Annotated in this window: 45 protein-coding genes (2 of these 45 running past the window's edge); 22 read left to right on the top strand and 23 right to left on the bottom strand. The window is 67.7% G+C overall.

Annotated elements, in window-relative coordinates:
- The 5 genes from BMX32_RS19060 to BMX32_RS15150 all read right to left on the bottom strand — a co-directional run.
- Positions 1-931, bottom strand: partial view of a GNAT family N-acetyltransferase gene (locus BMX32_RS19060; protein WP_089979967.1) — the 5' portion only. Its footprint begins 542 nt before the window's first position; 931 of the gene's 1,473 nt are visible here — the first part of the coding sequence; its start codon is at positions 929-931; the stop codon falls past the left edge of the window.
- Between the two features lie 27 nt (positions 932-958).
- Positions 959-1,855: a universal stress protein gene (locus BMX32_RS15135; protein ID WP_089979968.1), complete on the bottom strand. Its 897-nt coding sequence runs from the start codon at positions 1,853-1,855 to the stop codon at positions 959-961.
- 116 nt (positions 1,856-1,971) lie between these two features.
- Positions 1,972-2,847: a universal stress protein gene (locus BMX32_RS15140; protein ID WP_170843686.1), complete on the bottom strand. Its 876-nt coding sequence runs from the start codon at positions 2,845-2,847 to the stop codon at positions 1,972-1,974.
- Positions 2,848-2,918: 71 nt separating this feature from the next.
- Complete coding sequence (locus BMX32_RS15145) at positions 2,919-3,512, bottom strand: OmpA family protein (protein WP_089979972.1); 594 nt, start codon at positions 3,510-3,512, stop codon at positions 2,919-2,921.
- 31 nt (positions 3,513-3,543) lie between these two features.
- Positions 3,544-4,302, bottom strand: coding sequence for an SDR family NAD(P)-dependent oxidoreductase (locus BMX32_RS15150; protein ID WP_089979973.1), 759 nt, complete (start codon positions 4,300-4,302; stop codon positions 3,544-3,546).
- 30 nt (positions 4,303-4,332) lie between these two features.
- Between BMX32_RS15150 and BMX32_RS15155 the strand changes: the two genes are divergently transcribed.
- A complete protein-coding gene (locus tag BMX32_RS15155; protein WP_089979975.1) occupies positions 4,333-5,322 on the top strand; it encodes a universal stress protein in 990 nt (329 codons plus the stop codon).
- A 237-nt stretch (positions 5,323-5,559) separates the two neighbouring features.
- On the opposite strand, the gene BMX32_RS15160 is transcribed toward BMX32_RS15155, so the two are convergent.
- Positions 5,560-6,573, bottom strand: a complete 1,014-nt coding sequence (locus BMX32_RS15160) for a universal stress protein (RefSeq protein WP_139206749.1) — start codon at positions 6,571-6,573, stop codon at positions 5,560-5,562.
- A 62-nt stretch (positions 6,574-6,635) separates the two neighbouring features.
- Here BMX32_RS15160 and BMX32_RS15165 point away from each other — a divergent pair, with 62 nt between their 5' ends.
- Together BMX32_RS15165 and BMX32_RS15170 are read left to right on the top strand one after the other, a co-directional pair.
- Complete coding sequence (locus BMX32_RS15165) at positions 6,636-7,511, top strand: universal stress protein (protein WP_170843687.1); 876 nt, start codon at positions 6,636-6,638, stop codon at positions 7,509-7,511.
- A 64-nt stretch (positions 7,512-7,575) separates the two neighbouring features.
- On the top strand, positions 7,576-8,238 hold the full coding sequence (locus tag BMX32_RS15170; RefSeq protein ID WP_089979980.1) for a BON domain-containing protein: 663 nt from the start codon (positions 7,576-7,578) through the stop codon (positions 8,236-8,238).
- Between the two features lie 130 nt (positions 8,239-8,368).
- Here BMX32_RS15170 and BMX32_RS15175 read toward each other — a convergent pair whose 3' ends face one another.
- Positions 8,369-9,253, bottom strand: coding sequence for a universal stress protein (locus tag BMX32_RS15175; protein ID WP_139206750.1), 885 nt, complete (start codon positions 9,251-9,253; stop codon positions 8,369-8,371).
- 178 nt (positions 9,254-9,431) lie between these two features.
- Between BMX32_RS15175 and BMX32_RS15180 the strand changes: the two genes are divergently transcribed.
- Positions 9,432-10,127: a Crp/Fnr family transcriptional regulator gene (locus tag BMX32_RS15180; RefSeq protein ID WP_089979984.1), complete on the top strand. Its 696-nt coding sequence runs from the start codon at positions 9,432-9,434 to the stop codon at positions 10,125-10,127.
- A gap of 49 nt (positions 10,128-10,176) precedes the next feature.
- Here BMX32_RS15180 and BMX32_RS15185 read toward each other — a convergent pair whose 3' ends face one another.
- The 5 genes from BMX32_RS15185 to BMX32_RS15200 all read right to left on the bottom strand — a co-directional run bounded on the left by BMX32_RS15185 (position 10,177) and on the right by BMX32_RS15200 (position 19,777).
- The gene (locus BMX32_RS15185) at positions 10,177-10,515 is read right to left on the bottom strand and encodes a hypothetical protein (protein WP_139206751.1); all 339 of its coding nucleotides are present in this window, start codon (positions 10,513-10,515) and stop codon (positions 10,177-10,179) included.
- A gap of 85 nt (positions 10,516-10,600) precedes the next feature.
- Entirely contained in the window at positions 10,601-10,813 is a 213-nt protein-coding gene (locus BMX32_RS15190) for a hypothetical protein (protein ID WP_029213588.1), read from the bottom strand.
- A complete protein-coding gene (locus BMX32_RS15195; RefSeq protein WP_089979987.1) occupies positions 10,810-10,989 on the bottom strand; it encodes a DUF3606 domain-containing protein in 180 nt (59 codons plus the stop codon). The genes BMX32_RS15190 and BMX32_RS15195 overlap by 4 nt, the downstream gene beginning before the upstream one ends.
- An 87-nt stretch (positions 10,990-11,076) precedes the next feature.
- On the bottom strand, positions 11,077-11,271 hold the full coding sequence (locus tag BMX32_RS18495) for a hypothetical protein (protein WP_139206752.1): 195 nt from the start codon (positions 11,269-11,271) through the stop codon (positions 11,077-11,079).
- Positions 11,261-19,777 (bottom strand): glycoside hydrolase family 94 protein, encoded by an 8,517-nt coding sequence (locus BMX32_RS15200; RefSeq protein WP_089979989.1) that lies wholly within the window; start codon positions 19,775-19,777, stop codon positions 11,261-11,263. Before BMX32_RS15200 ends, BMX32_RS18495 begins: the two co-directional genes overlap by 11 nt.
- A gap of 214 nt (positions 19,778-19,991) precedes the next feature.
- On the opposite strand from BMX32_RS15200, the gene BMX32_RS15205 reads away from it, so the two are divergent.
- The 5 genes from BMX32_RS15205 (at position 19,992) to BMX32_RS15225 (ending at position 25,981) form a co-directional block, all read left to right on the top strand.
- Positions 19,992-20,180, top strand: coding sequence for a DUF3606 domain-containing protein (locus tag BMX32_RS15205; protein WP_089979990.1), 189 nt, complete (start codon positions 19,992-19,994; stop codon positions 20,178-20,180).
- 19 nt (positions 20,181-20,199) lie between these two features.
- Positions 20,200-20,490, top strand: coding sequence for a hypothetical protein (locus tag BMX32_RS15210; RefSeq protein WP_139206753.1), 291 nt, complete (start codon positions 20,200-20,202; stop codon positions 20,488-20,490).
- 192 nt (positions 20,491-20,682) lie between these two features.
- A complete protein-coding gene (locus tag BMX32_RS15215) occupies positions 20,683-21,387 on the top strand; it encodes a pirin family protein (protein WP_089979994.1) in 705 nt (234 codons plus the stop codon).
- A gap of 115 nt (positions 21,388-21,502) precedes the next feature.
- Complete coding sequence (locus tag BMX32_RS15220; protein ID WP_089979995.1) at positions 21,503-22,882, top strand: aldehyde dehydrogenase family protein; 1,380 nt, start codon at positions 21,503-21,505, stop codon at positions 22,880-22,882.
- Positions 22,883-22,936: 54 nt separating this feature from the next.
- A complete protein-coding gene (locus BMX32_RS15225) occupies positions 22,937-25,981 on the top strand; it encodes a sensor histidine kinase (protein ID WP_089979997.1) in 3,045 nt (1,014 codons plus the stop codon).
- Here BMX32_RS15225 and BMX32_RS15230 read toward each other — a convergent pair.
- Positions 25,978-26,472 carry a hypothetical protein gene (locus BMX32_RS15230; protein ID WP_089979998.1) on the bottom strand — a complete coding sequence of 165 codons (495 nt, stop codon included), beginning with the start codon at positions 26,470-26,472 and terminating at the stop codon, positions 25,978-25,980. The two genes, BMX32_RS15225 and BMX32_RS15230, sit on opposite strands and share 4 nt — an antisense overlap.
- Positions 26,473-26,641: 169 nt before the next feature.
- Here BMX32_RS15230 and BMX32_RS15235 point away from each other — a divergent pair, with 169 nt between their 5' ends.
- Genes BMX32_RS15235 through BMX32_RS15255 form a run of 5 tightly spaced genes read left to right on the top strand, consistent with a single transcriptional unit; the run spans position 26,642 to position 30,446 of the window.
- Complete coding sequence (locus tag BMX32_RS15235; protein ID WP_089980000.1) at positions 26,642-27,067, top strand: GlcG/HbpS family heme-binding protein; 426 nt, start codon at positions 26,642-26,644, stop codon at positions 27,065-27,067.
- A gap of 22 nt (positions 27,068-27,089) precedes the next feature.
- Positions 27,090-28,145, top strand: a complete 1,056-nt coding sequence (locus BMX32_RS15240; protein WP_089980001.1) for an NAD(P)-dependent alcohol dehydrogenase — start codon at positions 27,090-27,092, stop codon at positions 28,143-28,145.
- 36 nt (positions 28,146-28,181) lie between these two features.
- A complete protein-coding gene (locus BMX32_RS15245) occupies positions 28,182-28,859 on the top strand; it encodes a type 1 glutamine amidotransferase domain-containing protein (protein ID WP_089980003.1) in 678 nt (225 codons plus the stop codon).
- A gap of 32 nt (positions 28,860-28,891) precedes the next feature.
- On the top strand, positions 28,892-29,191 hold the full coding sequence (locus BMX32_RS15250; protein ID WP_089980005.1) for a putative quinol monooxygenase: 300 nt from the start codon (positions 28,892-28,894) through the stop codon (positions 29,189-29,191).
- Positions 29,192-29,207: 16 nt separating this feature from the next.
- Entirely contained in the window at positions 29,208-30,446 is a 1,239-nt protein-coding gene (locus BMX32_RS15255) for an MFS transporter (protein ID WP_089980007.1), read from the top strand.
- 1 nt (position 30,447) lies between these two features.
- Here BMX32_RS15255 and BMX32_RS15260 read toward each other — a convergent pair whose 3' ends face one another.
- Positions 30,448-30,846, bottom strand: a complete 399-nt coding sequence (locus tag BMX32_RS15260; protein WP_089980008.1) for a winged helix-turn-helix domain-containing protein — start codon at positions 30,844-30,846, stop codon at positions 30,448-30,450.
- A 174-nt stretch (positions 30,847-31,020) separates the two neighbouring features.
- Here BMX32_RS15260 and BMX32_RS15265 point away from each other — a divergent pair, with 174 nt between their 5' ends.
- From BMX32_RS15265 to BMX32_RS15275, 3 genes are all read left to right on the top strand, one after another.
- Complete coding sequence (locus tag BMX32_RS15265) at positions 31,021-31,662, top strand: response regulator (protein ID WP_280140850.1); 642 nt, start codon at positions 31,021-31,023, stop codon at positions 31,660-31,662.
- A 60-nt stretch (positions 31,663-31,722) separates the two neighbouring features.
- A complete protein-coding gene (locus BMX32_RS15270; RefSeq protein WP_089980010.1) occupies positions 31,723-33,264 on the top strand; it encodes a cryptochrome/photolyase family protein in 1,542 nt (513 codons plus the stop codon).
- 267 nt (positions 33,265-33,531) lie between these two features.
- Entirely contained in the window at positions 33,532-34,227 is a 696-nt protein-coding gene (locus tag BMX32_RS15275) for a dienelactone hydrolase family protein (RefSeq protein WP_089980012.1), read from the top strand.
- A gap of 13 nt (positions 34,228-34,240) precedes the next feature.
- Here BMX32_RS15275 and BMX32_RS15280 read toward each other — a convergent pair whose 3' ends face one another.
- Positions 34,241-35,428 (bottom strand): MFS transporter, encoded by a 1,188-nt coding sequence (locus BMX32_RS15280; protein ID WP_089980013.1) that lies wholly within the window; start codon positions 35,426-35,428, stop codon positions 34,241-34,243.
- Between the two features lie 88 nt (positions 35,429-35,516).
- Between BMX32_RS15280 and BMX32_RS15285 the strand changes: the two genes are divergently transcribed.
- The 3 genes from BMX32_RS15285 (at position 35,517) to BMX32_RS15295 (ending at position 38,996) form a co-directional block, all read left to right on the top strand.
- Positions 35,517-36,095: a TetR/AcrR family transcriptional regulator gene (locus tag BMX32_RS15285; RefSeq protein WP_089980014.1), complete on the top strand. Its 579-nt coding sequence runs from the start codon at positions 35,517-35,519 to the stop codon at positions 36,093-36,095.
- 114 nt (positions 36,096-36,209) lie between these two features.
- Positions 36,210-37,043: a tetratricopeptide repeat protein gene (locus BMX32_RS15290; RefSeq protein WP_089980016.1), complete on the top strand. Its 834-nt coding sequence runs from the start codon at positions 36,210-36,212 to the stop codon at positions 37,041-37,043.
- A 123-nt stretch (positions 37,044-37,166) separates the two neighbouring features.
- The gene (locus BMX32_RS15295; RefSeq protein ID WP_089980017.1) at positions 37,167-38,996 is read left to right on the top strand and encodes a monovalent cation:proton antiporter-2 (CPA2) family protein; all 1,830 of its coding nucleotides are present in this window, start codon (positions 37,167-37,169) and stop codon (positions 38,994-38,996) included.
- 15 nt (positions 38,997-39,011) lie between these two features.
- Here BMX32_RS15295 and BMX32_RS15300 read toward each other — a convergent pair whose 3' ends face one another.
- From BMX32_RS15300 to BMX32_RS15325, 6 genes are all read right to left on the bottom strand, one after another.
- Complete coding sequence (locus tag BMX32_RS15300; RefSeq protein WP_089980019.1) at positions 39,012-40,325, bottom strand: PQQ-dependent sugar dehydrogenase; 1,314 nt, start codon at positions 40,323-40,325, stop codon at positions 39,012-39,014.
- The gene (locus tag BMX32_RS15305; RefSeq protein ID WP_089980020.1) at positions 40,318-40,761 is read right to left on the bottom strand and encodes a DUF2231 domain-containing protein; all 444 of its coding nucleotides are present in this window, start codon (positions 40,759-40,761) and stop codon (positions 40,318-40,320) included. Before BMX32_RS15305 ends, BMX32_RS15300 begins: the two co-directional genes overlap by 8 nt.
- A 96-nt stretch (positions 40,762-40,857) precedes the next feature.
- Positions 40,858-41,442 (bottom strand): DUF1989 domain-containing protein, encoded by a 585-nt coding sequence (locus BMX32_RS15310; RefSeq protein WP_244511545.1) that lies wholly within the window; start codon positions 41,440-41,442, stop codon positions 40,858-40,860.
- A complete protein-coding gene (gntA, locus tag BMX32_RS15315) occupies positions 41,439-42,125 on the bottom strand; it encodes a guanitoxin biosynthesis heme-dependent pre-guanitoxin N-hydroxylase GntA (protein WP_089980400.1) in 687 nt (228 codons plus the stop codon). Before gntA ends, BMX32_RS15310 begins: the two co-directional genes overlap by 4 nt.
- 181 nt (positions 42,126-42,306) lie before the next feature.
- Positions 42,307-42,954: a DsbA family oxidoreductase gene (locus BMX32_RS15320; protein WP_089980023.1), complete on the bottom strand. Its 648-nt coding sequence runs from the start codon at positions 42,952-42,954 to the stop codon at positions 42,307-42,309.
- A gap of 51 nt (positions 42,955-43,005) precedes the next feature.
- Positions 43,006-45,132, bottom strand: a complete 2,127-nt coding sequence (locus tag BMX32_RS15325; protein WP_089980025.1) for a phosphocholine-specific phospholipase C — start codon at positions 45,130-45,132, stop codon at positions 43,006-43,008.
- Between the two features lie 222 nt (positions 45,133-45,354).
- Here BMX32_RS15325 and BMX32_RS15330 point away from each other — a divergent pair, with 222 nt between their 5' ends.
- A complete protein-coding gene (locus BMX32_RS15330) occupies positions 45,355-46,416 on the top strand; it encodes a sensor histidine kinase (protein WP_139206754.1) in 1,062 nt (353 codons plus the stop codon).
- Here the strand turns inward: BMX32_RS15330 and BMX32_RS15335 are convergent.
- Positions 46,312-49,215: an ATP-binding protein gene (locus tag BMX32_RS15335; RefSeq protein ID WP_089980028.1), complete on the bottom strand. Its 2,904-nt coding sequence runs from the start codon at positions 49,213-49,215 to the stop codon at positions 46,312-46,314. The two genes, BMX32_RS15330 and BMX32_RS15335, sit on opposite strands and share 105 nt — an antisense overlap.
- 150 nt (positions 49,216-49,365) lie before the next feature.
- Here BMX32_RS15335 and BMX32_RS15340 point away from each other — a divergent pair, with 150 nt between their 5' ends.
- Entirely contained in the window at positions 49,366-49,953 is a 588-nt protein-coding gene (locus BMX32_RS15340) for a nucleotidyltransferase family protein (RefSeq protein ID WP_089980030.1), read from the top strand.
- 38 nt (positions 49,954-49,991) lie between these two features.
- On the opposite strand, the gene BMX32_RS15345 is transcribed toward BMX32_RS15340, so the two are convergent.
- A protein-coding gene (locus tag BMX32_RS15345) for an autotransporter-associated beta strand repeat-containing protein (RefSeq protein WP_089980031.1) crosses the window boundary here: on the bottom strand, positions 49,992-57,671 show its 3' portion. 3,210 nt of this gene lie beyond the right edge of the window; 7,680 of the gene's 10,890 nt are visible here — the last part of the coding sequence; its start codon lies off the right edge, out of view; it ends in the stop codon at positions 49,992-49,994.

Below are 57,671 nucleotides of genomic sequence, written 5' to 3' on the forward strand. Positions count from 1 at the left end.
GATAGAGCGCCTCGAGAGGATGCACCTCGCCCTGGACGTGCGCCTGCTTCAGATGCGCGCGCCAGGCATCGGCTCTCGTTCTGGCTTCGGCACGGATGACCTCGTACGCCTCGATGAACGATGCGTCGGGCACCAGCGACCAGCTGTCCACCATGGGCGTCGGCATGAGCAGCAATTGCAGCAGATCGACACGCGAGCCGAATACCCGGGCAAGGTCGATGGCCGCGTCGATCGCGGCACGGTCCGCGGATGTTTCGGTCAACGCCACGGCGATGTCGCGGTACGCCGGCTGCACCTCGGCCTTGCCGGTGGCGGGCGCAGGCCTGGCATCCGGCATGGCGTCCGCGGTTCGGCCATGGGAAACGGAGAGCTGGAGCGTATGCGTGACCAGCGTGGCATCGTCGGGATCGGCCTTGCGGGTAAAGCCCAGAAAGCGCGCCAGCTCTTCCATCTCGTGATTCTCCGCCAGGTCGATCGAATACATCGACTGGAAGCCGTTGCGTCGGGCGGTCTCGATCAGATGCTTCATCAACACCACGGCGAGGCCGCGATGTCGCCAGTCGTCCGCCACCGTCACGGCGCATTCGCAGCGCGTGCGATCGGCGCCCGTCGCGTAACGGCTGATACCGACTTCGCGCAGCTCGCCATTGTCGTGAACGAGCGCGATGTATGCGACCTTATCCACGCCATCGGTCGCCATCAGGCTATCCATCAGCGAATCGGATGCCTCGCGTATTTCGCCAAGAAAGCGGCAGCGGCGCGCCTCCGCGGAAAGACGCCGTATGAATGCCTGCTCGCGCACGCGGTCGTCGGCACGTAGTGGCCGGATGAGGACATGCGTGCCATCGTTCAACGCCGCCACCTCGTGTTCGCCATCCGGCGACGGGAACGGCGTTTCCGGTGCTGCAGGCTGAGGGTTGACCTGACTCATGGGTAGGACCTCACGGGGCATGGATCGTCAGTGGGAAAAGAGAACGGGAACCGATGCGTGGCGGTACAGGGTTCGCGTCGTTCCGCCGAGGGCCCATCGTCGGACGCGGCTGTGGCCATAACCACCGGCGACGATGAGCTGGGCGTGCGAACGGCTCGCGCGCTCCAGGATGGTCTGGCCCATGGGGCGCCCACGGGAACGTTCGACCACGATGCAGCAGGTCACGCCGTGGCGTTCCAGGTGAGCCGTGATGGCCGCGCCGAACTCGCCCGCCCTTTCCAACGCCGTGGGCGCCGGATCCACCATGAGGACATCCACCCGTTCCGCCCGTCGAAGCAGGGGCAGCGCGTCGTTCACCGCGCGCATCGCCTGCGGGGCGTGGCTCCACGCGACGATCACGCGTCGCGGTGGTGCCGCCACGAGCTTGAAATCGGATGGCACGACGACCACGGGGCGACCCGATTCGATGAGCGTCGTCGCGAAGTGCGTATGCGCCGTGCGCCGATCGGTCGACGCGCTGGACGGGCGCCCCATGACGACAAGGTCGGCCCGCCTCGCCTCGCGCGCCGCGGCGACGGCCGACGCGATGCCCATGGCTTCGACGATGCGTGCGGTGACCGCGATACCCTGTTTCTCGAGCCTGACCTTGAGCGCGGCGCAATAGGCTTCGCCACGCGCGTGCGCATCCGCTACGGCGTCGATACAGGTCATATCGGGCGCAAGCGCCCACACATCCGTCGCCGGTGCGGGCACCGGCACCACGCGCGCGATATCCAGCGCGGCGTGGTGCTCGCGCGCCACCAGGCCCGCGAAGCCGCTGGCCACCATGTCCGCCGGCGACTCCAGCGCCATCAGCAGCACGCGGGTCAGCGCCGTATCCGGTGTCGGGGCTAGCGGCCTGGGATGAAAAGCGGTTTCGACCATGACGCATACTCCGGACCCGGAAGCGGGCTCGCATGCCCTGTATAGGACGAACGCCGAGCGCGTTCTTGATCCTCGTCAAACACCCGGCGTGGCGCGCGCCGCGACACGTCGGTGGATCAGTGCGCCATGAAAAGCGCCGTGCGCGAACGCTGCAACAGGGCTTGCGTGGTGCCGCCGAACACGAACTCGACGTACCGCGGGTGACCATAAGCTCCCATGACGATGATATCGGCCGCGATCTCTGTCGCTATTCGCAGCAACGTTTCCTCGGGCGGACCGCCCTGCGAATCGACGAGCTCGACATCGGCATCCCTTCCATGCCGGCGCACGTGCACGGCGGCCGGGGCCAGGCTAGCCGCACTCACCGCATCGGCCCTGGCGCCGGAGGAACCCACGACCGAGACCAGATGGAAATGGCACTGCGGCGGCAGGGCATGCATGGCGTCGTGCAATGCGCGCGTGGCCTGTGGCGCCGCACTCCAGCAAACCAGTGCCCGCGACGGTGCCGCGCGCAACCTGGCACCGGGCGGCAGCACCAGGCTCGGGCGACCACTCTGCATGAGGATTCGGCTGAACCAGCTGGCCGTGGATGGCGCCTCCGGCGGCACCACGCACGGTGCCGCCATCACCACGAGCCGCGCGCGGCGGGCGACGCCAAGCAACGAATCCGGAAGCGTTCGCGCGGGGGATTCGCCAACGTCGCAGCCCGCGTTCGCAACCATCCCCTGCACCTTTCGACGCATCGTGGCCAGGTGTGTCGTCGCATCCTCCCGGCGTACCGCGTGGTCCACGGCCAGTGCGTGGTCCGGCGCTTCCCCCCATTGGCACGCCACGCGCTCCGGCATCGGCACCGGCAGGATCGCCTGCCATCTCGCGCCGACCGGCGCCATCGCCGCCGCCGTCTCCAGCACCTCGGCATCGGAGGGTCGTCCGGTGAGCAGTGACAGCAGCGTACCGAACGGGAACGCGTCGCTGGCTGCCCATGCGGGCAAGGTGGAACCCAGCGCCGCGTCGACGCGAGACGGCTGGGTCCCGTCTCGCCCCTGCCCTGGCCGTGGCGTTTTCATCCGCCGCTCGCGGACGGGACGCCCGCGTCGTCGACGACCAGCGATACGCGACGGTTGGGCTCGGCGCCATCGCCCCATTTGTCCTGCAGCACTTGGCGATTCCTCGCCTCGCCGTAGCTGACCACGCGCACCTTCTCGCCGGATAGCCCACCGGTCGATATCAGGTAATCGCGAACGGTCTGCGCACGCTCGCGCGCCAGCCTGAGATTGAATGCCTTGCTGCCGGCGGCGTCGGCAAAGCCCTCGACCGTGATCACGGCCTCGGGAAAATGGCCGGACACGACCTTTGCGAAATCGTCGAGGAGCGGCTTGTCCTCGTTCCGAAGCGTTGCGTCGTTGAACGCGAAGTGGGCCGCCGTGTCGACACGGATCCGGCCTTTCATCTGTGCGATCTTGACGTCGTAATCGGCGAAACGCTGACGCATCTGCTCGCCGAGGTTATCGATCTCCTGCTGCTGCTTCTGATCCGTCGCACGCAGTTCCGCGATGGTCGAATCGAAGTCGGCTTTCTTGACGTAGCCGTGGCAGCCGGCAAGGGCCCCCATCAGGAGGCAGGACGAAATCACGAAAGGATGGCGATGGCAACGCATGGCTACTTCTCCTCTGCATGTGAACGCCCCCCTAGCGGGCGGTGTATCCCCCGTCGACGATGAATTCGGCGCCAGTGATGAACGAAGCCTCGTCGGATGCCAGGAACACGGCGCACCAGGCCACCTCATCGGGTGTACCGAGCCTGCCGAGTGGGTGCAGCGCCGCGATGGCCTGGAATCCCGCTGCCTCGCCAAGGTCCTTTCCCGCCACGAAGCCTTCGACCATGGGCGTACGGATGAAGCCCGGATGGATGGAGTTCACCCTGATCCCGTCCTTCGCGTACAACAGCGCATCGGTCTTGGTCATGAGGCGCACCGCACCCTTCGAGGCGTGGTAAGGCGGCACGTCGGGAGCACTCACCAGGCCATAGATGGACGACAGGTTGATGATGCTGCCCCCGCCGCCGGCACGCATGGCCCCCACGGCGTGTTTTACCCCGAAGAACACGCCCTTGACGTTGATCCGCTGCACGCGGTCCCACTCGTCTTCGGTGAGTTCGTGCGTCGGCTTGTCCGGACCGGCGATGCCGGCGTTGTTGACGAGGATGTCGAGCCGGCCATACATCGCACGCGCGTGCCGGATCGCGCCGGCTACGTCCGCCTCGCTGCCGACGTCGGCGTGGATGAAATCGATCCGGCCGCCGTGCGTGGGCGCATCGACGGGTTCGGGGCGGCATACATCCGCGACGACGACGTCCGCCCCTTCTTCAGCCATGCGGCGCACGCAGGCCGCCCCTATACCCATGGCACCGCCCGTGACCAGCGCGACCTTCCCACGCAATCGATGCATGGCCAATCTCCGTCACTCGATGACGCAAGCATGGCGTCGCCGAAGGTGACGCAGTTGATCCAGGTCAACCGCCAGGACGACGCGCTGGCCAAGAATGGCGCCGCCCGTCAACGTGAGGATTGCGCCATGTCCACGGCACCACGCACGACCCCGGAGCACGCGACCGAGCCATCGGCCGCGTGGCGCGATATCGGCAGCCTGGCCGCGCAGTTGCCCTGCGACGGCGCCGCACTGGCAGGCGCCGCGGCCATCGCTGGCGCCACCCACGCCCGGATCACCGTTACCCAACTGCTACCCCTGCCGGTCGATACCGCCAGTGCCTGGGCCCTCGCCATGGATCCCATGGTCGCCGAGCGGCATGAACGGATACGCCTCGATGCTCGCCGCCAGGCCGACGACATCCGGCATCGGATGGCGGCCTACGCCGTCCCCGGCGATATCACGACGCTCGAATCACTGTTCGACGAGCCTGCGAGTCTGGCGGCCATGGCCGCGCGCCGCACCGACATATCGGTGATGGCGCGGCCCTCGGGATCGGTCACGGATGCCGCGTATACCCACGCCGTTTTTGCCGGGCTGCTGCTTGGCTCGGGCAGGCCCGTGCTCGTCATGCCGGAAGGCAGCAAGTTGGCGTTGCCTGTGAAACATGCCGTCGTGGCCTGGACCGATACGTCGCAGGCGACGCGCGCCATGCACGATGCCATGCCGCTGTTGCTGCATGCAGGCGCCGTTGACCTCGTCACCATCGACCCGCCCGCGTCGCCGCTGGAGAGCCAGGCCAATGCTGGTGACGGCGCGGCCCAGCTCCTGCAGGCGCACGGCATTCCCGTGACCGTGCACCGCATACGCGGCCAGGGGCGTGCAGCCAGCCAGTTGCTACTGGATCACTGCCGCACCGTGAACGCGGACCTTCTCGTGGCGGGTGGCTATGGGCATGCCAGGTGGCGCGAATGGGCGGTGGGCGGTACGACGCGTGAGATCTTCTTCGAAACGAGCCTGCCGACATTCTTCGCCCACTGACGTGCCGGTACGCCGTGATGTTCCCGATCTGGATCGATTCCGCCGAGGTGCGCAAGGGCACGCTCGCGGCAGGTCGTGGTTAGAACATGTCCGGGCGGCAGCTCCCCTTGCCTCATGGACGGTCATGCTGTCCGCGTAGACGGGCCAGCGCTGCCGCGAGTCGCTCGCCCGCCGTCCTTCTGTGACGAAACGATTCGCGCGACGCGACATGCACGGGTGCTCCACGGCGCCCCGCCATCAATGCGAAAACAGCACAGGGATAGGGCTCTCAATGAAGAGTTCGCGCGTCGTCCCACCCAGGGCCCACTCGCGAAGCCGGCCGTGCCCATAGCCCCCGGCCACGAGCAGTTGCGCATGCCGCCGCGTCGCCTGCCTGAGCAAGGTATGCCCGACGCTGGACCCACGCGACGAGCAGGTGACGAGGTGCGTGCGAGCACCATGCGCGCGCAGATGGGCCATGACGTTCGCGGCCGATGCAAGCAGAGGGTCGCTTTCGTTCGACGTGACATCCACGATCACGATATCGACCGTCTCCGCGCCTTCCAGCAACGGCATCGCGTCGTGCAAGGCGCGGGCGGCCTCGGCGGTTTCGGCCCATGCCACGCTGATCGCGCCAGGCGGGAAGCTCGCAGTCGTGCCTTCCGGCACCACCAGCACCGGGCGGCCCGATTCGAGCAGCAGCGCGGCGAAATACCGGTGCGCCGCACGCGCCTGCGAGGCCGAGCCGGTGGGGCGTCCCATCACTACCAGGTCCGCATGTCGCGCCGATGCCGCGGCCACTGTACCTGGCGCGTGATGGAGCGCCTCGAGAGTGCGGACTTCGCCCTGCACGTCCCGCCCGGCGAGCATCCGGCTGAACTCGCCAGCACGCTCCGCCGCTTCCCGGCGCAACCGTGCATGGCGCTCCACGCGTGCCGGATCCGGAATCAGCGCCCACGCATCCGCGGCGGTCACGGGCATGGCCAACACTTGCACGACATCGAGGCGACCCCGTGCGCGACGAGCCAGGCTCGCCGCCACCTCGACTGCGAGGGTATCGCCGGACAGGTGCGACACCACGGCCGTGATGTCGCGAAACGCCCGGAGCGCGTCAGGCGGTTTCTCGCCGGTCTCGCTGCCCAAGCTGCGCCACTCGAGCGCATCCGCAGGATCTTGCCTGAACATGTTGTCAGCCATGGTTTCCTCCGCGGCGGTCGAGGTGGGGCCACTTTTGTAACAGGGAGCGCGAAGGTTCCGCTTGATGCCGATCAATAAAACGGGCAGAGGGTCGGACGACGATGCACGGGTGTACCGCGAAAACTCCGGGAGTCGTCATGTTCAGCCACATCCTGCTTGCCATCGATACGCCGGAAGGCATGGCCAACGCCGCGCGACTCGCCATCGATCTGGCGGCCCGGCTTGGTGCCACGCTTTCCGTACTCCATGTCGTGACCGACGATGTCGCCGTGCCCGCTGTATCGGCGGAAGCGCGTGCGACGGCGCCGCCGAACATCGAATTCGACGCGCTGCGCGACATGGCTCGCGCGAGCGGCGTGGCATGCGGGTGTGAACGCGTCAGCGATGGCACGCCCGCCCGCGCTATCGACGCTTACGCCGTCGCGAACGGCTGCGACCTGATCGTCCTGGGCACGCACGAACGAGGTGGCCTCAAGCGCGCGATTCTGGGAAGCCAGGTAGACAAGCTGCTGCGACGCTCCCACGTTCCGGTGCTCGTTTGCCCGCAACAGGGCGATTTCGCCATCCACCGCGTCCTCGTGCTCGTGGACGACTCCGACGCATCCCGTCATGCCGTCGATGTATGCATGGAACTGGCTTCGATACTCGGCAGCCACGTGTACGCGTTGCTCGTGCTCTCACCGCTGCCCTCGGTGAACCTGCTGGCGGACTATCTCCAGGGCAACATCCATTTCAGGCACCTGACGGGCCGTGCCGAGCGGCTACTCGAAGGCATCAGGGCCCAGGCGAAATCGGCGGGTGTCGCGGTGTCCACCGAATACACCTTCGACCGCCGTCCCGATACGGTCGTTACCGCGCGTGCCTGCACGCACCGCTGCGACCTCGTGGTGCTGCCCCGCCATGGTCACGCGCCGCACCACACGCTGTTCCACGACCTCACGGAACTTTGCGCCATGGCGGCCGAGACACCGGTGCTCGTATGCCCGCAGCCGGTGGACCAGCCGGTGGCCTGACCTCGATCGACACGCGGTGCCATGCCGCACCGGAACATCCCCTTCCTTCCGATGGAGACACACCATGAACGATATCCAGCTGCGTCAGGACATCATCGAAGAACTCGATTTCGAACCAGGCATCGACGCAAGAAGCATCGGCGTATCCGTCGCCGATGGCGTGGTGACACTCAACGGCCATGTGCCCAGCTACTCGCAGAAGGTGGATGCGGAGAAAGTCGTATGGCGGATCAAGGGCGTCAAGGCTCTCGCCCAGGAACTGGAAGTGCGCCTGCCCGAAGACGCCAAGGTGAACGACGACGAGATCGCCACGCGTGCGGCGAGAATCATCGCCTGGAGCGCCTCCGTACCCCCCGATGCCATCCACGTGAAGGTCGCACGCGGTTGGGTGACGCTTTCCGGCACGGTGGACTGGCACTTCCAGCGGTTCGCCGCCGAAGCAGCAGTAAGGCGGCTGACCGGTATCCATGGCGTGATCAACAACGTGCAACTGCGCCAGGCGGTGAAGCCCGAGAACGTGCGCGACAAGATCAAGGAAGCGCTGCGCCGGCATGTCGATGGGGAGGCCTCGCGGATCCGTATCGATGTGGCGTCCCCGGGAGAAGTCACGCTCGAAGGGGATGTCGGGGATTACGAGGAACGTCGCGCGATCGAGCGCGCGGCCTGGGCGATACCCGGTGTGCGCACCGTCCACGACAAACTGAACATTCAGTGGCACAGCGTCTGACCAAGCGTGGCGCGGCGGCGACGGGTGAAGCCATGACCACACCCATGATGGAATCGGTCGTCGTCCGCGCTCCCGGCGCTCCACTCGACGCGGGCACCTACCCGGTGCCCATCCGCGGCGAGTAGACGGGTCAGTGCTGCACGAACACCGCGATGTCCATCTTCGTCGCACCCAACACATGGTGTGTCGTGCCGCCCAGCAGCCGCTCGCGCAACGGCGCATGCCCGTAGGCGCCCATGACCAGCAGATCCGGCTTGAGTCGGCTCACGCGCGAGAGCAGCTGCGGCCCGTCGAGCCCATGGCCGGGAAGGTGTTTACGGACGACGGTGACGCCATACCGTTCGAGGAAGCGGACCGGATCGAAGCGCGGGGTCACCGGCTTGCCGGCGCTCCCATCGAGCAGGTACACGTCGCGAGCGGCCACGATCAACGGCAGGGCCGAGCGCAAGGCGCGCGTGGCCGGGCCACTGCCGTCGTACGCGATCACCACCCGGTCGTGGGTAGCGCCGGGGGCGCAGGGCGTCGGCAGTATCAGGACCGGCAGGTGCGCATGCAGCGCAAGCTCATCCAGCCCACCCAGGGGCTTTCCCTTTACAGCGGCGACGCGCTGTACCACCACGAGGTCGTGCCAGCTGCAGAGCTCCCTCAGCCCGGCGAGGTAGTCGCTGCCGAGCACGGCCCATCGCGGGTCGCAAGCGCCTGCCATCAGCGACTCGCGAATGAATTTGTCGCCCGCATGCGGCGCTGGCGGCTCGTCGCCGCGTCGAGGCCGCGGGGATTTCTCCAGCAGCGCCATGACCGTGGGCTCGCCGCCGTGGAGCCGGCCCTGGCGAAAGCTATCGGGCATCGCGCAGCCGGTGACGCTGCCGCGGCCGCGCGCGGCGAGGCGGCATCCCACCAGGGTCGCGGCCTCGCATGCCGGATCGGCAATCACCAGCACATCGCCCACAGCCGGCAGGGCAGCCTGGGTCCGGAGCGCGGCGCCATCCATGACGGCGAGGGTCAACGTAGACATGGGACGGCCTCCGGCATGAGCGAGATGCCACGGTAGGTCACATCGGAAGACGCCGGTTGATACCGGTCAATTCGGCGAGCCGCGCACCGTTACACACCGTTACATCGCGATACGGACGCGTCATCGCCCCGGCGTCCCGCCGTCGTAGGCTGAGCCTGGTTTCCGGGGAGAACATGCCATGTGCCTGCCGCAGACATCGCTTGATGACAGCCGCTTCGATATCTCCTTGCCATCCCTCGTAAAGGCGGTAGGCCCCGAAGGCACGCTGCGCCGCCGCTGTCACGCGGGGCAACCGCTTTATCGCCAGGGTCAACCGTTCCACGCGCTGTACGTCGTGGAAACCGGGTCGTTCAAGATCCGCGATCTGGCCGAAGACGGCAGGGAGAAGGTGTCCGCGTTCAAGCTCCGCGGCGATCACCTCGGCATGGAGTCGATCGGACTGGCCCAATACGCCTGCGACGCCGTCGCCCTGGAGGAGAGTTCGTGCTGGGAGGTGTCGTACGAACTGGCGCTGCGGGCCGCTGCGCGGGCCGCGCCACTGCAGGCCGAACTGAACGCCGTGCTGGCCAGCGAAATCCGGTCCGCCGCTGGCTGGATGCTCACGCTCTCGACCCTTGCCGCCGATTCGCGCGTCGCGGCATTCCTCGTCCACATGTCCCGACGCTACGCCGCGCTCGGGCAGAGATCCCAACACATCGCCCTGCGGATGAGCCGTCTCGACATGGCAAGCTTCCTTGGCCTGAAGCACGAAACGGTCAGTCGCGCGCTCGGCCATCTCGCCGATTCACGCTACATCGCCGTGTCTCGCCGCGAGGTGGATGTGCTGGATCCGGGTGGCCTCGCGCAGTGCGCCACCGCCGCCATCGCGGCATAGCGCCTGCGTATCGCTGGCCCCCTCGCCAGCGAGGGGAGCGCGACGCCGTCTAACCGTCGATCCGGCGCGGGCCGCATTCCTTGCGCAGCCTTTCGGCAAGCAACGCTTCGAGTACCGGTTCGACGGGGCGCCCTCGCAGCGGAGCGGACCCCACGAACTCGAACATGACCCTGCCGTCGCGCCAGACCAGGCCGTCGAACTCGACGAGCCGTGCGTCGACGTGCACGGTCAGCATCGCGACCGCCCCGTCCACCGACAGGCGGCAGCAACAGTGGCCATCATCGGCCATCTCGACGCCGAAGCAGATCCGGCCCGGATTGAGGGTATGTGGTAGCTGTGTCATGAAGCAGCCCGCCCGTGGACCACCGAATGATGCATCGATGTTCACGCGAAGGCCGGAATGCGAATCTTTTTCTTTTGCGTTTGTCCCCTGCCCGGTCTGTCCCCATCCGTCGGCACCAGCCTCGGCCCCGTCACGATCGCATGATTTCCCAGTGGCCGTCGGCGGCTTCCATCTTTACCACCACTTCCTCACCCGCATCCTCGAGGAACCGGGCCAGCCATGTCGCCGCTTTCATCGCTTCGCCTTCCGTAGCGTGGAACTGCTCGGCACGTCCGTTCGTCGTCATCCGCCAGAGCCCGCGTGCGGTGGACGGCCGGGCGACGTAGATCGTCACCGCCGTCATTCGCGTTCAAGTGCCTCCTGCACGTCGTCCGCCATCACGCCCACCCGCTTCACCGTCTCGCGAAGCGTTTCTTCGGACACACCGAGAACGCGGGTCCAGTACGCGACCTCATAGTCCTCGTTCACGTTGATGCGTTTGGCATCCACCGGACCGCGGTTGCTCTTGTCGTCGCTCATGTCAGCGTCTCCGTGGAATGAGCTTTGAAGCGTTGCGGCATGGGCGTCGAGGTGCCGCGAAGGTTTCCTGTAGGGCACGTGGCAACGTCACAACAGGGGTGCCAGCCTGCCGGAGACCCATTCGGCCGTTTTCCGGTTTCGTACCTGGCGTGCGGTCAGCGCGACGAACCTTCCCGACGCGTCGCGCACGCGCACGGCGCAGGCCCGTGGATGGGTCGCCGCGGCCCGGTCGTAGTCGCGAAGCATCGCCTCGCGCACATCGTGCGGGGTATCAGCCACCATGAGGCACCGCCGGACGGTAGACGCACATCACCCGATGTTCGGCATCGTCGTCGGTCAACGGGATGCTGTCGCCCTCGACCGCCTCGCCATCGAGCGTCAACGACGCCGGTTCGCCCTCGCCGGCGCGTCGCAAGGCGATTGCGTACGTCGACGAACCGTGTCGATAGGCGACCGAATAACCATCCCACGCCGCCGGCACGCACGGGACGATGGACAACCGGCCGTCGACGAGCGAGATGCCGAACAGTGATTCGATCAACAGGCGATACATCCAGCCCGCCGATCCCGTGTACCACGTCCACCCGCCGCGACCCACGTGCGGCTCCACCGCATAGACGTCGGCAGCGAGCACGTACGGTTCGACCTTGTACGTAGCGATCGAGGTCGCGGTCGACGTATGACTCGACGGAAGGATCATCCGCGCCAGGTCCCACGCGTGCTCGGTCTCGCCCAGGCGGGCGAACGCCATCGTGACCCATACCGCCGCATGGGTGTACTGGCCACCGTTCTCCCGCACGCCGGGCAGATAGCCCTTGATGTACCCGGGATCCATCGCCGTTCTGTCGAACGGCGGGTCGAGGAGCTGGACAAGGCCCGCCTCCGGGCGGACGAGGTGCCTGTCGACCGAACGCATGGCTTCGCGCGCACGGCTGTCCGGCGCGCCGCCGGAAAGTACCGACCAGCTCTGGGCCACCGCGTCGATCCGGCATTCGTCGTTCGCGGCGGATCCGAGCGGCGTACCGTCGTCGAACCATGCGCGGAGGTACCACTCGCCGTCCCACGCGTGGGCCTCGACGCTGGCAGCGAGCCGCTTCGCTTCGGCGTCACAGTGCGCGGCGAACGTCCCGTCGCCGCGTCCCGCCGCGACCGGCGCAAACGCGCGAAGGACGTGCATGAGGAAGAAGGCCAGCCAGACGCTCTCCCCCTTCCCGCCTTCGCCCACCCGGTTCATGCCATCGTTCCAGTCGCCGCCGCCCATCAGCGGCAGCCCATGTGATCCACGCGACATCGCGTGCTCGAGTGCGCGCACGCAATGCTCGTACAGCGTTTCCCGCGTGCCCGATGCCCTAGGAAGATCGTAAACGGACTCCTCGCCAGGCCTCGGCGCACGCATCTCGATGTATTCGATCACCTCGTCGAGCACCGCGGCGTCGACGGTCGCACGGACGTAGCGGCTCGCGGCGAGCGGCAGCCAGAGGAAGTCGTCCGAACACGTGGTGCGTACGCCCCTGCCCGAGGGAGGATGCCACCAGTGCTGGACGTCGCCTTCGATGAACTGTCGCCCCGCGCAGGTCAGAAGTTGTGCCCGTGCCACGCCGGGATCGGCATGTAGCACCGCCATCGAGTCCTGCAGCTGGTCGCGGAAACCGATCGCACCGCCGGACTGGTAGTACCCGCTGCGAGCCCAGATCCTGCTCGCGATGGTCTGATACAGGAGCCAGCCGTTCGCGAAGACGTCGACGGCGGGCTCGGGGCTGCGTACCTGCACCGCACCGATCAAGGCGCGCCACCGCGCACTTACCTCGGCCAGTTCGCGGGCGGCGGCGCCATCCTGGCGGTAGCGTTGCACGAGATCGCGTGCCTCGGATTCGCTGTCACCCATGCCGAGCCGGAAGACGATGTCGCGCGATTCCCCCGGTGCGAGACGCACGCTGACGCGCAGCGCGCCACACGGGTCGAGTCCAGCGCCGACCCTGTTGCTCCATCCTTGCCGACGCAGGGCAAGCGGCGACGACGCTCGGCCGTTCCGGCCGAGGAAGTCGCCGCGGTCGCCACCGATCTCGCGATCGGCGTCGCCTACGTCGAAGAAAGCGACCCGGCCGGGAAAATCGCCGTTATAGGCGTTTCGCGCGAACAGCGCGCCCGTCGTCGGATCGATGTCGGTCACCACGTGCATGGCGTTCTTCTCCCGGATATCGCCGAGCACCCATTCCACGTAGCCCGTCGCGGTGAGAAGCAGCTCCACCGGTCCCTCGTTGGTGATGCTGAGCACCTGGAACTTCAGCGGCGCGTCGCGTGCGACGAAGACTTCCAGCCGCGTCGCCACACCCCGTTCGGCATGCTCGAACACCGTGTACCCGAACCCGTGGCGCGTGGTGTAGGTGCCCTCCCCTCGCATGGGCAGGGGCGATGGCGACCACGCGTGGCCCGTGGCTTCGTCCCGGAGGTAGAGGGCTTCGCCACTGGCATCTTCCACCGGATCGTTCTGCCATGGCGTCAGGCGGCAGCCATGGGCATTGCCCGACCACGTATACGCGCTGCCGCTTTCCGACACGACGCTGCCGAAGCCCGGGTTGGCGAGCACGTTGCACCACGGGGCCGGCGTGGTGGCCCCCCGCCCCGACGTGATCACGTACTCCGTGCCGTCGGCGGAGAACCCGCCGGTGGCCTGCGTCGCGACGAACGGCGCCTCGGCAACGCGCGGCAGCCAGCCCACAGGGTCGGCGATCGTCGGCGCGGGAACCATGCGATGACGCTCCATCTGCTCCTGCAGGGAGCCGAGCGTGTCCACGACGACGATGCGCGCACTGGCTTCCATGACGAGCCGGTCCTCGTACGACAGAGGCTGCGCCGCCCGGATGTACACGCCACCCGGGCGATCCAGGAGGCTCGCCTCGGCACCCGACGCGAGCAACCCGATCAGCGCGTCGTGCAGGGCCTGTCGATACCCGGTGCTGTCTTCGTTCCAGATCACCAGGTCCACGGCGAGTCCGCGAAGTCGCCAGTAAGCGGCGGCGCGGATGAGGTCGCGGGCGATGTCGAGGCGGGCGATGTCGCCGATGCGGAGGAGCACGATCGGCAGGTCGCCCGAGACAGCCTGCCCCCAGAGTCCCGATTGGCCTCGCGTGTTCGCGGCGATCATCGACGGCGCGGTGCGCATCGCCCGGTTCGCGTAGATGATCGACGTGGCCATGTGCTCGAACAGCTGGGCATCCGCGAGCGTCGCGTTGGCCTGGCGGAGCGTCACCTGACTATGCGTCCAGGCGAGATCGAACACGCGATCGGAGAGATGGCGATCACGGTATTTCTCGATCAGGCGCATGCACTGGGCGCGGTCGTCCCCGATGCCCGTGACGAAGTCGAGCGTCGCCGTCTGTTCGGGTTCGAGGGTGATGCGCACGCGGATGGCGGCGATGGGATCCAGCACCGGGCCGGCGGTGCCGCTGAGCAGGCGACTCCCCGGCGCGAGCGCGGCGGGATCGGCAGCGTTGCGGCCACGGCCGATGAAGCGTGCCCGGTCGGTTTCGTAGGAGATCTCGTCGATGTCCGCATCGTGCACGGCGACGAGATGACACGCCCATGGCGGCTTCTCGCCGGCGGAGCGACCGCGGCGCGTGCACAGCAGCGCCTGCATCGACGCGACGATCTCGGTGGTGACGAAGAGCTTGCTGAACGCCGGATGCGCCGTGTCGCTGGCGGGGTCGGCGAGCACCAGTTCGGCGTAACTGGTGAGTTCGACGGTGCGCCGGGTCTTGTGGCGGTTCGTGATCCGCGTACGGCGAAGCTCGATGTCGTCTTCCGGCGACACCACGATCTCCGTATGCGTCTCGAAGCCGCGCTGGCGGACACGGAATTCGGCGCGCGACTCGGCGAAGATGGCCTCGAAGCGATCCGTGTCCCGCATCGTCGGCTGATAGGCGGTGCTCCAGACCTCGTCGTTCGACGGATCGCGCAGGTAACAGAACATGCCGTGGTTATCGCGCGTGATGTCCTCTCGCCAGCGTGTGACCGCCATGGCGTCGCGACGGCTGTAGCCGCCACCGGCGCTGCTCACCATCACGTGGTAACGCCCGTTGGAAAGCAACTGCACGGCCGGTCGGGGACGATTCGGATCGGTGAACAGGCGGAGTCGCGATTCGGGTGCCGCGGCCTGTTGCGTACTGTCTCCCATGCCCGTATGCCGGAGGTATTCGCTCGAGGAAAGGGGGAGCCGCTCCTGCAGCAGAAGACTCGTGGCCATCACGTTGGGATCGGCCTCGAACCGGCGCTGCATCGGCCGGTCGAGCAACGCGTGCCCGATCGCCAGAAGCGACATGCCCTGGTGGTGCGACATGTACGACTGCACGATCGCCGCGTCCTGCCCGGGCCGCAGGCGCGCCGGCGTGTAATCGAGCGCTTCGTACAAGCCGTAACGGCCCGCCATCCCCGCCTCGCTGAGTCGCCACAGGTTGGCGGTGGCCGCCGCGGGCGACACCATCAGCGCGAGCGCCGTCGCGTACGGCGCGACGACGAGATCGTCGCCCAGTCCGCGCTTCAGACCGAGACCGGGCACGCCGAACGCCCGGTACTGGTAAGTCATGCCCGCATCGACGGCGTGGTAGCCCGATTCGGACACGCCCCAGGGCACGCCGCGCTGCCTGCCATAGTCCATCTGTCGCGCGACGGCGTTGCGCATGGTCTCGTCGAGGAGGCTGCCCTCGTAGGTCGGCATCACCAGCATCGGCATCAGGTATTCGAACATCGAGCCCGTCCAGGACAGGAGCACCGGCAGGCCCTGCGCCCTCGTCAGCAGACGGCCGAGCGAGAACCAGCTTTCCTGTGGCACCTGGCCCTGTGCGATCGCGACGAACGTCGTCAGGCGCGCTTCCGATGCGAGGAGGTCGTAGAACGACACGTCGAGCACATGCCGTTCTACGTCATAGCCGATCGAGAACAGCCGCCGCTGCTCGTCGTACATGAAAGCCTGGTCCATCACCGCGAGGTTTCCCGCGATCGCCGCGGCGTCGTTCAGCGCGGCGATCCGCGAGCGGGCGCGCTCACCGCGCGCCGTGCCGGTTTCCGCGGCCAGCTCGGCCAGCGATGGGAGCGACGGCGTACCCAGAATGTTGCCGCTCCAGCACGACGCCTCGGCCACGAGGTCGTCGCATTGCGCCACGAGCCGACCCAGCCAGAACGCGGCATCGTCGGACGGGACGTTTTCAAGCACCGTACGCAGGGCTTCCGCACGAAGGCGTTGGTCCTCCGCGAAGGCCAGCACTTCGCCCGGGGAAGCGGGCGGCGCATCCGCCGCGCTGGCGAGTGCGTGCGCCCAGACGCGCCATTCGGACGGTGGCGCGGTGGTCAGCACATCGGCCAGCACGTCCAGCGTGTCGCGCAGCCCGCCGATCGATTCGCGTCGGAACACGGGTTCGTTCACGAGGCCGAGCAGGCCTTGCCTCAACGTCATGAGGTGGCCAGCGAGATTCCCGCTATCGACACTGGACACGTAGCGCGGATGCAGCGGCTGCAGCGTCTCCGTGTCGTACCAGTTGAGGAAGTGGCCGCGGTACCGTTCCAGCAGCCCGAGTGTCGCGAGCGTCGCCTCGGTGCGCTCGAGGAGGCGACCGGTACCGAGATAACCGAAGTCGTACGCGGCGAAGCCGGCCAGGAGCCCCAGACCGATGTTGGTGGGGGATGTCCGTCTCGCCACGTGCGGCTGCGGCACCATCTGCAGATTGTCGGGCGGCAGCCCGTGGTCGCTGGGGCCACCGTGCACTTCGAAGAACGCCCACGTGCGCCGCGCAAGCTGCCGCAAGAACGAGAGATCAGCCTCATCGGGAACGAAACGGCGGCTCGCCGGCGCGCGGCTGAGCCACCACGCGATCACGGGCGAGGCTGCCCAGAGCATCAGCCAGGGCGACGCCACGGCGATGGCGAGCGGGCGCGCGAAAGCAAGGAGCGCGAAAACCGAAACGGCCGATACCGGACCGGGCCACATGGCGAGCCACGCCACACGATGTCGATGGCGTCCCTGCCTGGCCACGACACCCGACGAGCGCCATTCGAGAAGGTGCCGGCGGCTGACGGCGATACGCCAGACGGAACGGACCATCGCGTCCAGCCCCGAATACGCATCGTGGGGCAGCGACGCGATTGCTATCGCGAGTCGCAATGCATGGGCGCCCGACGCGGTCAGCGCGACGTGGCCCTGCTGGCGCCAGTCGATGTCGCGGGGTTTGCGGACGGCCTCCATGAACGCCTGCAGGAGGATGGGGAGCAGCGCCATGGAAAGCACCGCCAGCGTCCAGGTCACGAGCGGCGTCATCGCGAGCCAGCCGACGACCAGCAGTAACCACGTGGCCGCAGGCACGAGGCTGCGGCGCAGGTTGTCGAAGATCTTCCATCGGGACAGGCCGCTGAGATCGTTGCGTCGCCACTTCCCCGCGGTCGGCACCATCGGGAGCAGCCATGGCAGCAGCTGCCAGTCGCCTCGCATCCAGCGATGGCGCCGCTGGCTCTCGTCGAGATAGCGGTCCGGCGTGCCTTCGAACACGAGCACGTCGCTGAGCAACGCGGAACGTGCCACGCAGCCCTCGATCAGATCATGGCTGAGCACGCGCTCGGGGCGGAAACGGTCGGCCATCGCGTGCTCGAACGCATCGACGTCGTAGATACCCTTTCCGGTGAAGGAGCCTTCGTGGAAGAGATCCTGATACACGTCAGACGTCGCTTGCGTATACGGGTCGACGCCCGCGTCCGCGCCATAGAGGCGCGCATGCAGCGACCGTGCCTGGGCCGGAAGCGCGATACCGATGCGCGGCTGCATGATGCCGTAACCCGACGTGACCACGGAATGCGCGGCGTCGAACACGGGCCGGTTCAGCGGATGATCCATGGCGCCCACCAGGAGATGTGCCGCATCGCGCGGCAGGTGGGTGTCGGTGTCCAGCGTGATCACGTAACGGATGGGCGGCAGGTGCGCGAGGTCTCCCACGACGAGCTGGAAACGTCCCCGCCCCTGCCCCCGCAACAACGCGTTCAGCGCCGCGAGCTTGCCGCGCTTGCGATCCGCGCCGATCCAGCACTGCTCGGTGTCGCTCCACTCCCGCGGCCTGTGGAACAGGAAGAACAGGTCGGGACCGCCGGACGCGTAGCGTGCGTTCAGCGCGTCCACGCGATCGCGTGCACGCTGGAGAATCGCCGGATCTCCAGGCAACGACGGGGCCATGGCGTCGGTGAAGTCGGTGAGGAGCGCGAACCGCAGGCAGGCGTCCCGGTTGGCGAGAAACCTGATCTCGAGCGCGTCCACGAGCTCGTCGACATCGCCCGGATGGCCGATCAGCGTCGGCACGACCACCATCGTGCTCGCCTCGACCGGGATGCCCTCGCTGTAGTCCATGCGAGGAAGCCGATCGGGACGCGTCAGCACCGTGGCGGCGAGATTCAGCAGCCCGAGCGCGAACTGGCTTGCGAGGATGGCCGCGGCGACAGCCAGGATGACGATCGGTACAGGGCTGGGGCGCTCGAACGAGCCGCTGGCCAGCAGCGCCGTGGTCAGGGCGAGCGTAAGGCCAGCGAAGAGCACGATGGAGAGGCGAAAGGTCGACCGCGACACCGAAGCGCCGTCGCGGTCGACTCGCGATGCCCGGAACCCCAGTCTTCGCCGCAAAGCTGGCAGGCCGTCGCCGTGGAGGTGGTAACCGACATGCAAGGAAAGTCCCTGCCCGGCCCGGCTCGCGTCGAGCACGGCATGTGCCACGTGCACTTCGTCGAGCCCTTTCTTTCGCGCGAGGCGCTCGATCCGATGGCGATAGTCGTCGCGGCTGGCGAAATCCATCCGTGCATAGACGCCGGCCGGATCGTCCCGCAAGGCGGCGTCGACGAGGCTCGTCCGTTCGACGAGCGCCTGCCAGTCGATCATCGCAAGGGCGCGCAGGCTGCCGATGCTGTTGCTCATCGACACCTGCTGGGCGGCCTGCTGCTGCGATTCCTTCTGGACGAGGTAGTCGATGCTCTGCCCCGATTCCGCGAGGCGTTGCTCCACCCAGCTCAACGGCATCGCGAGCGCGGGCCCCTGTCCCTGCAACCGCCGCACGAGTTCGGCGACGAAAGGCGCGGTCATCACCGGGGACGACCGGGCGAGATCGGCCACGACGAGCACCACGTTCTTCGCGTCTTCGGCCGCCATTCGTGTCATCGCGTTCGCCCATCGCGTGGCGCGCCTTCTTCCCGCGCGATCGAGGGTCAGGCGAACGGCGATGCGACGCAGGTTTTCGATCAGGGCCATGCGCAGCATGATCGGCACGGCCCACAGCTCGCCGAGGCTCAGCGACGTCACGGTCTGGTAGCTCGTGAGGAACCGAGCGAGCCCGCTCTCGTCGACGCGGCCGTCGCCGTGGGCGATGACCTCCAGCGCGATATCGTAGACACGCGGCAGCCCTCTGGAGGGTCCATCGTCGAGCTGAACCAGTTCGCGACTGTACCCGTCAGGGAAATCGCGTTTCGCGGTGCCGATCTGCTCTTCGACGAGGTAGAGGTTGTCCAGAAGCCAGATGCCCGCGGGCGTCGTCGCCTCACCGCGCGCGCCAGCGGCCAACAGCCCGCGACAGGCGTCCAGGATCGTCTTCTCGTTGTCGGCCAGCCTTGGCAGGAGCCACTCGGGGGAACGTGTCGACGCGATGTGGTGACGAGCTGCGAGGACGGGCCCGTGCGCTTCCAGCTGATCGGCGTTGAACAGTTCGGCACGGATCACGGGCTCGCGCTCGATGCGCGCGGCATGGCGTCGGTCGCGTTTGGCGGGCAGCATCAATGTCCCGCCGGGTGAGACGTTGTGGGGCTCATGAGTGAATCCTGCTGCGAGGCAACGAGCGCCCGGAATCGCATCCTCACATGCAACGCGTTATGCGAACGCGAGGGACGCCGTGCACATCCTCGTCACGGCAGGCCAACGCGAAAATACGACCGTCATCACGTGGCACGTGCCATCGTCGATGGAGTAAACACATCCCACGGTGCGCGCCATGTCAGTCGTTTCGTTCGGCCTCGCCCCGCAGACCAGGACGTCGATCGACGTGAATCGACAGTCCGATATCCAGTACTGGACGCGAACGCTTTCCGTGTCGGAGCTCGACCTCCGTCGCGCGGTGGAGCGTGTCGGTACCCTGACCTGCGACGTCGTCGACGAATTGCGTCGATGCAGGGTCCATTGATCGCCCTGATGTGTCGCCGATGCCGAGTCTAGAAGTCGCGTTGATGACGCACGCGGGACTGGTGATGGATGCATCGGCCGTGGATGCCGCGACCCTCGACGGCGATTTCGACGAGGCGCGCGCACTCGCGGCGGATATCGCACGCGCGGCGAAGGACAGCGGTCACGTCGTCATCGCGGCGGCCGCGGAGGAGCTCGCCACCGCGCTGGCGCAGCCTGCGCCGCGTACACCGGTCGTGTTCGATCCGTATCTGGCGCGCCTCGCGGATGCGCTCGACGACGCGGATCCGCGACGGAGCAGCGGGTGGTAGCTCCTCGCCTCTGTCAGGACGCGAGCTCGGCGCACCCACCCGCAGCGCATGTGCCGTTCGTCAGCAGGCTGAGGTGAGGGGTGTCTGCGGCGCCGGCCATCCTGTCTCGGCGATGGGCGCCTGGCGCGCTTTCTACAATCGCCACCCGAGCGTTGCCGATACGGTATCGGGTGACCTTGCAGGGAGATGCCCATGTTCGTCATTCGCCACGCCAGCGATCGTGGCCACGCCAACCACGGCTGGCTCGACTCGCACCACAGCTTTTCGTTCGCCGACTATCAGGATCGGGACCACGTGCATTTCGGTCCCTTGCGCGTCATCAACGAAGACCGCGTGGCCGCCGGGGCGGGTTTCGGCACCCACTCCCACCGCGACATGGAAATCATCAGCTACGTGCTGGAGGGCGAGCTCGCCCACACGGATTCGATGGGCAACAAGGCGGTGATCCGGCCGGGCGACGTGCAGATCATGTCCGCCGGGAGCGGCGTGACCCATTCGGAGGAGAATCACGCCAACGCCCTCACGCACTTCCTGCAGATCTGGATCATTCCCAACCAGCTGAACCTGAAGCCCGGGTATCAGCAGACGCACTTTGCCGATGCCGAGAAGCGCGGCAAGCTGCGCCTCGTCGCGAGTCAGCGCGGCGAGCACGGCTCGGTGACGGTCAACCAGGATGTTCGTATCTACGCGGGCCTCTTCGGCCCCGACGAGTCCGCGCACCACACCATCGACTACGAACGCATCGTGTACGTCCATGTCGTCCGCGGCTCGGTCCACGTCGACGGGCATCCGCTCTCGGCGGGCGACGCGGCGAAGATCACCGGCGAGAATCGCGTCACGATCACGGACGGTGTCGACGGCGAGGTACTGCTCTTCGACATGGCGCCCCTGGACTGATGCGATCGGCTCGCCGGCATTAGCCAGAACTGACGGGTTTTAACACCCCTGCCCGCACGGGCGAGACTAACCTCGTGCCTTCCGTGGCCCCCCCACGCCACGTCGGAGGCTCGTCATGCTCACTGTCGTGCAGGCATTCGATCGCCAGCCCATCGCGGAGTTGCCGACGGACGACGCGACCGCGCTGGAACGGAAGCTCGCCACCGCATATCGGCTTTCGCGCGATCGCGGTGCGTGGCTCAAACCACACCAGCGCATCGGCGTGCTGCATGCGCTGGCGGCGCTCATCGAGGGCAAGCGCGAGCATTTCGCGCGACAGATCGCGCGCGAGGGTGGCAAGCCGTATACCGACGCGCTGGTGGAGACCGACCGGGCGATCGACGGCGTGCGTATCGCCGCGGAGACGCTTCGCACGCGGGGCGGGCGTGAAATTCCGATGGGGGTGACGCCGTCGAGCGAGCATCGCCGCGCATGGACCGTGCACGAGCCGATCGGCGTCGTGGCGGCCGTCTCGGCCTTCAACCACCCGCTCAACCTGGTGGTGCATCAGATCGCGCCCGCCATCGCAACCGGCTGTCCCATCGTCATCAAACCCGCCACCGCCACGCCGCTGAATTGCATCGAGGTGGTGAGAATGGCGGAGGAAGCCGGTCTGCCGGAAGGGTGGGCACAGTCGTTCCTCCCCGAATCGCGCGATCTGGCCGAAGCCTTCGTCGCCGACCCGCGCGTGGCCTTCCTCAGCTTCATCGGCTCGGCGAGCGTCGGTTGGCGCCTGCGGTCCCGACTGGCGCCTGGTGCCCGCTGCGCGCTGGAGCATGGCGGCGTCGCGCCGGTCATCGTCGATCGCAGTGCGGACCTAGACCGGCTCATCGAGCCGCTGGCGAAAGGCGGCTACTACCATGCAGGCCAGGTGTGCGTGTCGGTGCAGCGAATCTACGTACACGAGAGCCTGCAGACGGAATTCTCCGATCGCTTCGCGCGCCGCGTGCAGGCGCTGCGTACGGGCGACCCGCTGCTGGCCGAGACGGAGGTCGGGCCGCTCATCACGCCGAAAGAGGCCGACCGCGTGCAGGCATGGATCGACGAGGCCGTGGCGGCGGGTGCGCGGCCGATCGGGGGCGGACGACTCAGCGACACCACGCTCTACCCGACCATCCTGCTCAATCCGCCCAGGGATGCACAGGTTTCCACGCGCGAGGTCTTCGGGCCCCTGACGTGCATCTACGGCTTCGGCACGCTGGACGAGGCGATCCGCGAGGCGAATTCGCTGCCCGAGGCGTTCCAGTCGAGCATCTTCACCAACGATCTCGCGTCAGCGTTCCGGGCGGCTGAAACCCTCGACGCCTCCGCCGTGATGGTCAACGACCACACCGCGTTCCGCGTCGACTGGATGCCCTTCGCGGGACGCCGTGTCTCCGGGCACGGCGTCGGGGGTATCCCCTTTACCATGGAGGAGATGACGGCCGGGAAGATGATCGTCTTCCGGGCCGGTTAGGGGCCGGGCGGTTTTGCCAATCTTTTTACCGGACGCGTCGCTACATGCGTAGCGATGCCTGTCTCTGTCATTTACCGGATCTGGTCCTCGCTGCTGGCGGCGTTCGTCCTGGCCTGGTCCGCGGCCGCCATCGCCGACGATGGGCGCGCGCTGCAGCCGGGCAACTTCGTGCACCAGACATGGACCACGCGCGACGGGGCGCCGCCAGCCATCGTCGCGCTCGCACAGGCTCCGGATGGCTACCTGTGGCTCGGCACCGGTACCGGTCTGTACCGCTTCGATGGCGTGACGTTTTCGCGGTACCAACCGCCGCGGGGCAAGCATCTGCCGTCGGCCAACATCACCGCGCTGAAGTTCACGGCCGAAGGTGGCCTCTGGGTGGGCTTCTACGATGGAGGCGCGGCCTATATCCACGAGGGCACGCTTCAGCCTTACGACGTGAGCGAAGGGTTCCCGCCCGGGTGGGTGCTGGTTTTCGCCGAAGGACCCGATGGCACCATGTGGGCCGCGACCAGCCAGGGGCTGGGTCGCTTCGATGGCGCGCGCTGGCATCCGGTGGGAAACGACTGGGGCTACACCGCCGATCGCGCGGACTGGGCGCTGGTCGATCCCAGCGGCACACTCTGGGTCGCGGCGATCAATCAGCTGGTCTACCTGCCGAAGGGTGCGAAGCGCTTCGAGTCCACCAATGTCGCACTCGCCCCGGGCGCCGTTCTCGCGATCGACGGTGGCGGCACGCTATGGGCCACCGACCGACTGCACGGTACACGTCCCCTGCCCGGCCTCTCGGCGAGGCAGCCGAGGATCGCCAGCCTCGCGCCCTTGCCTGTCACCGACAAGTACGGCGCGCTTCGCATGGCGTTCGATCACGACGGCGGTCTCTGGGCGACCGAGCTGAATCTCGGCACGGTGTTCCACGTGGCCGATCCACGACGGATCGATGCGGAGGGATTCGTGACCGACGCCGCGATCACGCGCCGTTTCGTGGCGCCCCAGGGGTTGACCTCGAACACCGCCATGCCGGTCATCGTCGACCGGGAAGGCAACGCGTGGGTGGGCACGGCATCGGGTATCGACAGCTTTCACCATGGCCCGGTCGGCACCGTGCGGGGGCTGGGGCCCGAAGCGCGGGGACACACGAGCCTCGCGCGCGATCCCGACGGGACACTGTGGCTGTCGGGCCCTGACACGATCTATCGCCTTCAGGGCGACGATCTGGTGACGGTCGTGACCGGGGCGCCCGAGATCCTGAGCATCCTCTTCGACGCCGATGGCACGTTATGGGTCGCCGGATACCACGACCTCTACCGCTTTCGCGAAGGTCATCTCGAACCGGTCGCCCTGCCGAACGGTCTCTACGCGTCACGCCTGAAGTTCCTGGCCGCGGGTCGGCCTGGCGAACTCCTGGCATCCATCGAGGGGCTGGGCGTCTACCGCTTTCGCGAAGGCCGGTGGGAACCCTGCAGACTGCGCTCCGCGGTCAAGGGCTACCCCACCGCGGGAGCGCTCGGGCCGGATGGAACGCTGTGGCTCGGATATCCGGGCGGCGAAATCCTCGCGCTCGATCCCGGCGGACGCGAAAGCCTTTACGACCAGCGCAACGGCGCGAACATCGGCAGCGTGGCGACGATGGTCGCGAGCACGGACGGCATGGTCTTCGGGGGCAGCACGGGCATCGCCCGTCACGGCGATGGCGCGATGCGTTCGCTGACCGATCGCGATTTCCCGGCCCTGATCGGCGTCACGGGGATCGTCGAGACCGCACGCGGCGACATCTGGATCAACGGCGGCCACGGTGCCGTACGCTTCTCCGCCGCCGAACTGACGAAGGCGTTCGCCGATCCGCGCTACCGTCCACGGGTCGGACCATTCGATTTTCGGGACGGGATTCAGGGTATCGCACGTCAAGGCCAGCCCGTGCCGAGCATGCAGCGCGACGACAGCGACAGGGTGTGGCTGGTCACGAACGAGGGCACGCACTGGCTCGACGCATCCGTGCAACGGCCGCGAACCGGTCCGCTGCCCGTGTACCTCACGGCGGTGCACGCCGCGGGTCGTTTCTACGATCCCTCGGGAACCATACGCCTGCCGGCCGGCGGCGGATCGCTGCAGATCGATTACACCGCGGTGAGCCTGACGTCGCCCTCGCGCGTGCGCTTCCGCTACCGGCTCGACGGGGAAGACGCGACGTGGATCGACGCGGGCACCCGTCGACAGGCCTACTACACCAACCTCGCGCCGGGCGCGTATCGCTTTCACGTCATCGCGTCGAGCGACGATGGTGTCTGGCATGAACACGGGGCCAGCCTCGCTATCGACATTCCGCCGCGCTTCTACCAGGCGCGCTGGTTCGTCGCGCTCGAAGCGCTCGCGGCCATCGCCCTCGCCTGCCTGGCGTACGCATGGCGAATCCGCAGCGTATCCCGCACCGTGCGCCTGCAATCCGAAGTCCGCCACGAAGAGCGCGAACGAATCGCACGCGAGCTCCACGACACGTTGTTGCAGGCGATCTACGGCATCATGCTGCGCTTCCAGGCCGTCGCCGCCGCTATCCCCAAAGACGATCCCTTGCAGGAAAGCATGCAGGGGACGCTGAGGGTGGCCAGCGATTTCATCACGGAAGGCCGCGATCGGGTCCGCGAGCTACGCAGCAACATCACCTCGCTGCGCAAGCTGGGTATGGCCATCGGGGAGCTCGCGCGGCTGATGGAAAAAGCATCGTCCGTCTCGATCTCGACCGATATCCGTCTGGTCGACCACGACATGGATCCGTCGATGGGCGAGGACATCCTCGCGATCTGCCGCGAGAGCCTCGTCAACGTCTTCCGTCACGCCAATGCACGGAGCGTGGTCGTGCGCCTGCTGACGACGCGCCGGCACCTCGAGATGAGCATCCAGGACGACGGTGTGGGCATGCCGGTCGGCACGGACGACGTTCCCGCGTCGACCGGACACTGGGGCCTTGCCGGCATGCGCGAGCGGGCGGCCGCGCTGGGCGCGACACTTACCATCGCATCGACCACGCAAGGCACCACGGTCTCCCTCGTCCTGCCGATGCCTTGCCTCCGTCGCCGCGCGAATCGACGGCTCCGCTCCTAGACGCAGGCACTGACCCAGCGCCACGACGTCAGCAGATCCGTCACGTCGCGACGCACCCGGGCTTCGACGCCGCGCGGAAACCGAACGACGACCACGAAGGCCGCCGCGCCGCGTCGGCGGGTGGATTCGTGGACGTCCATCAGCGCGTCGTTTCGCGCCATGCGGTAGAGCGTCCATGTGGTCTCCGCCAGCGTGCGTCTCACCGGCTTCGCGGACTTCCAGCCCAGCGCGCGGTAGTAACCGTGGGCATGGGGCCAGTCGTCGGCGCGATTCGGGTAGCCCGCCGTGATGTCGATCGACACGCAGGCCGGCCCCGGGCAGCCATCGCCCAGTTCCATGGTGATGCCGCTCCGGTCGGCGTGCGGAACGACGCGGGACACGCTCGCCGGTTGCACCACCCGATAGCAGAACCGCGGGTTGACGTATTCGTCGTTCGCGTGCGCGCCACCGGCCGTGACGAGGAGCAAACCGGTGACCACCAGGATACGCATGGCACGGGACCCGAAGGAAGCGGCATGGCCGGTTGGGTCAAGCGTGATCCCCGGCGCCTTCCGGCGCAAGCGCGGCGGCATGTGCGCGCGGATTTACGACGCTTTACGAGCGTCGCGCGAGGTCGCCGTGATACATCGGAACGACCACGCGCAACGGAGTCCTGTGGCCATGCCACGCTCGATCCTGACGCTCACCCTCGACGACGCGAAGGCGATGATCGCCGCGGCGGAAACCAAGGCCACGTCGCTGGGCATCGCGTACAACATCGCCGTCGTCGACGCGGGTGGGCGCCTGGTGGCCTTCGTCCGGCAGGACGGCGCGCTCATCGGCAGCATCGACCTGGCGATCCACAAGGCGCTCACCGCAAGGATCTTCGACAAGACCACGGCGTTCCTCGGGGATCTCGCCCAGCCCGGCAGCCAGCTCTACGGCATCCAGAACAGCCGCGAGGGCGACGTGGTGATCTTCGGCGGCGGCATCCCTGTCGTGCAGGGCGATCGGGTGATCGGCGCCGTCGGTACCAGCGCGGGCACGGTCGAGCAGGACGTCGCCGTCGCGGAGGCCGCGGTCGCGGCCTGTCCAACGAATCCATGATCCGTCATCGAGGTGCATCGACATGAAAGCTGCTCGCCTGCATGAATACGGCAAACCGCTGGTCCTGGAAGACATCCCGGTCCCCGACATCGCCGAGGACGAGGTACTGGTACAGGTCAAGGCATGCGGCATGTGCCGCTCCGATGTGCAGCTGATCGATGGTTACTTCCGTCCCTATGCCGATCTGAAGCCACCCCTGACGCTCGGGCACGAAATCGCCGGCGTGATCGCGAAGGCCGGCTCGCTCGTGCCGAAGGGCGCGGGCATCGCGGAGGGCGACCATGTGGTGGTGGCCCCTGGCTGGGGCGACGGCGTCTGCCGTCACTGCCAGGTGGGCGATACGCAGATCTGCCCGAACGTCCGTTGGCCCGGCTTCGGTCCCGTGGGCGGATTCGCCGAGTTCATTCCCGTGCCGGTGAGGTACGTCATCAAGGTCGCCGAAAAGCTCCCCTTCGAGCAACTCGCGCCGCTGACCGACGCGGGTCTCACGACCTATCGCGGCATTCGCAAGCTGCGCGACGCGGGCGCGCTCGGACCGGACCGCGTGATCGGTGTCCTCGGCGTGGGTGGTCTCGGCGCCTATGCGGTGCAGTACGCGCGCCTTCTGGGCGGCGGTGCGCGCGTCGTCGCACTGGCGCGCAGCGAGGACAAGCTGAAGGTCGCACGCGAGTACGGCGTCGATCACACCATCGCCGTCAAGGACACTTCCGAGGCGGACGTCCGCAAGGAACTGCACAGGACGTTCGGCCAGGGCGAACTCGACGCGATCATCGATTGCACCGGCGCCCCCGCGATGATCCAGCTGGGCATGAGCCTGCTCGCGACGAGCGGCCACTACGTGGATGTCGGCCTGGTGGGCGACCGTATCGATATCCCGCTCTTTCCGCGCGTCTCGCGGGAACAGAGCTTCCACGGTTCCTTCTGGGGCAACAACGCCGATCTCATGGAGGTCATGGCGCTCGCCGCGCAGGACAAGATTCGCCACACGATCAAGACGATTTCGTTCGACGAACTCAACCAATACATCGACCTGTTGCGCGGCGGCGACATCGTGGGCCGCGCGGTCATGACGTTCTGAGCCGCCTTCCTTCCCACCACCGACGGAGCCACCGACATGCGCGTCAAGCACGTACTCTGCATCGCCACCAACACCGCCGTCATGGGCCCGTTCGAGCGGACCGTGGGGTTCTTCTTTCCCGAGATCGCGCACCCCTTCGACGTCCTCGAGGACGCCGGTGTGGCGGTCGAGTTCGCGTCGCCCCTCGGCGGTCTCGTGCCCGAGGATGGGTTCGATCCCAAGGATCCGGTCCAGGCGAAGTTCCGCGACAGCGCGGCCTATCGGCGCCTGCAGCGAAGCCGCAAGCTGCCCGAGGTCGACGTCCTCGATTACGACGCCATCTTCTTTCCCGGCGGCCTCGGTCCCATGGAAGACATCGCAAAGGATCGCTACGTGAAGCAGGCGGTCATCCGCGCCTGGGGCGGAGGAAAGATCGTCTCGGCCGTGTGCCATGGTCCCGTCGCCTTTCTCGGCGCGCGCCTCGACGACGGCTCGCCGTTCGTCAAAGGTCACAAGCTCACCTCGTTCTCCAAAGCCGAGGAAGACGGCTACGCCGCACGCGATGTCTCGTTCGATCTCGAGGGCGTGCTGAGGGAAGCCGGTGCGCAATACACCTGCGTCGATCCGTGGCAACCGCACCATGTCGTGGACGGACGCCTGATCACCGGGCAGAACCCCGCCTCCGGAACGCTCGTCGGCAAGGCGATCGCCGATGCGCTTTCCAGGGTGGACTAAGCTGCCGCCCAGGCAATGAAGGAGAACCCGGCATGACATCGACGCAAGTGAAAGTGGTGGCGATCCTCACCGCGAAAACGGGCAAGGAGCGCGAGCTCGAGCAACTGCTGCGAAGCATGACCGGGCCCTCGCGCGCGGAACCCGGAAACATCCACTACAACCTGTGGCGCGTGCGGGAAAGACCGGATGAGTTCGTCATCGACGAACTGTACGTGGATGCCGAAGGCGCGGCGGCGCATCGGGCCAGTCCGCACTACCAGCGCTATCTCGGCGTCATCAACGACCTGGCGACACGAAACCCGCTGCCGCTGGAACCGCTCGATACGATCTGAACGGACAGGCCATCCCATGCACGAGAAAGCGTTCGAAGCCCAATGCCGATCCGTCGAGGTGCACTGCACCGATCGACACCAGCGGTCGCGCCGATCCCTCACGCTGTTCGCCCTTGCGCTCGGCAGCTTCTGCATCGGTACGTCCGAGTTCGCCAGCATGGGCATCCTGCAGCTGTTCTCGTCGTCGCTCGGCATCAGCCTGCCGACCGCGACCAACGCCATCACGGCCTATGCGTTCGGCGTCGTCATCGGCGCGCCGGCGGTCACGCTCGCCGCCGCGAGCCTGAATCGCCGGAGCCTGCTCCTGTGTCTGATGGTGCTCTTCGTCGTGGGCAACGTGCTGTCCTCGCAAGCGGCGAACCTTGGCATGTTCGCCGCCGCACGCTTCATCAGCGGTCTTCCGCAGGGCGCGTACTTCGGCGCCGGCGCCGTGGTCGCGTCCTACATCGTCGGCCCCGGAAAGGGAGGGAGAGCCTTCGCCATCGTGATGACCGGCCTGACCGTCGCGACGATCGTCGGGTCGCCGATCGCCACGTTCCTCGGCCAGCACCTCGGCTGGCGCAACACCTATCTGGCCGTCTCCGGTCTGGGCGCCCTCGCCTTCGTCGCGTTGTTCGCATGGGTGCCGCGCACCGACGCCCTGCGCGGCGGCCCGGTCGTCCAGGAATTGAGCGCGCTGCGCAAGGGCGCCGTCTGGGGCACGATGCTCGTCGCCGCTCTGGGCGTGGCGAGCATCTTCGCGGTGTACACCTTCATCGGTCCGTTCGTCACGGACGTGGTGTCGCTCGACCGCGCCTGGATTCCGCTGGCTCTCGCTCTCTTCGGCATCGGCATGACGCTCGGGAATCTCGTCGGTGGCCAGCTCGCCGACCGGTATCCGTGTCGGGGACTGGTGCTGGGCTATGGCGCGGCGCTCGTCGTACTGGCGGCGCTCGCGACGGGCGGCGGTTCCGTGTGGGTGCTGATGACCGCGCTGTTCGGCGTGGGCGCCACGATGATGATCGCCATTCCGACGATACAGGTGCGCCTCACCCGGTCGGCCCCGGAAGCGCCGACGCTGATGGGTGCGATGAACCTGGCATCGCTCAACGTCGCCAATGCGATCGGCGCATGGGGCGGCGGCCTGGCGATCGCCGCGGGCATGGGTCTTCTTGCGGCGGCCTGGGCGGGTTTCGTGCTCACCCTGCTCGGCCTCGTCGTGTTCGGACTGACCCTGCGCCGGGCACCCCCGATCGCAGAGCCCCTGCCCGGCTGAGTTACATCGCCGGCCCCACCCAGCGCCACGACCATGTCTTCCCGAGCCATGTCGGGCCGGTTTCCCCACGCGCACGCGCGTCGGTCAGCCGCTCGACCGTGGCGAGGAACATGTAGCCCCTCCCAGGGATGCTGGCGATATAACGTGCACCTTCGCGCGCATTTCCCAGTGCCTGGCGCAGGTTGGCGATCTGGACCCGCACGTTCGATTCGCCGACGACCAGCCCCTGCCACGCCACCGACATCAGCTCGCGCGGCGTGACGACGGCACCCTGCCGTTCCACCAGCATGACCAGGATGTCGAAGGCCCTGCTGCCCAGCTTCACCGCGACTCCGTCCCGATACAGCGTGCGCAATGCGGGTTCCAGGCGATACGGGCCGAACAGATACAGTGTGTGCATGGCGATGCTCCACGGTGCCTTTTCCACACAACGTAAAACGTCCGGATGCGCCGTCCCACCCCCGGCGAGCCGGAGGTCGCCCCCATCGATGGCTGTCCTTCTTTCACTCCGTTGGGTATTGACCGGCCCTGCCCACGGATGCACGGTGGCGCCATGTGACTGGAGAGCGCCATCGTGGGAGACGCGGAAAGCAACGACGGATCGATTCGCGTACTGATCGCCGACGACCATCCGGTCATGCGGCACGGTCTGCGTGCCGCTGTGGCCACCCAGCCGGACATGCTCCTCGTCGGCGAGGCCGAGAACGGTCGCGAGGCGATCGCGAAGTTCCGGGAACTGCGCCCGACGGTGGCGCTGATGGACCTTCAGATGCCCGACGTCGACGGCCTCGAAGCGATCGGAGCGATTCGTACCGAGTTCCGGGACGCCAACATCGTCGTCCTCACCAGCTATCCCGGCGATGCGAGGATCATGCGTGCCCTGATGCTGGGCGCGACGTCGTACCTGCTGAAATCGTCGTCACTCGACGACATGATCCGGGCCATACGCGCCTCCATCGCGGGCCGCCATGTCATGGACCCCGATGTGACACACGATCTCGCGGCCCACGCCGGCACCGAACTGCTGACGCCCAGGGAGATCGCGGTGCTGCAACTCGTGGCGCTGGGCTACGGCAACAAGGCGATCGCGGGCGAGCTGTTCGTGTCGGAGGAGACCGTGAAATCCCGGATGCGCGCCATCCTTGGAAAGCTCGATGCGAGGGACCGGACGCACGCGGTGATCGTCGCCATCCAGCGCGGCTTCCTCTCGCTCTGATTTCCGGCCGCTCGTCGCGGCGTACGCGTAGTATGTGCGCTCTCCCGCCGTGAGCACGCCATGCGCCACCTCGTCGTCATTCTGGGCGATCAGCTCAATCTCGATTCCCACGCGTTCGATGACTTCGATCCCGCGCTCGATCGCGTGTGGATGGCCGAGCGTGCCGGGGAATCGACGCATGTGTGGTCGACGAAGCCACGCATCGCGATCTTCCTCGCCGCCATGCGCCACTTCGCGCGTGCGCTCGGCGACGCAGGTTATCCGCTCGATTACACCACGCTCGACGCACCGGGACCGGACGATCTGCTCATGCACCTGGCCGACACGCTGGTCCGGCTGCGTCCGCGGCGCCTCGTGATCGTGCGGCCCGGCGAACATCGCCTCCGCGAAGGCATCAAGGCGGCGGCGAAGGCCCACGGTGTCGACTACGTCGAACGTCCGGACCGGCATTTCCTCTGTTCGGTCGACGACTTTTCACGCTGGGCGAAGGGCAAGACCCAGCTTCGCATGGAGCACTTCTACCGCTGGATGCGCCAACGGCACGACATCCTGCTGGATGGCGGCAAGCCGGTCGGCGGCCGCTGGAACTTCGACGCGGAAAATCGCGGTAGCTTCGGCCGCGAGGGTCCAGGCTGGGTGCCCGCGCCGGTGGCGTTTCCACCCGATGCCGTCACGAGGGCCACGCTGGCCGCCGTCGACGCCTCCTTCGCCGATCACCCGGGCGATCTCGCCACGTTCGACTGGCCGGTGACCCGCGACGATGCCCTTCGCGCGCTCGGCGATTTCCTCGATCATCGCCTGGCGGCGTTCGGTCACTGGCAGGATGCGATGTGGACCGGGGAGCCATGGCTTTATCACGCGCGACTGTCGAGCAGCCTCAATCTGCGGCTCCTGACGCCGAAGGAGGTCATCGACGCGGTGCTCGATCGCTACGACAAAGGCCAGGTCGACATCGCGTCCGCGGAGGGGTTCATCCGGCAGATACTCGGATGGCGCGAGTTCGTGCGCGGCGTGTACTGGCTGGGCCCCGAGCGCCTGCTCCGCTCCAACGCCCTCGACGCGAGCGAGCCCCTGCCCGCTTTCTACTGGACCGGGGAGACCGACATGAACTGCCTGCGCCAGGCGATCACGCAGACGCTGACGACGGGCTACGCGCATCACATCCAGCGACTGATGGTGACCGGTAATTTCGCGATGCTGCTGGGTGTCGAGCCTCGGCTCGTGCACGAGTGGTACCTCGCGGTCTACGTCGACGCCGTGGAATGGGTGGAGGCGCCGAACACGCTGGCGATGAGTCAGTTCGCCGATGGCGGACGCATGGTGTCCAAGCCATACGCCTCGTCGGGGCGCTACATCGAGCGCATGAGCGACTACTGCACCGGCTGCCGGTTCGACCCCGGCGATGCCACCGGCGACAAGGCCTGCCCGTTCACCACGTTGTACTGGGATTTCCTGGACCGGCATCGCGCCCGGTTCTGGAACCATCCCCGCGCGGCGATGCAGTGGCGGTCGCTCGACCGCCTGCCGCCGGGCAAGATCGAACTTGTCCGTGAGCGAGCGACCCAGCTACGCGCGATGTGGCGCAAGCCTCCGGCCCAGTGACGACGGGTCGTCGCGTCGCGTCGCCGCCACCCGACAAACGCAAGGACGATCGCGAGATTGGCAAGTCGGGCGGCACGCATGGCATTCCCTGTCATATGACCGCGGGCTGGCCGCCTGGAGCCGGGAGCATAGCGGGAAATCCGCGTGTTTCGCGTGTCGCCAAGGTGTCCGCACCGCGACACGCGCCGCCAAATCCGGCGCGCTTTCGACAAGCTCCCCACGGTCGGCGTTGCGGATCGTATGGCTCACCCGCGAGAGGATCCCAGGATGCAAGACACCATCAGCGTGAAGACGGAGGACGGCGCGTTCGATGCGTACGTCGCGTATCCCGAGAGCGGCGGCGGACCGGCCGTGGTCGTGCTGCACGAGGTGTTCGGCGTCAATGAAGACATCCGGCAGACCTGTCGCGCATTGGCCGACGAGGGCTTCATCGCCGTGGCGCCGGATCTCTTCTGGCGGCAGCAGCGCGGCGTCGACCTCAGCGTGACATCGGAGTCCGACTGGAAGGCCGGGCTCGCGCTCTACATGGCGTACGACCGCGACAAGGGCGTCACGGACGTTCTCGCCACCGTCGCCGCCGCACGCACGCTCAAAGGGGCCAGCGGCAAGGTCGCGGTGCTCGGATACTGCCTCGGCGGGCTCCTGACGTTCATGGCGGCCGCCAGGGGCGAAGTGGACGCGGCGGTGGCCTTCCATGGCGGCGACACCGACCGCTATCTAGGCGAGGCCGGCGCGATCACGGCACCCTTCCTGATGCACCTCGCCGACGAGGACGAATTCATTCCCAAGGCGGCACAGGCTGCCATCAGGGACGCCCTTGCCGGCAAGGCGAACGTCACGATCTACGGCTACCCGGGCTGCAATCACGCCTTCTCGCGTCACGGCGGCGCGCATTACGACGCGAAGGCGGCCACCCTGGCGAACGAGCGTACGCGGACGTTCCTCAAGGAAGCGCTGGGCTGACGCGTCCGGCGATTCAGGACAGCGCCGCGGCATGCACGTGCCGCGCACGCGCGACGATCCACGCCAGCGCGGACAACGCCAGCGCCACGATGATCGTGCCATACACGTTCGCGGCCACGAGCAGACCCTGATGCTGAGCGAGGTAACCGACGGCGATCGTAGGGACGCTGAAGCTGAGGTAGCTCTGGATGTAGAACGCAGCCATCAGCGCGCTACGCTCGTGCGGCTCGGCGAGGGGCACGATGCTGCGCACGGCACCGAGAAACGATGCCCCGAAACCCGCACCCGCCACGATCGATGCGATCAGCAGGAACGCGCCCGAGCCGACGTTCGCGCCGATCAGCACGAGTACCAGCCCGCCGGCCAGCGCGATGGCGCCCTGTTTGAGCGAGCGCATCGCCGGGTGGTTCAGCCCCTGCAACACGGCGAACGCGCCACTCACCATCAGCGCGGTCACCACGAGCCCGCCCGTCCATGGCGACGTCGAGTGCGTCGTCTTCGCGACGAGCGACGGCATCAGCGACAGATAGAAGCCACCCAGCATCCAGATCGCGCCGTTCAGCGGCGTCACCGCCCTGAAGGCCGCGGAGGCCCGTGCCGGCACGCTGACATGAGGCCGCAGGCTGGCCAGCGCGCCCGGCTTCACCGTCGCCGTTTCGGGCGTGGTGCGCGTCAGTAGCGCCGACACCACGAGCAAGGCGATCAGCACCACGAATACCGTGCGCAGCGGCGCGGGTGCCAGCACCACGAGCGCGGTGCTGCCGAGCGCCCCGAGGCCGAGCCCGATCATCGGCGCGAAGCTGTTCACCGTCGCGCCGCGATGCCGGTCCAGATCGAGGATGGTCGCGGCCAGCGTCGACATGCCGATACCCGTCGCGACGCCCTGCAGCACGCGCGCGGCGACGAGCCACCCGGGACTGCTCGCCTCCAGAAAGACGAGCATCGCGACGATGTCCAGCGCGATCGCGCCACCGATCACCGGCTTGCGACCCAGATGGTCGGACAGGCGACCGGCGAACAGAAGCGCCATCAGCAGCGCGAACGCGTAGACCGCGAAGATCACGGTCAGCAGCGTGGGCGTGAACTGCCAGGTCGCCTGATAGATCCGGTACAGCGGCGTGGGCGCCGTCGACGCGGCGATGAAGACGATCAGCGAGGCGGTGTGGACCGTCATCGGCCAGCGGGTGTGGGAGGCGTTCATGGAGGTCTGCTAAAGCAAAGATTGAGCGTTAGTGTACGCTCTTGGTGTCTTAAAGCAATGGTTTTGCTTTAGTGGTATGATTCTCCGTATGAACGAGACCTCATCCACCGCGCCGCGGGCTTCCGGCGCCCGCCCGGGCGGCCGTAGCGCCCGGGTGCAGGCAGCCGTGCATCAGGCGGTCAACGAACTCCAGGCGACCGGCCGTGACGCCGTGACGGTGCCGGCGATCGCCGCGCGTGCCGGCGTGACGCCTTCCACGATCTATCGCCGCTGGGGCGATCTTGCCCAGTTGCTGGCGGACGTCGCGGTATCGCAGATGCGCCCCGACACCCTTCCCGCCGACACCGGCGCGTACCGGAACGACCTGCTCACCTGGCTCGACCAGTACCGCGACGAGATGTCGTCGGAACTCGGCCGGTGCATGCTCCGCGACGTGCTCAGCGCGCAAGGACGCGAGAATCCCGGGCGATGCGTGAGCTTTTGCGCGCAACAGCTCGACACCATCGCCGAGCGTGCGTCGGCGCGCGGGGAACGCCCGGTGCGCACCGAGGTGCTGCTCGACGGCGTGGTCGCGCCGCTGATCTATCGCATCCTCTTCGCGGCCGAGACACCGTCGACCGATGATGTGACGCGCTGGGTGGACGCGGTGATCGATCGCGAGGCGTGACCGTCGCCTGAATCGCAGACGCGCCGCGCATGCGGTGCGTCAGGGAAGAAAGCCAGCGGAAAATCTCACGGGCGTAGGCTTGTGTCGACGGCATCGCCGATATCGAAGAGCCCCATGAAGACCTCGCTTCTGTTCGCCGCATTGTTGACCCTCGCTTCCGTCGCCAGCGCCGCCGATTCGCCGAAGGACGTGCAGGCGCTCATCGCGCGAGGCGATTTCCCAGGCGCCGAAAAGCTCCTCCGGCAGGCGGTATCGGAGCACCCGGCAAGTGCCAAGGCGCACTACGTGCTGGCCGAAGTGCTCGCTCACGAAGGCAACATCGGCGAGGCGAAGGCCGAGGCCACGATGGCCGCGACGCTCGATCCCGGCACGCACTTCACCGATCCTGCGAAGTTCCAGGCGTTCCAGCGCGAGCTCGGCAAGGCACTCGCGCCGGTCTCGTCCACGCAGCGGGCGGCGGTGGCCGCGGACCCGGGTGCCCCCGAGGCGACCGGGAGCCGGGGTGCCTCGCATCTGGTGGGCCTCGCCTTCGTTGGGGGCATCGCGTTATTGCTCGTCTTCTTCCTGATCCGCCGCCGCCGCGATGCCGTACCGGCGACCACCGGATATTCGTATGCGCCGCCGATCGAAAATCCTCCGCCCTACGGCGCTTACCCCGGCAACGGCGCTTACGCGCCGCCGCCCGCGCCGCACTCGGGCGTCGGCACGGCGGTCGCGGCGGGCCTGGGTGGCGTCGCTGCCGGCATGTTGCTGGACGAAGCCCTGCGCTCGCACGGCCAGGGCAGCGACGTTCCCGCCGTCAATCCGGTCGCTCAGACCCCCGTCGACTCCACCGGTCAGGCGTACGACGATCTCCGCGACCGCCCGGTCGACATGGGAAACGACGACGATTCCTGGGACGACGGCGCGTCCGGCGACGGCGGTTCGTCCGACGACGACAACTGGTGAGCCAGGACTTTCGTTGGTGACGACGCCCGCTCTTTGCAGCATTTTGCGCTGACGGCGGCGCGTCGCCGGACGCGCACGCCGGATTAGGGATACGCTGCCTCCATTCGCACGGAAGAGGCAGCCATGGTCGCCGGCGGCACGGACAACCAGCTCGTTCACGCGGTCGCGCTGCTCGGCGCGGCGGTGGTGCTCGTACCGCTCTTCCGCCGGCTCGGCCTCGGCTCCGTGCTCGGTTATCTCACGGCCGGACTGCTGGTCGGACCCTTTGGGTTCGGGTGGTTCACCGACCCGGAAGCGATCCTGCATCTCGCCGAACTCGGCGTCGTGATGTTCCTGTTCGTCGTCGGCCTGGAGATGCAGCCGTCGCGACTGTGGTCGCTCCGTCAGTACATCCTCGGCCTCGGGTTGTTGCAGACGATCGTCAGCGCCGCGGCGCTGACCGCGCTGGGCTGGTTCACGGGGCTGCCGCTCGCCGTCGCGTTCGTGGGCGCGCTGGGCTTCACGCTGACCTCCACGGCCATCGTGATGCAACTCGTCGCCGAACGTCGCGACGTGACGCCCATCGCGGGCCAGAAGATCATCTCCGTCCTTCTGCTCGAAGATCTCCTTCTGGTACCGCTGCTCGCACTGGTCGCATGGATGGCGCCCGATGGCGGCCATGCCGCCACGTCCGGCGCCTGGATGCCCGCGCTCAAGGGCGTTGCCGCGCTCGTCGCGCTGCTGGTGGCCGGGCGCTGGCTGCTCGACCCGCTTTTCCGCATCCTCGCGCAGTCGAAAGTGCGGGAAGTACTCACGGCGGGCGCGCTCCTCGTCGTGCTCGGCGCGGCGGTGCTGATGCAGCTCGGTGGTCTTTCGATGGCCATGGGCGCGTTCATCGCCGGCGTGATGCTGTCGCAGTCCAGCTTCCGGCACCAGCTGGAAGCCGATGTCGAACCGTTCCGCGGTCTGCTGCTGGGCCTGTTCTTCCTCGGCGTGGGGATGGCACTCGATGTCGCCACCGTGAAGGCGCACTGGCAGTACATCCTGATCGGCGTGCTCGGCATGATGCTGGTCAAGGGCATCGGCATCTATCTCGTCGCGCGCCTCACGCGCAGCGACCACGACGAAGCGTTGCAACGGGCCTCGCTCATGGCGCTCGGCGGGGAATTCGCATTCGTCCTCTTCGCGGCCGCGACCGCGGGCAACGTCATGACGGCAGCGCAGAACGCGACCTTCACCGCCGCGGTCGTCCTCTCGATGGCCATCGCGCCGCTGGTGGAGATCGCAGTGCGAAAGCTTGCACGCACGCGCGCGGAGACGTCAGCGCCGCTCACGGCGGACGTGCCCGAAGGTCTCTCCGGCAGCGTGCTCATGATCGGCTTCGGCCGGTTCGGGCAGGTGGTGAGCCAACCCCTCCTGGCACGCGACGTCGAGGTGACCGTCATCGACACGGATATCGAGATGATCCAGGCGGCGTCCCGTTTCGGCTTTCGCATCTACTACGGCGACGGCACCCGACTCGACGTCCTCGAGGCCGCTGGCGCGGCGCGGGCACAGGTGATCGCGGTCTGCGTCGACGATCGCGCGACCGTCGATCGCATCCTGGACGTCGCGTTGCACGAATTTTCCCAGGCGCGATGGATCGTCAGGACCTACGACCGCGAGCATTCGCGCGAGGTCGTCGGCAAGGGCGTGAACTTCCACGTGCGCGAAACGTTCGAGTCGGCACTGTCATTCGGCACGCTCACGCTACGAAAGCTCGGCGTCTCGTCGCGCGAGACGAAGCGCATCGCCGACGTCGTGCGCGCGGGCGATGCGAAGCGGTTCGAACAGGAAATCGCCGGCGTCGACTGGGCGACGGCCGGCTCCGATGTCTTCACGCGCCGCTCGCAGCCCGTGCCGCTCACGCCACCGCGTCACGCGAGCCAGCCGCTGAACCAGCAGGCGGAGGTCGCGACGCGACCCCGGCCGTGACCGTCGACCCGCGCGTCAGGGGCCCGCGGCCGTGACGCGCCATACCGTGTCGCCGACGTCGTCGGCGATGAGCAGCGCCCCTTCCTTGTCGAGCACGACGCCGACCGGCGCACCGAACAGCTGCGATTCGTCCTTCGAATGGAAACCGCTCACCAGCGTCTTGGGCTTACCGACAGGCTTGCCGTCCTGGAATGCCACGAACACCACCTCGTAGCCACTGAGCGGCGAACGGTCCCAGCTGCCGTGTTCGCTAACGAACGCCCCGTTCTGGTACTTCGCGGGAAGCGCGTTGCCCCGCGTGAGCAGCAGGCCGAGGGCGGCCACGTGCGAACCCAGCGCGTAGTCGGGAGGGATCGCCTTCTGCACGAGATCGGGGCGCTGCGGCATCACCCGGCGATCGACATGTTGCCCGTAGTAACTGTAAGGCCAGCCATAGAACGCCCCTTCGGTGACCGAGGTCATGTAATCGGGCACGAGGTCGGCACCGATTTCGTCGCGCTCGTTGGCGATGGCCCAGAGCCGGTTCGTCGTCGGATCCCACTGCAGCCCGGTAGGATTCCGGATGCCGGACGCGTAGATGCGGCTCGCACGGCTCGCGACGTCCACCTCGAGCACCGCGGCCCGTCGGTATTCCACCTCGAGCCCGTTCTCGGTGATGTTACTGTTGGAGCCGACGCCCACGTAGAGCTTCGTGCCGTCCGGATTGGCCTGCAAGGCCTTCGTCCAGTGGTGATTCACCGTGGAAGGCAGGTCCGTGAACGCCACACCCGGTGCACGGATCGTCGTTTCGCCATCCTGATAGGGAAAGGTGACGATGGCATCCGTGTTCGCGACGTAGAGCGTGTTGCCGATCAGCTGCACGCCGAACGGCGAATGCAGGTTGCCGATGAAATCGTGCTTTTCCCACTCGCCGGAAGCACGCTTGCGCAGCAGCGTGATCCGGTTGCCGCCCTTCGCGCCCTTGCCCGAGCGGTTCTTCACCATCGCCGCCACGAGCTGCTTCGGCGTCGTCACCGCTTCCTCGCCTGGTCCGTTCGATTCCACGACCAGCACGTCGCCGTTGGGCAGCGTGAGCAGCTGGCGGGGATGCTTGAGTCCGCTGGCGATCTTCTCGATCTTCAGGCCCGGAGCCACGGTTGGCGCGGCACCGTCCTTCCATCCGACGAAGTCCGGCACCTGCATGGGCGGGGCGAGAAACTGCTGCGCCTTCGGCAACGACGGATTCGCGCCCGCCTGCTGTGCCGCATCCTGCGAGGCCTTATCCGCGCATGCGGCAAGCAGGGTCGTGCAGGCGATCACGAGTGTGGTGCGGGACAGGGACTTACCCATGAGCGTACTCCCGCTGGGCCGAGGGCCGGACGGCGATCACGACGTTGCCCACGGCGATCAGGGTCACCGTCAGCACCGAGAGCCACACGGCGGCCGGAACGATCGCGTAAGCGTCGCGCGTATGGACGAAGGCGTTGAGCACCGCCGCGACGATCGCGACGACGTTGAGCCAGAAGTCGACATGATCGGCGCCGGTCGACACGCGGCGCGATGTGATCCACACCTGTGTGAGGTTCACCAGCCGCGGGATCACGGCGAACACGAGACCGAGGGTGATCAGCCATGCCGCGCCTTTTCCCCAGAGCGTCGTACCGGTTTTCGCGTAGACGACGTCGAAGACGAGGCCAGCGACGAAGAAGCCGAAGGGTATGGGGTTGAGAAGGCCGTAGACGGCATTCGCCACGGCGGAGCGGCGGCGTGCGACGGGTTGATTCATGGGCGGGCGTCTCCAGACGGAAGACCGGGGGTCGGTACGATCAGCCGCCTGTGTAGCCTGCCCTCCGTGGACGGCGCGTGTCGGGTGCCGCTTCCCTCAGTCGATACGGTAGTGGATCGGCTTGAAGCGGAAGTTGTTGGACTGCCCGGCGGAGCACGCCGTGAGGCCGACGATCAGATCCATCTGGGCCACGAACGTCGTCGTGTCGCCGGCCTTGCTCAATGGCGGTTCGACGGAAAGCGTGCCCGCGACGCCGTCGACCTGCACGTTCATGAAGACGTTGAACGCCGTGGGGATCGCGTCGGGCGATATGCCGAACGGCTCCAGCGCCGAGGCGAGATTGCCGAAGCATCCCCGGTGGGGCTCCGTATGACCGTAAAGTCTTGCAAACATCTCCTTCGAACAGGGCGCAAGAAGAAAATCGTGCCGACCGACGCGATCCTCGTCGATGACAAGCATCGGACCGCTACGATTGGAGTACAGCACGTCGCCGGTCGTCAGCAGGAACTTGCTGGCGTAGTCGAGGGAGCGTCCGCTCGAGAGCCATTCGTCGGTGTCGTCGGCGTTGAACGCGACGAGATCGCTGACCTGCTGGCCCTCGGGGTCGATCACGGTAAGCCGCTGGTGCTTGCGCAAGAGGAAAGCGGTGCCGCTCTGCGGCGGTATCACGGCATGGGTCACGCGGTCTTCCTTTGCGAGGACGCTGTGCGGGGGGCGAACGGGCAGGTCCATTCGCCTGTGATGTGTCGGCCGCTGTACTGGCGCGCTTCCGAACTGCGACCGTGCATGGCGAGCATCGGATTGGGCGAGCCGTTGAGCGCGATGTCGCGTTCCACGATCGCCTGCTTCAGCCGGGCGTAGCGACCTTCACGGCGAAGGTACTCGAACTGCGCATGCAGGTTGAAGACCATGGCCGGATGCGCAAGCCTGCGTGCACGGCGGGACGCCCCCGGATGCAGGCCCACGACATAGAAGGCATGGCCACCGACGCTCATGCTGAACGCCGGGTCGTCGGGATCCGCGCTGACCGAAGGGTCCCACGTGTAATCACGCCCATCGGCGTCGTGAATGCCCTGGAGGCGCGCAAAGAGCATCCGCTCGAAATGCTCTTCGGGCATCGCGTCGCTCCCGGCGAAGTGGACCACGAGGCTGTGAAACGTATCCTCGGGTTTCTGCGCACCGGCGAAGCTCGCGATCTCGCGCGCCACGCGCGCATCGTCCGCCGGGCAAGGCATGGCCCCGGCGAAGACGTGGGTCACCAGATAGCGGCGATGGGCTGTCTGGGCGGCGAGGCACGGGAACCAGGGACTGGACAGGTGCCGGTCGAATTCGGCAATGGCGATCGTCTGCTGTTCTTCATTCATGCCACCACGGTCGGGCATCGCGGGTGAAGCGAGACGACCGGGGCTATGAAACGGCGGACGACATTCGTGAGCGAGAGGTGCAACGGCCGTGATTCAGGATCGGGCTGTGGGAGCGCGCTCGCGCGCGATGGGTGCTCGAGGACGGCACCCATCGTGCGCGAGCGCGCCCCTACACCAAGCCTCACATATCCGCGGCGATCTTCCGCAGTTGTCGCTCGAATTCCTCGGGCGGCTGTCCGCCCGAAATCAGGTAGCGATCGTTGACGACGACCGCCGGCACGCCGGTGATGCCGCGGCTTTGCCACAGGGCTTCGCTGCGGCGCACGTCGTCGCCGTAGCGGTCGGACGCGAGCACGGCGCGCGCTTCGACCGGGTCGAGACCCGCTTTTTCCGCCGCGGCCACCAGTGCGTCATGGTCGCCCGGATCGGTCTGGTCGGTGAAGTTCACGATGAACAGCTGGTGTTTCAACGCCTGCTGCTTGCCCGTGCCCGCCGCCCACGCCATCAGGCGATGCGCGTCGAACGTGTTGTAGATGCGCGTGGCATCCGACGTGTTCATCGTGAACCCGACCGTCGCCGCGCGCTGTTTGATGCGCTCCCGGTTCACGCGGGCTTCGTCGGCCGGAATGCCGTATTTCGCGACGATGTGCTCCACGGTGTTCTCGCCGCCGGGGACCATCGACGGATTGAGCTCGAACGGGTGGAACGTGATGTCGGCCTCGACGACACCGTCGAGGCGTTCGAGTGCACGCTCCAGCCCGCCCAGGCCGATCACGCACCACGGGCAGGCGATATCGGAAACGAAATCGATTTTAAGCTTCTTGGACATGGCACCAGACTTGATAGGGAATGGCGCCATGTTACGCCTGACCGGCGGTCGTCAGGTGTTGACCGTCTCGATGGCGGCCTGTTGCCGCGACGAAAGCGCGGGATCCGTTTTCGACGGCCGGCCGGTCTCGCGATGGCCCGCCAGTCGCCGGAGGAATCTCGGATCGTGATCGCTGGTAACGCTGAAATCGAACCAGTGATCGCTGGAGAGGATTTCCCAGAGACTCTCGACGTGGCCGCCCGGAAGCACGATGTGCCTCCGCGGAGGAAGGTGCGTGTAATCGGCGGCCGGCGTCACCGTGACGATGCAGGTACGGCTGCCCTCGTTGGTGATCACGAGACGCATCAGTCCGTCGAGTTCGGCGCGCGCGATGCGCACCTCCGGCTGCGCGCGACGACCGCGGTCGCCGGAGGACGGCTGCGTCCCCGCGAACTGGCGCAAGAACCCGTTCGGGCCCGTCACCGAAAGATCGTAGGCGCCGCCGCTGTAAAGGCTCGTCCAGCTGTCGGCGAGTTCCTTGCCCGCCTCCACCGTATAGGTCCACGGACCGTCCGTCCGCGCGGACGAGAAGACGTGGAAGAACGCGCCGCTCCGTCCGTCGTTGATGAAGTCGAGGCGATACTTGCCCGCGTCGACGTCGAGACGGCCCTGCACGTCGAGCGCGTAAGGCAACGCGCGCGCAGGTCGCTGGCCAGGCTCCTGACGCGGCATGCGCTGGTGGGCAGGCGGTACCGGCACCAGATCCTGGTGAGCGCCCTTGTCCGGTTCGTACGCGCGCGTCGGCGGGAGATGCGGGGCATCCGCGTCGTGGCGGCGGAAATCGAAAGCGCGCGTCAGGTCGCCGCACACCGCACGGCGCCAGTCGGAAATGTTCGGCTCGCGCACGCCGAATCGCTCCTCGAGGAAGCGGAGGATCGACGTGTGGTCGTAGGTCTCGGAGCAAACCCAGCCACCCTTGCTCCAGGGCGACACCACGAGCATCGGCACGCGGACGCCGAGGCCGTAAACGCCCTCCACGAAACCGTTGCCGCCCGGATAGATCTCGCCCTCGGTCGACACTGTCGACAGACCCTGCTCGCGCGACGCCGCCGGGTACGGCGGCACCACGTGGTCGAAGAAGCCGTCGTTCTCGTCGTAGGTGATGAACAGCGCGGTCTTGCTCCATACCTCCGGATTGGCCGTCAGCGCGTCCAGCACGCCGTCGACGTACCAGGCGCCATAGTTGGCCGGCCAGCTGGGGTGTTCCGTATAGGCTTCCGGCGCCGCGATCCACGACACCTGCGGCAGGCGGTTGGCGAGCACGTCCTCGCGCAGGATCGCGAACGGCGACTGACCGCCAGCCATGTTCGTACCGGTTCGCGCCTTCTCGTAGAGCGGGCTGCCGGGCTGCGCGTTGCGGTAGTTGTCGAAATACAGCAGCGAATTGTCACCGTAGTTGCCGATGTACGGATTGGACGTCCAGCCCCAGCCACCCGCGGCATCCAGGCCGGTACCGATGTCCTGGTAGATCTTCCACGACACGCCCGCTTCCTCCAGTCGCTCGGGATACGTCGTCCAGTTGTAGCCCTTCTCGGCGTTGTCGAGCACCGGTCCCTTGCCCTGCCCGTCGTTCCCGACGTAGCCGCTCCACATGTAGTAGCGGTTGGGATCCGTCGAGGTCAGCATGCTGCAGTGATAGGCGTCGCAGATGGTGAACGCGTCCGCCAGCGCGTAGTGGAAGGGGATGTCTTCGCGGGTGAGGTAGGCCATCGTCGTGGTGCCCTTGGCCTCCACCCACCCGTCGTAGCGGCCGCCGTTCGCCGCCGCGTGTGTATCGTTCCAGCCGTGCGGCAGGTCTTCGATGAACGCGAGGCCAAGATCGTCTCCCGCCGGCCGGAACGGCAGCAGCACGTCGTCGCCCGACGGCTGGTGCCACACGGAGCGCCCGCTCGCCAGCGTGAATGGCCGTGGATCGCCGAAGCCGCGCACACCACGCAGGCTGCCGAAGTAATGGTCGAACGAGCGGTTCTCCTGCATCAGGATCACCACGTGCTCCACGTCGGCCAGCGTGCCCGTGCGATGCGACGCCGGTATGGCCAGCGCCCTGGCGATCGACGGAGGCAGGACCCCCGCGGTAAACGCGGCGCCCGCGGCGCCCATGGAAAGCTTGAGAAACTGTCGCCGGTCCTGAGAAGTCATGCCTGTCGTCCACTGGTCGGTAGTGCCCTGTACCAGCGAGTGTTCCGGCGCAATGTGACAGGTTGGTTCCCATATCGGTCCACGATGCCGGCAGGCGCGCAATCTGGGATGGTCGTCTCAGTTGCGGCCGGCTAACAGCAGCCAACACAAGCTAACTGGTGTCACCCGGCCTGCGCGACACATGCTGTAGACCATTCCTCCGCGGACACGGTCATGACACGCATGCATCCTTCTACCCGTCGCCTTGTCCGACCCACGCACCTCGCACGTCGGCTCTTCGTTCCGCAGGTGGGCGCCGTCGTCGGTGCCCAGGCGCTGGGCGCACTGATCCTCACCGTCGGCGAACCGGCGAGCAGCCTGCCGCGCATCGCGGCCAGCGCCGCGGTGGCCGGCATCTCGCTCTGCGCGTTTCTCTGGGTGCACGGCAAGGCCGCCGCCCGCCCGCTCGCCCAGTTCGCGGAGGCGCTGGAACGCTTCGAGCCGGCTCGTGCGCTGGCGCCGCCGCCGGCTCACGCACCGCAGGAGCTGGTACGCGCGATGAACGCCCTGCGCGGCATCCAGCTGCGGGTGCGCGAGCACGTGTCCGCGCGGCTGCGGTTCCTCTCCGCCATCGCGCACGACCTGCAGACGCCCGTCGCGCGCATGCGCCTGCGGCTCGAAGCGATGGACGACGGACCGGGACGCCGGTACATCATCGAAGACCTGCATCGCATGGAGCACCTCGTGCGCGACGGCGTGCGTTATGCCCGTTGCGCCGACGAGCCGCGCGAGGTCCCGGTGAAACTCTGTCTCATCGCCTTCGTCGACAGCCTCGCGTGCGATTATCGCGACGCGGGCCGTGCCGTGGCCTTCGCCCCGACCGATCCGCTGGTGGTAACCACATGCCCGCAGTCGCTGCGGCGCATCCTCGCCAATCTCGTCGACAACGCGCTCAAGCACGGTTATCGGGCGGATCTGCACACGCGGATCGCGGGTGGCGACATGGTCGCCATCGACATCGAAGACGATGGTCCGGGCATTCCGGACGACGAACTCGCGGCGGTCATGGAGCCGTTCTACCGGTTACGCCACTCCGAGCAGCGCGACCCCACCGGCTCCGGGCTGGGCCTGGCCATCGCGCTGCAACTCACGCTGCAGCTCGGCGGACAGTTGCGACTCGCCAACCGTGTTCGCGGTGGCCTATGCGCCACCCTGCTCATTCCACGCACCGGCGTCGCCGAGCATCGCGTCGAGGCGTCGCAGGTCGGCCGTGTCGAGGCCCTCCACCGCGCGATCCCGGCATGACCGCAGGAGCATGCTGGCCTCCACCTCGCTTCCGTTCGCCGCCCACCAGGCCGCAAGATCCATCGAGGCACGCAGACGCCATGCGTTCGATGTCTGGCGCGCGGCAAGCTCGAGCGACCCGCGCAACGTCGACTCGACGCCCTCCGGATCGTCGCCGCTCCGCGCCAGCACGAGTGCCTTGAGGCGCAGCAGCTCCGGCAGGGCGAAGCCTTCGCCGGTACGCGTGCAGTGCTCGATCGTGGCGGCCACCTGCTCGGCCGCCTCGCCGAAGCGGCCCGCGGAAAGCAGCGCTTCCACCAGCGCGGTTTCGAACGTCGTCGTCAGCAGTTCGTAGCGCATCGCCTTGAGGCGCGCGAGGCTTTCGCGGATCGCCTGCACGGCTTCCGCCGCGTCGCCGCGTCCGATCGCGAGCATGCCGCGAAATCCTTCCGTCGCGGCGATGTACGGGCGGAATCCATGCGCGTCCGCCAGCGCGGCGAACGTCGCCAGCGCTTCCTCGACCTGATCGGTCTCGCCGGTCCAGTGATGAACCGAGAGCGTCCAGATCAGCGCGATGCACTGGGTGATGGGGTGTTCGAGCGCGATGGCTTCCTCCTGCGCACGGCGTACCCAGTAACGGGCCTGGTCGGCATGCCCCTGCAACCACAGGGTACGCGCCAGCGCGATGCACGAGCGGTTGCGATGATCGAATCCGTAATGGATCGTCCGGCTCTGCTCGGACGGCAGGCCGTGACGCAACGATTCTTCGAGGAGATGCCGCGCCGCGGCCTGATCGCCCAGCAGGTGCCGCGCCACGCCCGCCAGCGACGCGGCGACCGCGATGGCCTCCGGCTCGCCGATCTCGCGGCCGAGTTCCTCGGCCTGCTCGGCCCAGGCGAGCGAGGGCTCGAAGTCGCCGAGGCGTTCGTCGTAGATCTGCAGGCGGCCGAGGATGCGTAGCTGATCCCACTTGCGGTCGAGCGCGATGGCGAGATCGAGCGCGCGGCGCAAGGCGACGCCGGCGGCGTCGCTGTTGCCCAGCGTGAACATCAGCACGAGCCCCAGCGCCGCCTGCAACTCGAGCTCGACGGCCGTGCCGGTGAACGGCAGCATCATCGCGTTGCGGGCACGCTCGCACCACGTGCGGCATTCGGCCATCAACGAAAAGCGCAGGAACACGCGCGAGGCGACGGCGGCGAGCGGAACGCCGATGGCGGTGTCGCCCTGCGGACCGAGGCTCCACTCGAGCGCGCTGCGGACGTTGCCGAACTGGCAGCTCCACCACGTGGCGTTCCGGAACACCTCTTCGGGCGTTTCGCCCAGGCCGTCCAGCCGGTGCAGGAAGTACGCCGCGTGACGACGCGACAGCGACCTCGCCTCGGACTCGCCGCGAAGCGCCATGCGTTCACGCGCGTAGGCGCGGGTCATTTCGAGCAGGCGGTACGAGCCCGTCGCCGTCGCGCGATGGACCGCGACCAGCCCTTTCGCCGAAAGCGCGTCGAGCGTGGCGACGAAGGTCGCGGGTTGAACCCCCTCGCCGCTCAGTACGTTCGCGGCCGCCTCGACGGAGAACGGGCCGACGAACACGGAAAGCTGGTCGAACGCGAGTCGCTCCAGCGGAGTCAGCAGGTCGTAGCTCCAGTCGAGCGTCGCCCGCAAGGTCTGCTGCCGCGGCGCCGCCGTGCGACGACCGGACCATTCGAGGCTGAAGCGCTCGCCGATCAGCTCGTGCGTCGCCTCGATGCCGTGCGACCCGACGCGCAGCGCGGCGAGCTCGATCGGCAAAGCCATGCCGTCCAGTCGACGGCAGATGTCCGCCACGAGCCGGAGCGAGGCGGCATCCGGCACGCTGGTGGCGCCGCTCGCCGACGCGCGTTCCAGGAACAGCTGCACGGCCGAGTAGCCGAGGATCTCGTCGCTGTCGCCGACGTTGCGCGCCGGGTACGTCAGCGCGTCGAGCCAGTGCACGCATTCGTCGTGCGCGCGCAGCGGCTCGCGGCTCGTCGCGAGCACGGTCACGTCGGGCGCGGCCTCGCGGAGGCGCTCCAGCGTTCCCGACACCGCATCCACCACGTGCTCGCAGTTGTCCACGAAGAGCACGATCGCCCGGTCGCGCAGATGGGCGATCACCACGGCCAGCGGATCGTCGGTCTGCACGGGAATATGCAGCGCACCGGCGAGCGCATACGGCACGAGGGCCGGGTCCTCGACCTGCGCCAGATCGACGAAGCGGACGATGCGCCCCGCTTCCGCCAGACGATGCCCGACCTCGAGCGCGATGCTGGTCTTTCCCGCACCGCCCGCGCCCGCCACCGTGTAGAGGATCGGCGCCGACAGGCGCGCGAGTATCCGGTCGACGTCCGCTTCGCGACCCACGAGGCGGCGGCGGGTCGGCAGATCGCCCGCATTGCTCACGAGTCGCGCCGGCTCGGGCTTGTGAAGAGAAGCCGGGACCGAGCGCGTCGCGTCGTCATCCACGCGACGCACGGCGCCAACGAAGGCATAACCCACGCCCACCTGGGTCGAGATGTATCGGCCGCCATCCTCGCCATCGCCGAGGATCCGGCGCAGGCCCGTCATGTGGAAGCGCAGGCTGCCCTCCTCCACGACGACGTCGGGCCACACGCGCGCGATGAGCTCGCGCTTGGACCAGACGACGCCGGGCCGCTCGACCAGGGCCACGAGCATGTCGAACGCCCGCCCGCCGATGTCCACGGGCTCGCCGTCCCGCAGGAGTAGCCGCCGGGCGGGGGCCAGGAGAAACGGACCGAACGCGACATCCGCGCCGCGCTCCCTGAGATTGTCGGACGCGATGACCATTGGGACGCGCTGCTAAATGCCAAGCAGGCACTATCGGCAACTCGGGGACGACTCGCAACGTACATACCTATCGTTTTTTAGACGATCCCTCCGTCGGGTCGACAGCCATGCTAGCGTGGCGCCCTTCTTGCCAGGGCCCCGGAACGACGCATGGCCGTACGTTGTGAACATGATGCCGTGGTGCTCGCCGCGGGTGGGAGCGCGAGGCTCGGACGGCCCAAGCAACTGCTGACCGTGGGCGGCGAGACCCTCCTGCAGCGGGCCGTCCGGCTGGCGAAGGCCACGGGCCCCACCCGTATCGTGGTCGTGCTCGGGGCGCATGCGGACACCCTCGCACCGCTCGTCACCGGCACCCCCATCGTGTTCAACCCTACCTGGGACACCGGCATGGCCTCGTCGCTGGCCCGGGCGGCCGCCGCGCTGGCGGGGCGAACCTACCCCGTGCTCGTGACGCTCGTGGATCAGCCGTGTCTCACGCAGGAGCACCTGCAGACCCTGCTCGTCGCCTACGACGGCAGTCGCGACGTGGTCTCCGCGTACGGCGACGCACTGGGGCCGCCCGCCCTGCTCCGCCCCGAAACGCTGGCCGCGGCGGGGCGGCTGACCGGCGACACGGGCTTCCGCCGGCTGTGGGGTGTCGCGCATCCGGCGGCCATCCGGCGCGATGCGCTGGGACGCGATCTCGACACCCCCGACGACGTCGCGGACGCCGTGCGGGCCGGTCTGATCGATCCCTGAAAGACGGGAGCCGTGCTGCGCGGCTCCCGTCGACTGCGTCACCAGTGCATCCGGAAGCCAACGGTGGCGCTCACCGCGTGCGAATCCCCTCCCTGCAGCCCCTTGCTGGCCTGGACCTCGCCGTACACGGCGTAGCGACCGTCCGCCCAGTCGCGTGACGTGCCGAGGCCGAATCCGCCCCAGAGGCGTTCATTGCGCGTGGTGAAGTCGGTACCCGCCACGGCGACGCGTGCCGCGTCGCTGAAGTTCCGGTAGACGTTGCCGATCGCGTACACGTGCGTGGCAATCGCACCCTCGGCACCCTGACGCGCACTACGGTAATCCACCAGCACGCCGGCGCGACCCGTGGCGCTCCTGCCGTCCCGCTGCGACACGTGCGCACCGAAGGCGTCGTCGAAACTGTCGAACGACACCTTGCCGTAGGTCAGCTGCGCCTGCGGAACGATCGACCAGCGATCGCTCAGGCCGAAGCGACGACCGGCTTCAACGCCCACCGCGTACCCGTTGGCCTTGTTGCCATCCTTCGTCGATCGCGCGAGCGTGGTGGATCGCAGGTCCGTGTCGAAGCGCGTCCAGCGTGCCTGGCCATCCACGTAAACGCCGTTGTCGCCGAACCACGTGAGGGCGCCTCCGATGCCATAGCCGTCCGTCTTCAGGCGACCCTGCCCGTAGACCGAGCGGGCGTTCGACTGGTAACGGCCATAGCGCAGCGTGCCGCCCGCGACCAACGTGCCACCGTCGCCTTCGCCGAGCGTCGCGTCGATGCCCGCTTCGGCGGTCCAGCTGGACACGTCGTAGCGCGTGCCGCTGGTGCTGCTTTCGGGCCGGAAGGACTGGTCACCGCCCTCGACTCGCATCCACGTCCCGTCGCCCGGGCTCATGTCGTTCGGTGCGGAGCCTCCCGACCAGTGACGATCGCCCGTCCGCTGGAACAGCGTCCCCAACGCGTTGACCTGTTGCAGCACGCCGGCATACGCCTCGTACAACGGCACGCCGGGCTGGTAGAGCGGATGGGCGCCGCCATCCGGATCGCTGTCGCCACCGCTGGCGAGAGCCGAGCGCAGGTACCAGTCGCCATCGGCCGTATCGGTACCGTTCTTGAACAGGCGATATGCATACGCTCCGGCGACGACCGCCTGATCGCCCTGGAACACGTAATCGCCCTTCAGTGCGAATGTGCCGTTGGATGCACCCTGTACGTCGATCAGCCTGATGCCTTGCGTAGTCTGCGCGCCGGCGCCGCCGACGTTGTTTACCTGAACCGTCGTGTTGCCCGACGTGCTGCCCGCGACGACGAGACGGTCCGTCGACGACGCGTCGTCGCCGAGCGCCGCGTCGAACACGAGGACGCCGTCCTGACCCGCGTAATCGCCCTTGACGGTCAACGTCGTGCCCGGCGCGGTGCCGAAGGTCACCCTGCCGGCGTTCGTCAGCGTGGCGAGGTGCTGCGCATGGCCCGCGAGCCCGAGCGTGCCGTCGCGTTCCACGGTCACCGCCGACGACGTGTCGAACGCATCGGCGACGCCCGCCGCCAGCGTTCCGTCCGAGACGACGGTCGCGCCGCCATAAGAGGAGGCGGCGCCGAGCACCAGCGCACCGGCGCCGGCCTTCGTCAGGCTCCCGTGGCCCGCGATACCCTGATCGACGGTGAGCGTCGTGCCTTCGTCGGTGTCTATGGTCGCGTCGCCGCCGAGCGCCACGACGCGGCGCGTCGCGAAGCTGCCGGTGGTATGCAGCGTCGCGTCGTCGATCGCGAGGTAGCCGATGGCCGCACCGAGGTTGCCGTCGTTCGCGACCTGCAGCGTGCCCGCGCGCACGTCGGTGCCGCCACCGTAGGTGTTCGCTCCATCGAGGACCAGCGTGCCGAGGTCGTCCTTCACGACCAACGATCCCCCCGTCAGGGCGGCATCGATCGTGGCGGTCATGCCGGCGCCGGTCGTGGTGCCGTCGCCGACGCGGATGCTCGTCGCACCGCCAGCCAGCGCGATGGCGTCGCCGGTCACGGCGTAGCCATCGGCGGCGAACTGCATGCCCGAGACGGTCGCGAGACCGTTGCCATCGTCTACCGTCACCTTGCCGCCAGTGCCGCCGAAGACGGCGAACGACCCGTTGCTGTAAGGCGCGTTGAGCGAGCCCGAGGCTTCCGTCCAGTAGTCGTTGTCGGCAAGGCGCCAGGTGCCCGTACCGCCGGCGATCGCGCCATCGTTCGCGTGGCCCGGGCCATCCCAGAAGCTGAGCGTCAGTCCATCGGTGTTCACGAGGTTCACCTGATGGGCCAGCGATGTCTGCACGAACACGTCCGCCGTCGGCACCGCGCCGATCGACAGGCCGTTGTCGGTCAGCGTGCCGTCGTAGCCGAACAGCCGGTAGACGCCGGCGCCGAACGTGCCGCCCGGCGTGGCCGTGACGTTGAGCGTGCCGTCGAGCGTCAGATCGCCGTGCACCACGGTCAGGTCGTTGAGCGCGCCGCCGGGCGTGCCGGCCTGGCCCAGCTCGTAGTCGAGTACGGCACTCGCGCCGAGCGCGAGGCTGCCGTTGATCGTCAGCGTGCCGGCGGACTGTCCGGGGCTGAGGGTCGCGCCATCCCCCACCGTGACATTGCCGCCGATCGTACCCGTGCCGCCGAGCGTCGCGCCGTTCAGCACCGACGTCGTGCCGGTCGCCGCGGACTGGTCGCCATTCACGATCAGCGTACCGGACTCGACGGTGGTCGCGCCGGTATAACCGTTGTTCGCCGTGAGCACGGTGGTACCTGTGCCTCGCTGCGAGAGTCCGCCGGCACCGCCGATCGCGCCGGCGAAGGTCAGCGTGTCCGAGCGATCGAACGCCAGCGTCCCGTTGTTCACGACATCGCCGAGAATCGAACCGGACGTGCCGCCTTCACCGAGCTGCAGCACGCCGCCGGTAACGGATGTCCCACCCGTGTACGTGTTGTCGGCCGCGAGGACCAGGGTGCCGAGATCGGACTTCGCGATCCCTCCGGTACCCGTCAGCACGGAAGCGATCGTCGCCGTCATGGCCGTGCCGGCGGTCGTGCCGTCGCCGACGCGAATGACCGCTGGCGACGCACCGACCGCGATGTCGTCGCCCTCGACGCGGTAACCGTCCGTCGCGAACTGCATGCCACCGGTGGTCACGGCCCCAAGGCTGTCGTCCACGGTGACCGTGCCGCCGTTCGCCGCGAAGATCGCGAACGAAGCGTCCCGGTAGGGTGCGTTGGCCGAGCCGTCGACGAGGGTCCAGTTGTCGTTGCCGCTCGTGTTCTGCCACGTCCCGTCGCCCCCCGCCACCTCGCCGTCGCCGCGTCCGCCGTTGCCGTCCCAGAAATCGACCTGAAGGCCGTTCGTGTTCAGCAGGTTCACCTGCTGTGCGATGGAGGTCTGCAGGTAATAGTCCGGTGTCGGCACCGATCCGATGGTCAGCCCGTTGTCGTTCAGCGCCCCGGTGTAGCCGACGATCCGGTAGATGCCCGGATCGAACGTGCCGTTCGAAGGCACCGACACGTTCAGCACGCCGTCGAGGGTCAGGTCGCCGTCGACCTGCACCAGGTCGTTCAGCGGGCCGCCGACGACATTGGCCTGCCCGAGGCTGATGGCCAGCGTGGAGGTGTCGTTCAGCGCGAGATCGCCACGGATCGACAGCGTGCCCGGTGCATCGCCAAGCGCGCCCGGGCTCAGCGTGGCGCCATCCGCCAGCGTCACGTCGCCGCCGATCGTGCCCTTGCCTCCCAGTGTGGCCCCGGCATCCACGGTGGTGCCACCCGTCGCGGCGCTCTGGTCGCCGTCGACGAAGAGACCGCCGCCGCGCACGGCCGTCGACCCGGCGTACGTGTTGTTTCCGGTCAGCACCGTGGTTCCCGCCCCACGTTGCTCCATGGCGCCGTTCCCCGACACGAGTCCACCGAACGCGAACGTGTCGTACCGGTCGAAGACGAGGATGCCGTTGTTGGCGATGTCGCCGGCAACCGTGCCGGTCGTGCCGCCGTCGCCCAGCTGCAACGTCCCCTCCGCGATGGTGGTGCCGCCCGTGTACGTCGCGTTCGCCGCGAGGATGAGATTCCCCGCGCCCGTTTTCGTGAGTGCACCGGCACCGCTCAGCCCGGTGGTGAACGTGAGGTTGTCCAGCGCCTCGAACGTGCCGCCTCCCGCACCCAGGGAGACGGTGCGTCCCGAGGTCACGGCAGCGGTATTCCGCAACGTACCGCCATCTAGGGACAGCGGACCCGCGGCATTACCCAGGTTGGCGTCGGCGGCGATGGACACCATGCCTCCGTCGATCGACGTACCGCCCGCATAGCTGTTGGCACCGGCGAGCGTCAGCGTGCCCGCGCCCGTCTTCACGAGCGCACCCGAACCGCCGATCGCTCCCGTGAGCGACAGGTCCGCCAGGGTGTCGAACGTGCCGTTTCCCTGGTCGAGCGTGACGTCGCGCGCGGAGGCGAACGCGTTCGTGTTACGCAGCGTGCCGCCGGCCAGCGTCAGCCCACCCGCGGCGTCGCCGAGGTTCGCATCCGCGGACACCTGAAGCGTGCCGTCGGCGACGGACGTTCCGCCCGTATACGTGTTGTTCCCGCCGAGCACGAGCAGGCCGAGGTCGTCCTTGACGAGGCCGCCCGTCCCCGCCAGCGTCGCGTCGATGGTGGCCGTCATGCCCGCGCCCGCCGACGTGCCGTCGCCGACGCGCACGATGTTCGGTAACCCGCCCAGCGTGAGCGTGTCGCCGGCGACGATGTATCCGTCCACCGCGAACTGCATGCCCGAACTCGTGACGGCACCCGTGCCGTTATCCACGGTGACGATTCCGCCCATGCCGGCGAAGATGCCGAACTCGCCGTTCGTATACGGCGCATTGACCTGTCCCGTCGGGTCTGCCCAGTTGTCGTTGCCTCCCGCGCTCTGCCACACGCCGGTGCCACCGTCGATCGTGTTGTTCAGGTGGCCCGAGGGCCCGTCCCAGAAGTTGAGCGTCAGCCCGCCCGTATTGAGGAGATTCACCTGTTTCGCGATGGACGTCTGGATCTGAAACGTGCCCCCGGGTGTCGTGCCGAGCGCAAGACCGTTGTCGGTCAGTGCTCCGTCATAGCTGACGATGCGGTAGAGACCGGGGCCGAAGCTGCCACCCGGCGTCGTCGCGACGTTGAGGGTACCGTCGAGCGTCAGGTTGCCGTGGACCACGGTCAGATCGTTGAGCGGACCGCCGATCACGTTCGCCTGGCCGAACTGATAGTTCATCGTGGCGTTCGCGGCCAGCGCGAATGCGCCGTTCACCGTGAGCGTGCCTGCCGCACCCGCGTCGCCGGGATTGAACGTACCTCCGTTCGCGACGGTGACGCTGCCGCCGATGATGCCGCGGCCGCCGAGCGTGCCGCCGTTCTGCACCGTCGTGGCGCCGGTCGCCGCGGACTGGTCGCCATTGATCAGCAACGTGCCGCCCGAGACCTGCGTCGCGCCCTTGTAGCTGTTCGCGTGGGCGAGCACGGTGGTGCCGCTGCCGGACTGCGTGACACCGCCGGTGCCGGCGATCAGTCCGCCGAAGCCATAGACATCGGAGCGATCGAAGGCCAGCACGCCGTTGTCGACGACATCGCCGAGGATGCTGCCGATCGCTCCACCGTTGCCCAGCTGCAGCGTGCCGCCATCGATACGCGTGCCGCCGGTGTAGGTGTTGGCGGCGGTCAGTATCGTGGTGCCGGATCCCAGCTGCCGCACGTCGCCGCCGCCGGAGATCGTGCCCGCGATCGTCATCGCGTTCGAGCGGTCGAACGCGAGCGTGCCCGCGGCGACGATGATGTTCGCGCTCGCGACGGAGCCCGTCGTGCCCCCCGTGCCCAGCTGCAGGATGCCGCCGTTGATGACGGTGTTGCCCGTGTACGTGTTGGTCCCGGTGAGCGCCCAGGTTCCCGCGTCGTTCTTCGCCAGCGTGGTGATGCTCGTCGCGTTCGCGTCGATGATGGTGCCACCCATCACGTTGAGATCGGTATTGGTGCCGCCGAGACCGAGCGTGCGACTTCCGGTGCCCGCGTAGGCGGCCGAACCCGTATTGCGGAACACGATGGCTCCCGTGCCCGACGACTCGATCACACTGGCACCCGTCGACAACGTGAACAGGCGATCGGTCGTATCGCCGGTGCCGGTATAGCGCAGGGTCGCGCTGCTCCCGATCACGAGGTTGGCCGCCGCGTTCGACGACTGCCCGATACTGCTGGCCTGCGATCCGTCGGAGAGCTTGTCCACGCCGAGCACGCCGCCGAGGATCGTGGTCGGTCCCGTGTAGCTGCTCGCGGGGTTGCGCAGGATCCATGTCCCCGTCCCCGTCTTGCGCACGGACGTCTTGCCGGCGCCATTGTCCGAAAGTCGGAGCGCCATGCCGTTGTTCGCGGTGCTCGTACCCGTGAGCGTCACGGTCTGCGCCGTGCCGGGCGCGCTGAACGCCAGCGCATCGGTACTGGTGAACTGCACCGCGCCGGTGCCCGACGCGTCGATCGCGCTGTTCGGCGAGGCGCCTAGCGTGAGGGCACGGTCGGTCGTGTTCCCCGTACCGACGTATTGCAGCGTGCCGCCGTTGATGACGAGGTTGGATGCCGCGTTGCCGGATGCGCCGATCGAACTGGCCAGGCCACCGTCCGCGATCGAGGCGACCTGCAGCACGCCACCGTTGACGGTCGTGACGCCGTCGTACGTGCTCGATACGCCGGTGAGCGCCTGCCCGCTGTTGCCGTTCTTCGTGAAGTTGCCCGTGCCCATGATGACGCCGCCGTAGATGGCCGCGCCAAGCCCGCCACCGTTCGTGACGGTGAACGTGGCGTTGGCGAGGTCGACGACGCCGCCATTGCTGCCGCCACCGACGAGATAGAGTGCGCCGGTGTCGAATCCGTCGAGGTCGAGCGCGACGCCCGCGGTGTCGTCCAGCGACATGATGCCGGTGCCGAACGCGTCGACGTGCCCGGCGCGCAAGGTACCCGCGCGAACGCGGGAGCCACCGCTATACGTGTTGGCGCCCGAGAACACGAGCGTGCCGGCGCCCGTTTTCTGCATGCCGCCGGTGCCTTGCACGATGCCGCCGAAACCCAGCACGGTCGAGACGTTGGTCACGCCGAAGCCACCGAGGGACGACAGTTGCGCACCGCGATCGATGTTCACGCTGGCGCCCGTGTAGGTCAGCGTGCCGCTGGTGAACACGAGGTTGGTGCTGGCGCTGGTGGACGCGCCGATGCCGCTCGCCAGGCCGCCGTTCGCAAGGCAGTCGGTCGTGATGGCGGCCGACGTGATCGAGGTCGCACCGGTATACGTATTGCCGCAACCGTTCATCGACTGCGTCGCGCCAGCCGCCACGGCGACACCGCCGCTGCCCGACACCGCACCGCCGAAGGTGCCGCTGCCGTTGATCTGCAGAAGCCCTGGGCCGAGCGCCACGGCGCCCGAGCCGTTCAGGCCCCTCACCCAGATCGTCTTGCCGTCCACGTCGAGCGTCGCGCCTGCGTTCACGGTCATCTGGCCGGATCCCGTGCCGTTCGCCTGACCGCCGAATGCCAGGTTCGAGCCCGCGCGCAGGACGCCGGCGTTGACCGTGTTGCCACCGGTGTAGGTGTTGTTACCGGACAACACGAGCGTGCCGGCGCCATCCTTGATCAGGCCACCCGCACCGACCGCCGTCCCGCCGATCGTCAGCGTCGACGTGGCCTGAGAGACGTCGATGCGTCCGTTGCCCGCACCCACGGT

The sequence above is a fragment of the Luteibacter sp. UNCMF331Sha3.1 genome (genome assembly GCF_900109915.1).
In the GTDB taxonomy this organism is placed as follows: Bacteria; Pseudomonadota; Gammaproteobacteria; order Xanthomonadales; family Rhodanobacteraceae; genus Luteibacter.

What these genes read in the sequence shown, in the direction of transcription:
- BMX32_RS15200 (WP_089979989.1), bottom strand. Translation starts at nt 19,777, where the DNA reads ATGCTGCCCGCCAAACGCGACCGACGCCATGCCGCGCGCATCGAGCGC.
- BMX32_RS15325 (WP_089980025.1), bottom strand. Translation starts at nt 45,132, where the DNA reads ATGACTTCTCAGGACCGGCGACAGTTTCTCAAGCTTTCCATGGGCGCC.
- BMX32_RS15275 (WP_089980012.1), top strand. Translation starts at nt 33,532, where the DNA reads ATGCAAGACACCATCAGCGTGAAGACGGAGGACGGCGCGTTCGATGCG.
- BMX32_RS15205 (WP_089979990.1), top strand. Translation starts at nt 19,992, where the DNA reads ATGTCAGTCGTTTCGTTCGGCCTCGCCCCGCAGACCAGGACGTCGATC.
- BMX32_RS15295 (WP_089980017.1), top strand. Translation starts at nt 37,167, where the DNA reads ATGGTCGCCGGCGGCACGGACAACCAGCTCGTTCACGCGGTCGCGCTG.
- BMX32_RS15280 (WP_089980013.1), bottom strand. Translation starts at nt 35,428, where the DNA reads ATGAACGCCTCCCACACCCGCTGGCCGATGACGGTCCACACCGCCTCG.
- BMX32_RS15225 (WP_089979997.1), top strand. Translation starts at nt 22,937, where the DNA reads ATGCCTGTCTCTGTCATTTACCGGATCTGGTCCTCGCTGCTGGCGGCG.
- BMX32_RS15180 (WP_089979984.1), top strand. Translation starts at nt 9,432, where the DNA reads ATGTGCCTGCCGCAGACATCGCTTGATGACAGCCGCTTCGATATCTCC.
- BMX32_RS15175 (WP_139206750.1), bottom strand. Translation starts at nt 9,253, where the DNA reads ATGTCTACGTTGACCCTCGCCGTCATGGATGGCGCCGCGCTCCGGACC.
- BMX32_RS15145 (WP_089979972.1), bottom strand. Translation starts at nt 3,512, where the DNA reads ATGCGTTGCCATCGCCATCCTTTCGTGATTTCGTCCTGCCTCCTGATG.
- BMX32_RS15270 (WP_089980010.1), top strand. Translation starts at nt 31,723, where the DNA reads ATGCGCCACCTCGTCGTCATTCTGGGCGATCAGCTCAATCTCGATTCC.
- BMX32_RS15255 (WP_089980007.1), top strand. Translation starts at nt 29,208, where the DNA reads ATGCACGAGAAAGCGTTCGAAGCCCAATGCCGATCCGTCGAGGTGCAC.
- BMX32_RS18495 (WP_139206752.1), bottom strand. Translation starts at nt 11,271, where the DNA reads ATGGTGGCTGATACCCCGCACGATGTGCGCGAGGCGATGCTTCGCGAC.
- BMX32_RS15285 (WP_089980014.1), top strand. Translation starts at nt 35,517, where the DNA reads ATGAACGAGACCTCATCCACCGCGCCGCGGGCTTCCGGCGCCCGCCCG.
- BMX32_RS15155 (WP_089979975.1), top strand. Translation starts at nt 4,333, where the DNA reads ATGGCGTCGCCGAAGGTGACGCAGTTGATCCAGGTCAACCGCCAGGAC.
- BMX32_RS15220 (WP_089979995.1), top strand. Translation starts at nt 21,503, where the DNA reads ATGCTCACTGTCGTGCAGGCATTCGATCGCCAGCCCATCGCGGAGTTG.
- BMX32_RS15320 (WP_089980023.1), bottom strand. Translation starts at nt 42,954, where the DNA reads ATGTCCAAGAAGCTTAAAATCGATTTCGTTTCCGATATCGCCTGCCCG.
- BMX32_RS15215 (WP_089979994.1), top strand. Translation starts at nt 20,683, where the DNA reads ATGTTCGTCATTCGCCACGCCAGCGATCGTGGCCACGCCAACCACGGC.
- BMX32_RS15230 (WP_089979998.1), bottom strand. Translation starts at nt 26,472, where the DNA reads ATGCGTATCCTGGTGGTCACCGGTTTGCTCCTCGTCACGGCCGGTGGC.
- BMX32_RS15250 (WP_089980005.1), top strand. Translation starts at nt 28,892, where the DNA reads ATGACATCGACGCAAGTGAAAGTGGTGGCGATCCTCACCGCGAAAACG.
- BMX32_RS15190 (WP_029213588.1), bottom strand. Translation starts at nt 10,813, where the DNA reads ATGACGGCGGTGACGATCTACGTCGCCCGGCCGTCCACCGCACGCGGG.
- BMX32_RS15150 (WP_089979973.1), bottom strand. Translation starts at nt 4,302, where the DNA reads ATGCATCGATTGCGTGGGAAGGTCGCGCTGGTCACGGGCGGTGCCATG.
- BMX32_RS15210 (WP_139206753.1), top strand. Translation starts at nt 20,200, where the DNA reads ATGCCGAGTCTAGAAGTCGCGTTGATGACGCACGCGGGACTGGTGATG.
- BMX32_RS15290 (WP_089980016.1), top strand. Translation starts at nt 36,210, where the DNA reads ATGAAGACCTCGCTTCTGTTCGCCGCATTGTTGACCCTCGCTTCCGTC.
- BMX32_RS15300 (WP_089980019.1), bottom strand. Translation starts at nt 40,325, where the DNA reads ATGGGTAAGTCCCTGTCCCGCACCACACTCGTGATCGCCTGCACGACC.
- BMX32_RS15170 (WP_089979980.1), top strand. Translation starts at nt 7,576, where the DNA reads ATGAACGATATCCAGCTGCGTCAGGACATCATCGAAGAACTCGATTTC.
- BMX32_RS15340 (WP_089980030.1), top strand. Translation starts at nt 49,366, where the DNA reads ATGGCCGTACGTTGTGAACATGATGCCGTGGTGCTCGCCGCGGGTGGG.
- BMX32_RS15245 (WP_089980003.1), top strand. Translation starts at nt 28,182, where the DNA reads ATGCGCGTCAAGCACGTACTCTGCATCGCCACCAACACCGCCGTCATG.
- BMX32_RS15240 (WP_089980001.1), top strand. Translation starts at nt 27,090, where the DNA reads ATGAAAGCTGCTCGCCTGCATGAATACGGCAAACCGCTGGTCCTGGAA.
- BMX32_RS15335 (WP_089980028.1), bottom strand. Translation starts at nt 49,215, where the DNA reads ATGGTCATCGCGTCCGACAATCTCAGGGAGCGCGGCGCGGATGTCGCG.
- gntA (WP_089980400.1), bottom strand. Translation starts at nt 42,125, where the DNA reads ATGAATGAAGAACAGCAGACGATCGCCATTGCCGAATTCGACCGGCAC.
- BMX32_RS15330 (WP_139206754.1), top strand. Translation starts at nt 45,355, where the DNA reads ATGCATCCTTCTACCCGTCGCCTTGTCCGACCCACGCACCTCGCACGT.
- BMX32_RS15135 (WP_089979968.1), bottom strand. Translation starts at nt 1,855, where the DNA reads ATGGTCGAAACCGCTTTTCATCCCAGGCCGCTAGCCCCGACACCGGAT.
- BMX32_RS15305 (WP_089980020.1), bottom strand. Translation starts at nt 40,761, where the DNA reads ATGAATCAACCCGTCGCACGCCGCCGCTCCGCCGTGGCGAATGCCGTC.
- BMX32_RS15165 (WP_170843687.1), top strand. Translation starts at nt 6,636, where the DNA reads ATGTTCAGCCACATCCTGCTTGCCATCGATACGCCGGAAGGCATGGCC.
- BMX32_RS15235 (WP_089980000.1), top strand. Translation starts at nt 26,642, where the DNA reads ATGCCACGCTCGATCCTGACGCTCACCCTCGACGACGCGAAGGCGATG.
- BMX32_RS15195 (WP_089979987.1), bottom strand. Translation starts at nt 10,989, where the DNA reads ATGAGCGACGACAAGAGCAACCGCGGTCCGGTGGATGCCAAACGCATC.
- BMX32_RS15260 (WP_089980008.1), bottom strand. Translation starts at nt 30,846, where the DNA reads ATGCACACACTGTATCTGTTCGGCCCGTATCGCCTGGAACCCGCATTG.